This is a genomic window from Bradyrhizobium sp. HKCCYLS1011 (genome assembly GCF_051167795.1).
GTDB lineage: Bacteria > Pseudomonadota > Alphaproteobacteria > Rhizobiales > Xanthobacteraceae > Bradyrhizobium.
On the sequence record NZ_JBNPTT010000001.1, the window covers coordinates 280,494 to 337,096 of the forward strand.

Here is a 56,603-nt window from a genome sequence, read left to right on the forward strand (position 1 = left end):
CCGGCGGATCGGCTGCCTTGTCTTCTGCGACATGGAAGACCAAAGAGTGCTCGGTTCCAGTCGGCAATCGACTTCGAACGTATATTGTGGCCCGACAGAGAACTTGCGCTCCTGAAACACCAGGCCGTCAACATTCGCGAGACCATCGTCCAACGAGGGATCGATGTGCTGATAAAAGAAAGACCGCGGCGGCAGCTGGTCGATCAGCGCGCGGGTGATTGACGCCCGCTGAATCAGTTTCGTTTGCGGCTTGCCCGAACCGGCATCGACGGCCGGTCCCAATATGTGTGTAAGGGCGGGCATTCGAATGAGACGGAAGGGGCCACGGTAGGTAGTGACGTAAGGAAGACGACCCACGATGGAAGTGTCTCGCTTCACGATCGCTTCTTCGTATTGTCCGTTGGTTGCGGCAGACAGCCACCACGGCTCATGAAAAAGAGAACTTTCCACGATCGACCTAATGAATTGCCAAGATTAGAATGGTTCGAAAACTTATTCGTCATAAGCAGTGGACATCATTGGAAATAATAGATCAGACAAATCGGGTCACCTTTGCAAACACGCATGCGACACCTTGACGCGCAGCACGCGCCCGAACAAGGCCCGGTATTTTCATCTTCTCAGATGTGATTAACCATCGGCTGCCGGGGTTCCGATTTGATTGGGCTTTGACTGAAGTCGATTTGAGCGGTGTCGGTGAGCACGCTGGGGTTCAAAGACCGGGAGCGGATTATCTTCAGGCCGCGTCGCGTCCCAAATTCAACGGCTCGGTCGCAATCCATTGGCGCCCCTTCAGTTCGGCTGCTTCGTCCGGACCAGTGCGATAGAGGACGCTCTCGATCTAAACGATTGCTGCCAGGCTCGCCGGCTCCGTCCGCGTGAGGCCTGAGCGGAGCAGCGAATGAGAATCCCAACGCATCCGTTGCCTATGCCGGTCATGCGCGCCGGAATTTTCCTTGTCGAATGTCACGGCTTTCGTCGAATCATTCGATCCGAATCGCGCTGGCCGGATATAGTCGCGGTCGGGGAGCGGGGCAGGTGCGACGGCGACGAAAGCACGGGGGCGACCAAGCGCGACTTTTGCCGCGAGCAAGTCTGATGCTTCCGGGGTGTCCACGCCTGGGCGTGGCCGCAATGGGCCGACCTTCACGCGACCTGGCTCGAGAAAAGTTCCAGTCCAGGACTAGGAACTTATGCCGCAGTTCGCGATTTCGAGAGGTTCGGGCAATTGCCCGGAGGAGAGTTCGGACCGATGCAAAACGCCGATGGGTCATTCTGTTTGTCGACGCAAAAATCTCGATTGGATCGCGTGAGCATGGTGGGGCAGTGCCAGGCATCGGACCTGATCAAGCTGCTGAACAGGTGTGAAGAACAGCTTAGGCGGGTGCGGGTCGAGGTCGCCGAACTCAAACGCACGGGCTCTCGCGTGACCATGAGCGAGACGGATCTCGTTGAACTCACAAGAAACCTTGAAAAAGTGCAAACCAAGCTTGTCGGACGTTTGCACACAGGCAAATAACCGACGGTTGCATTTCCGCGGCGCATTTAATGCGTTGGTTGCAGATTAAAAAGGTAGCAACCAAAATCCGATTCCGGAGAGTTCCTCTTCTAAATTCTAATATATGTGATTTACAGGAAACCAACTCTCGATAATTCTTGTTTGTGCATCACGCGTTTCAACTAATGAAAAAATCGCTCTTAAGGGAGGGGTGTGATGCGTTTGATGTTCGGGTGCTGTCTGGCTGCAGCAGCGGCTTTGGCGATTGGCGCACAAGCGAGCACAATATATCCGGGGGCGAGCCCCGTCCTGGCCACGAACAGCTCATTTTCCGTCGAATTCGGTTCGGCTGCGACCGCGGGCCAGATGTCGCTTGTCCTTGATGGCTATCAAAGCCTCGATGGCCAGAATTTTTATGAAGACGATTTTTCGGTCCGATTAAATGGCAGCCAGATATTTCTCGGCACATTCAATTTGGGCGGCGGCAGCGATAGCGGAACTCAGGCAAATATCTATTCGAATCCCTTCAATGCCAGCCTTTCCAACCCCACGAACAATGGCACGTCGATCACCTCAGGCGGGGGCAAGGAGGTGTTCAGCTTCGCGGGCATCCCTTTGAACATCGGCTCCAACCAGCTCACCTTCAGCTATCTCAGCTTAGCCGACGGACACGCGGGCTTTCAGGGACTTGGAGATGAGGGCTGGGGGATCGCAGACGTCAACGTCAATATCAGTGCGACGCCTTTGCCTGCGAGTTGGACCATGATGCTGATCGGTTTTGCGGGGCTCGGCGCTTTTGGCTGTTACCGCAAAATGAAAACGTCCGCCTCGCCGCTGGCGGTGTCCACCAGATGTGGCATGGCTTAGGCCCGGCCCCGGGCAGAAGCGGCCAATACGCATGTGCCTCGCGACCCCTCCAGAATGGAGGTCTGAATGTGCAGCCTCGATCCTGACGAACTCCGTCGAGACGCCGCGGAGTGCGCTCGCAAAGCTGAGATGACGGAGCATCCTGCCGATAGGGCCGCGTGGCTCAAGCTGGCGACAGATCTGGAGCGGCTGGCGAGGGTACGCGAGCTTCGAGGAGCGGTCGTCGGGCTCATTCGTCCGCGTTACCGACAGATCCAAATCGCGGCGCCACTCCCGCCGCGAAACGATCTGGAGCAGCAATGCCGAGTTCGATGATGCGGTGACTGCCTGCGACCGGAAGGCGCGGGATGGCTCGCAGTTTGCCGCGCTCGACTGAAGCGCAGCGCGGTTCGGCTGATTGCGTCAACGCGAGTCGGAATGGTCCAACTAGCCGCGGGATGCGATCGGCCGCGCCGGTCCCACGGAAAGCCTGGGGGCGGGTCGGGGGCTCCCATGACATCGGAGTCGTACATCATCGTCGGCTGCCGTGTAGAGCTCACGCGCGGCGGAGAGGCCGTATTATTACGGGATCTGGCTTTGTGCACTTTTGAACGCAATCGTGCATTGGAGGATGATAAGGCTCCATTGCTCTGGGGTCCTTTTCTGATCACAGAGCCTCGCGACTTGATCCCGCTCGCGGTTCGCCGCGGCGGGCCTTTTTTGCTCGCTCCACAGTCGACCTGATCGGGAACCATAACGTCAGAACTCCATTGTCCGCAGACGTGTGGAGAGCCTAGATATGAGCGTCAGCGAGGGACTGGACGGACCCAGTCGACTTGAGCAGGCAACAGCGGCGGTCGAAACGGTCGCCGAAACAGTGCAATCGACGACTAAGACTGTCGTCGACGCGATCGAAGCGGGCCGCCGGCCCGGCGCACCGCTGGACAGGATCGCCGCATGGACCCGCTCCGCGCCCATTCACTCGTTGGCGGTCGCCTTTTTGCTCGGAATTATCTTCGGTCGCAGGCGCTGAAGCCTCCGAGCCGCCGCGTGAGCTGAGGTGGCTGGCCTTCGTTCAACTCGGAGAACGATTTTCCGCCACAATTAGCGAGCTGAATACCTCTGGTTGAATACGGGTCGTGCCATGTCCGGTCTCAAGCGTATTCTCGTCGCCGCAATGTTCGGCTATTTCGGGCTTTCCAACCCGGCGCTTCCTGCAACCTTCGACATCACGGGAACCGTCAACATCGACGGTCAGTCGTTCGCAGTCGGGCCGTCCGGTAGTTTCGACTTTCTGGTCAACGGTTCGATACTCGCTCCGACTACGTTCGGCTACACGCTCTCGGTCGACCTGATAGGAGCGCCACTGACCACTGCCACGACCACGGACATCACGCCGTTTATACTTGGTGTCGCCTCCGCCAGCGTAAACGGCAGCTCGGCGGGTGCCGGTGTCGGCAATTGCTTCAACTGTGGACCATTTCATCCCATCTCGGGGAATGGCTACTCCATCTCTGACGCTCAGCGAGACATTTCGGTTGTGCTTGCAGCAAACCTCTCCGCAATCGGGGCGGTCGACAATCTCCCGGCAAGTGACATCATCACGCTCGCCTACAACTTGAACATCGGACTGCCAGCGGGCCTTTCCGCTGAAATGGTGACGCCGCTTCCTAACAGTAGCTGGCTGTTCGCGTCCGCGCTTGGACTGATGGCGCTGGCTGTTTGGTTCAGACAACGGCGTAGCCGGGGCGCGACGCCTTCAACAATTGTCCCTCGCTACGCTGAGTAGCCGCACGCAACCAACTTGGCTCAGGATGATGGCAAGCTCAGCTTCGCTGAGGCCGCCACGTCGCTGCGCGAAAATAGGAGCTCGCGGACGTTGCGAACGCCTGTTGCGAGATGACCTTGCTGGCGGCATCGATATCGTCCAGGCGGGTGCATTCAAGCTCGCTGAAATAGCGAAGTTCTGACATCTCGCCATCTTCGGGCCGATGAGTGCCGCCGATCACCTCTGCGCGGAAGGCGATGACGGTGTAGTAGGTGAGATCGCCATTTGGATAATGGACGAGAAACTCATCCCCTCCGAACACGCCGATGAGCGCTGTTGGCTCGACGAGCAGGCCGGTCTCCTCGAAACATTCCCGGACGGCGGCATCCGCCGGGTGTTCATTCGGGTCAATTGCTCCGCCGGGAAGCCCCCATATTCCGGTCTCGCTGCTTCTGCCAAGCAGGACGCGGCCGTCAACATCAAAGATCGAGATCGAGGCCGCGGTCAGGGTGACCAGGTCATGCCCAACCTTCGCGCGAATCGCCTTGAGATAATCAGAAATGGGCATGCTGTGTTCTGGCTTCGGAGGATCCAACAGGAGGGGTACGGTCAGCGCGGAAGGCCCTTGGACGATAGCACAGGGCTTGCAAGCCGGCCTCAGCTATTCGCCGTACGGACCCCGATCTTGGGCCGGACGAGACAATTGAACGTTGGTTACAGGCTGTCGGAATTATTGCTGGGCCGGAATATGCAGCCACGGCTCACATGCGCAATCTGATGGCTGAGGCTTCAGGTTCGTGTGGCAACAGTCAACCATCCAAGCAGCCGTCGCAATTGCTCGACATCGAGTGAAACTGCCGGATAGTCCGGGCCGCCCCAGTCGCCGTGGTTGGTCGGAGCAAACGCCTCGAGCAGGGCGGCCGCGGCTGGGTCAGTAAGCGCCAACTGTCGCAAGGCATTCGTCCGGATCTCCAACCGGATTGTCGAGCAGTCCGCGACGATGCGCGCCGGCGATGCGGCCGCGCGTGGCCGGAGCCGCTGCCAAAAAGTACTGTGCCGACCAACGCTCATGATCGACGGAGCATAGCCGGTCGAAGTGTGATCGTGTGTGTGCAGCTGTAAAGTTTGGTGGCTGCCACCGATGTCTGATCGTCACGTGCTGGCGATCTCGTCAGGGTTCAGAGTTGTCGTTCAAATGCCAGAGAACCGTGGCCTTTGTCGCCGCATTCACCAACAGACGATCAATTGGCTGCTCATCAACCCGAACCAGCCGCGCCGATCGTTGCACGCTGCACCCACGCAGATCCGCGTGGCTCCTCCAGGCTCCGAGCCGTGCCAGGCGAAACTTCGCTGGGCTCGCAGCTTTTTGTCCGAAACGAAAGCGTGGAAGCAGCAATTCGCGTCAAACAGATTGCCAAGATAGCGACGATAATTCCCGCAAGCATATCGACGAGGAAATGTCCGCCGCCGATCGGAGTCGCAGTCAACATGGTTCCGTTGATGGTGATGTTGAACGGACGAAACCAGCGCCAGGGCCACAAGGCCCACGCATACAAGATCGCACTTGCCGCATGAAAGCTCGGGAACGTTATGACACCAACGAGACGGCCGAGATCAAGCAAGCGTAACGTCCCATTCCGAATGAGTGGCATCTCGCGGGCCGTATCGTAATAGCAGTCCGGGACGATGTTCGGATAGTCCGACGGGAGCGGCCCCAACGCGTGATAAACACCAATTGCGGGCGCTATCGTCGTGATACAGCATGTCAAGACGAGAGCAAGCATGAGTGCGAGAATGAATTCGGCGGTCTTGCGGCAACAGCCGGCAAGAGGAAGGCCGATGACGATGAGGAAGACCTGCCAGAAAATTGAGCGATAGCCAAAGGCGAGGATGACGATGAACCACTCATGACTGTTCGCGAACTGCAGGTACTGTCGAAAATCGAAGTCCAAAGTGCGATCGATCGCCAGCAGGTTCGCGTCTTGTGGCGGCAGATTGGCGGCCGTCGCCACATAAGTCAAAGACGTGAGGATGCTCATCCCTAGAATTGCCTGAGCAAGCCCAATCAGCAATGAGAACAGACGCGGGTGCGCGCGACGCGCAGACTGAGCATTCAAGTATCCTGAAACGCCGTAAAGGGCTGCGACCCCCAGCGCCAACAGATAGCCAAGTGGTTGGACGCGGAAATCCGTGAGCATCAGGCTCAGATCGAAAACCGCAAGGAGAACGGTCAGTACAAGCCAGTTCAGCCGGACAAGGACCAGGCCAGCACGCCATCCTCGCCATGGCGTGCCTTGAGCAGCCCTCGCTCTGCAGACAGGCCCGGAAGGTTGCGAAGCAGATTTGGCAATAGGGTGCCTATGGCAGGCTCCGCCATGGAGGTCTGCTCCGTTTCAGTTGATTTCAGATTGTGTCTCGTCGGTTTCTGGATACCCCAGCGCAGTCCAGAAAAGCAATTTAAAGCTGCATTTTATTCCGATACCGTTCGGGATGAATAACAATTTGAAGCTTTAGAATACCGTCGCTACAACCATTTAAACCGGAAGCCGAGCGTCCCAATGTGGCGGCGATGATCAGGCGTACGGAACGGCAGGTAAGCCGGCTGCGCGGGTGTGCACGGATCATTTTGTCGCTCGCATCCTGGCGAGCTGCATGCAGTCAATGATTGATTGGCTTGGTGAGCGCGCTGGGGCTCGAACCCAGGACCCCGTGATTAAAAGTCACGTGCTCTACCGGCTGAGCTACGCGCTCGCTCCCAAGGGCTTGACCGACGGGGAACCGTCGGGCCCGGTCGTGTGTCTTTCCGCGATCTGAAACGTCGGCGGTCGCCCGGCGGTTCACCAGCTTGGGGAAAGGCAACAGCCGCGCCCAAAGCCGAATGGCCGTTCGCCCGCGCTGTGTAGGGGGTGCGGCCTATTCGGTCAATAGCGTCGCCAAGCCAACCCACAAGGAGGGGCTATGAACGGTTTATCGCAGGTCCAAAGACGATTGGCACAGAATCCTGAGGTCTTGGACCGGCGACCGGTTATTTCTCACTGAGCACCTCGCCCTCCGTGTCGCCGGCCCTTACACCTTCTCTGCGACCTTGGTGGCCGGCTTCTGCGAGATCAGCGCGGCCAGTTCCGGGACATAGACCGGACGCAAGCCGATCAATTCGGCCGTGCGCACCGCGCTGTAGCGCCAGAACTCGAAGGAATTGATCCGCGACATTTCGAGAACCGCGATCGCCACGGCCGACACGAACGGCAGGCTCTCCAGGATCAGCACGGCGGCGAAGATATAGAGCTCGGTGATCTGGTAGGTGTTGGTGCCGATCAGGATGCCGGCGCCGATCAGGAGCAGGGTGGCGATCACCGCCTCCCAGAACGCCTGGAACTCGATCGACATCCGCGATAACCCGCCCTTGGAGGTGCGGGCGAAGGCGATGTGCTCGGTGATCAGGCCCTGCGCCACCGCGCGGGAGACCGTCCATTGTACGCTCATTGCCGCCACCATGGCCCCCAGCATCTGCCACGGCCCGACCCTGACCCGCAGTCGGTACAGGACAAGGAAGTGGGCGAGGGAGACCACAAAGGCGGCGGTGATCGGGATGGTCAGGATCTTGTCGGGAATGGCGATGCCGGCAAAGGCCACGATTGGCACCCAGATCAGGTTCAGGATCGCGACCACGACCCCCAGGCTTTCGGCGCCGAGCCAGTTCAGCCAGCCGAGTAGGAACTCGCGTTTCTGGTCGCGAGAGAGCCGGCTCTTGCCGGGCAGGAAACGCCGCCAATGCTTCTTGACGATCTGGAAGCCGCCATAGGCCCACCGGTGGCGTTGCTTCTTGAAGGCCTCATAGGTATCGGGCAGCACGCCGCTTCCATAGCGGGTGTTGGTGTAGTGGGTGGTCCAGCCGAGTTCCTGGATAGCCAGACCGAGATCGGTGTCCTCGCAGATCGTGTCGCTTGACCAGCCGCCGGCCACGTCCATCGCCGCGCGGCGGATCAGGCACATCGTGCCGTGCACGATGATCGCGTTCTCCTCGTTGCGCTGGACCATGCCGATGTCGAAGAATCCGGCATATTCGCCGTTCATGATGTAGTGCATCAGCGACAGGTCTTCGTCGCGATGGTCCTGTGGCGCCTGCACCAGGCCGACAGTCGGGTCGGCGAACGCCGGCACCAGGTCCTTCAGCCAGTTCTTGTCGACGACGTAGTCGGCATCGATGATGCCGATGATCTCGGCGTCAACAGCCGTACGGTCCATGGCGATCCGCAGCGCGCCGGCCTTGAAGCCCTTGACCTTCTCGGCATTGATGAACACGAAGCGCTCGCCGAGCAGGCGGCAGTGATCCTGGATCGGCTGCCAGAACGCCGGGTCAGGCGTGTTGTTGATGATGATGACGCATTCGTAGTTCGGATAATCGAGCTGCGCCAGGGCGTCGAGCGTCTGCTTGAGCATCTCCGGCGGCTCGAAATACGCGGGCACGTGGATCGAGACCTTCGGGAAGTAGCCCTCTGGTGCGGCCTCGGCGTCCTTCTCGACCTTGTCCTTGGTCAGCAGCCGACGCGGCTGATGGCCGAAAGCGACCGCCGCGATCTCCTCGATGCGCGCCATCGCGATCAGGATCAACGGCACCAGCAGGATCAGGCCGAGGGTCAGGGCGAAGGCCGAGCCCCAGACGAAATAATGCCCGTTCCAATAGGCGAAAACATTGGAGAGCCAGCCGCCGACCCCGTGCGCCGAGATCGCCAGCACCAGCGCCTGCAGTACCGTCGGCTCGGCAATACGCAGGATCGGCAGCGAGACCAGCACGCCAATGAGCAGCGCGATCGCCGCAAGCTTCCAGTAATCCGGATTGACGATCGGACCAGTCCAGGAAAACTTCGGCTCGCGGTCGGCGTTGAGGATGCCCCAATAGGGACCGACGCCACCTTCGAAGAATTTCCAGGGCTGATCAATGCCTTCGACGATGTTGTATTCCATGCCGATGGCTTCGGCGCGGGTGACGAAATTGCGCAGCACGCGCGCCTGTTGGAATGGCCCGGGCACGGCGTTCAGCCGGTTGTAGCCGGCGCTCGGCCAACCGAACTCGGCGATCATGATCCGCTTGCCGGGGAATTTCTCCCGCAACAGCCCGTACAGATACATCGCCTGGTCGACGGCCTGGGTGTCGGAGAAGTTTTCCCAATAGGGCAGGATGTGAGCCGCGATGAAGTCGACGTTGGAGGCGAGCTCCGGGTTGTCGCGCCAGGTGTTCCAGACGTCGCCCGTCGTCACCGGGACATTGACGGATTTCTTGACCAGCTTGATCTTGTCGATCAGCTCATCGACCTTCTGGGTGCCGGTCAGAATGGTCTCGTTGCCGACCACGATGCCGATCACGTTGCTGTTGCGACGCGCGAGCTGGATCGCCGACTGGATCTCACGCTCGTTGCGGTCGGGATCCTTGTCGATCCAGGCGCCAAGCATCACCTTCAGCCCGAATTCGGCGGCGATCGGCGGTACCAGCTCTACGCCGCCGGTCGAGGAATAGAGCCGGATCGCGCGGGTCACCGTCGCGAGCTTTTTCATGTCGGCGCGGATGCGCTCGACCGGCGCGACGGTGTCGACATCGGGATGCGCGATGCCTTCGTGCGGATCGTAGGAGACGCTCGGCAGCAGGCCGTTGAAGTCCGGCGCCTGCTCCTTCTCCTGCAGGAGACCCCAAAGCGCGGCGTGGGCCGCGGTGACAAACAGCAGGACGGCGACGATCGCGCGCATCGATGAGGCAACCATTCCGGGATTAGACGACAGGACCAAGCGAAGCAGTCCGCTGTTGTCCCGTCCCGAGGCCCGCCCGATCGCCTGGCCAACGCGTCAGCGAACGTGGATTGAGAAAGGACACCAGAAACCTGCTGATCTGCGTGCGTTTCGGTTCACGTACGCTCTGTTACTTAGAACTCAAGGGCCTGAAAGCGCTACCGCGACGTCGCTGAACAGGACCTGAACCGGCAGCCGAGATTCGATCAGTGCAGCCGCGATTTCAAGCGTCATACTGCCACGCCATGTCAAACTGGACTATGTCGCAACTGGTATGACGCCATTGCGGGCTTCGAGCCTTTCGCGGCTTGGCCAATTCCGTTCGGCGGTCCGCGCCTCCGCTCCGCTATTTGGCGGGCTGCGGCGATGAGGAGGAAGCCTGTGGAGCCGGCTGCTGCGCCGGAGCCGATCCCTGCGGCGCAGCTGCCACCGGGCTTGGGGCAGGCGTCGCCGCGGCTGCGGCCTGCGGTCGCGCATCCGGATTGATCCAGCAGGCGTGAACGTGATTGTTCAGAGAGTTCGGCACCTTGTCGTCGATCTGCGCGATGAAGCGGGTCAGGCAGCGGAAGGCGGCCTGGACATGGCCGCCGGGGCAGCCGAAGCGGTCATACAGGTCGAGGTGGCGGAACGCGGTATCGAGGTCATCCCGATACATCAGCTGCACGACGCGGCGGCCAAGCCAGATGCATTCGGGATTGCCGGCCGGGCCGCCGTTGAGCGCCTGGGTCGCTTCGGTGAACTCGTCGGCCTTGCGCTGATTTTCCTTGGATGCGTCAGCCGGATTGCCCTGCTGCTTGCTCTGATCCTGGCCGTGCGCGTCATTGCCGCTCTGGGCCAGGGCACCGGCAGTGCCGAGCATCACAGCGAGCAGGGAAACAGCGAGATGGCGCAAAAGAGAAACCTTAAACTGAAGCACGCGTCGACCCATAAATTCCCCGATTGTTGCCCTTATGCCGTCCCGCTGCGGACGCAGTGTTGATGCCGATCAAATAGGTCCCGAATGCGGCGGGTGGTCGATTCCGACCGCCGCCCGTCGTTCCTAACGACGGCGTTGCGACAGTGCGCCGCTGGCTGAATCCCATGACCGGAATCTCCGATTTTGTCCAGCAAAGCCACAACTTTATCGGGTCATTGTCGCTGCATCGTAAAGCCGGGCCGGAAACTGCGGGGCGGAACGTCGCAGGTAGAAGCGATTGGCCGCAGGTCTTGGCACGGGGTCTTGGCAGACGGTCAGCAACCGGCTAAGCACCGGGCCCTGGCTGGAGCATGGAACTGAAATCTCTTCGTACACCGCTGGCGCTTCTGCTCGTCTCGTTGGGGGCAATTGCTGCCATGTGGTGGTGGCTGGCCACGCCCATCAAGCTTGTGCGCGCCCCCATTGAACCCGACGCCAAGCTGCAATGCGTCTCCTATGCGCCGTTCCGTGGCGCGCAGACCCCGCTGGATCCGAGCACCTATATCGACGCTGATCAGATCGAGCAGGATCTGACACAGCTCGCCAAGATTTCCGAATGCGTGCGCACCTATTCGATCGAGAACGGTCTCGATCAGGTCCCGGCGATCGCGGCCAAGGTCGGCATCAAGGTCATTCAAGGCATCTGGCTCGGCAGCAACAAGCTGAAGAACCAGCAGCAGATCTCGGTCGTGGTCGGGCTGGTGAAGCATTATCCCCAGGTCATCACCTCGGTTGTGGTCGGCAATGAGGTGCTGCTCCGGGGCGAGATGACCACCGCCGATCTCGCTGCGATCATCCGCAGCGTCAAGGCGCAGGTCACGGTTCCCGTCACCTATGCCGACGTCTGGGAGTACTGGCTGCGCAACCGCGAACTGTACGACCTCGTGGATTTCGTGACGGTTCACATCCTGCCCTATTGGGAGGATTTTCCGGTCCGCGCCAAGCTGGCGGCCGGCCATGTGGACGCGATCCGGCAGCAGGTCGCGGTCGCCTTTCCGAACAAGGAGATCCTGATCGGCGAGACCGGCTGGCCGAGCGCAGGGCGGATGCGTGAAGGCGCGCTGCCGTCGCGCACCAACCAGGCCCGCATCGTCTCGGAGATCCTCGATCTCGCCAAGCGCGAGAATTTCCGCGTCAACCTCATCGAGGCCTATGACCAGCCCTGGAAGCGCCGGCTCGAGGGCACCGTCGGCGGCTATTGGGGCCTGTTCGACGCCGCAAATCGTGCATTGAAATATCCGCCCGGGGTGCCCGTCAGCAATTATCCGCTCTGGAAACTGCAGATGGGCGGCGGGATGATCCTGAGCTTTGCCGTGTTCCTGACCGGTTGGCTCACGGTCCGGCGTCGGCCCTGGGCGCCGCATTGGTCGTCCTGGCTGGGCGTTGCGATCTCGGCGACCTCGACCGGCATCCTGTTCGGCATTGCGGCGGACAAGATGTTCTACGAGAGCCTCGGTGTCGGCGGTTGGCTGCAATGGGGCGCGCTGCTTGGTGCCGGTGTCCTGGCGCCGCTGTTCGGCGCCAATGCCGCGATGGTCGGCCGGTCGCTGCCAACCTTCCTCGATCTGCTCGGGCCGGCCGACGGCCGCAAGCACACGCCCGCGACTTATCTGCTTGGCCTCACGCTGATCGTCACCGTGCTGATCGGCGCCGAGACCGCGCTCGGCTTCGTGTTCGACCCGCGCTACCGCGACTTTCCCTTTGCTAGCCTGACCATGGCGGTCGTGCCGTTTGCGCTCTTGCTCGGCAACCGTCCCGCGCAGGGCAAGCGGCCAATCGCGGAGGCAACCTTTGCAGGGCTGCTGGCGGGGTCCGCGGTCTATATCCTCTTCAACGAGGGTCGGGAGAATTGGCAGGCGCTGTGGACCTGCACGGCCTATCTGGTGCTCGCCTTCACGCTGTGGCGGGCGCGGGCCGCGCAAAGCCCAGAATGAGCAGGCCGATCGCGAGCCCCGACAATACGATGTTATAAAGCACGATCCCAAGGCCGGCCGCGATCAGCCCGCCGGTCAGGAGGACGATCGACGGCCGCATCACGTGCAGGATCGCGATCACCAGCGCCGTGCCTCCGAACACCGAATTCTTGAACAGGCCGGTCGCGACCAGCCGAGCCTTGCAGATCGTGGTCTGCAAGCCGGCATCGCAGGCCAGTGCCACGGTGGAGAACTCGATCGCGAGGTAACGCACATAGAGCGCATAGCCGATGGTGACGAAACCGACGATCAGGAGCCATTGCACCTGATACGGGGTGAGGCGGAACGGGGTCTTCTTCATGGGCGGACTATGCTGCGGAAAGGCGAGGCCGACAAGGGCCGGACGGAGCCGCCGGACTGCATCCGCAGCCCGGCTTGAGCCCGTCAACAGCCGACACGATTCGTGGTCAGGAGCGCCGGAAGAAGGACGATAGCGTCGATGATTCCGCCGGTGGGGGTGCCGCGGCCGGTGGCGGAGGGGCCGCCGCTGCTGGCGGCTCCTCGCGGACCGCTCCATGGCGCTGCTGCTGCTGACTGGGCGGCGCGGCGCGGCGTCGCTGCTGATAGGTCGGCTTCGTGAGCATGGGCGGGACCGCCGCCTTGGCGGCATCGGACTGATCGGCTTCGTCGCCGCGAATGGCCAGCCGCTGGCCGTCATAGACCGTCGTTTCGCAGGCACGCTGGCTTTCCGCGAGGTTGGCGCAGATCTTGGCGGCCGCCGCCGCATCCGCGAGCGGTCCGGCGCCGAGCCGCAACTGCATGCCGAGGCCGGTATTGCCTTCCTTGACGATGATGATGGGACGGAGCGTCGCCAGCTCCTTGTTGGTCCTGGAGAGGCCGCGCCACAATGCGCGCAGCCCGTTCAGTGAATTGGCACCGCCGAGATCGACCGCGAATTCGGTCTTCCGCGCGGGTACGGCGCCGGCCTCGGCGGAATCGGCCGGTTTTAAGCTACCGCCGTCGGCTGCTGCGTCCGGGTCGGCCGCGGCCAGCTTGTCCGGTTCGACCAGCTTGCCGGCCGCGGGATCAGGGGCGCCCATGGCCGACTTGGACGCGACGAGCGACGCCGCCGATGACGGCATCGGGCCGTTCGAAGCAAGCTGGCTCGGTCCCTGCGACGGGCTCGCGGGTCCCTGCACCTGGCCGGCTGGGGAGGATTGGGCCAAACCGGCGCCCGGTTTGGCGCTATCGGCCTGAGGCCATGCGGGAAGGGTGGGGGCGGTGGTGGCGACCGGCGCCACCATCAGCGCGCCAGCCGACGGGCTGGCAGGGGAGGTCGCAGTCGCGCTCTGTCCGACCGGGCTGCCGCCGTTCGAGCTTGCCGGAGCTTGCACGGGACTCGCGGATCCCGAGGGCTGCGATTCGATCGACGCGGTTGACGCCTGCGATTGCTTAGCGGCGGCCTGGGCCGCGTTGGTGCCCGAGCCGGAACCTTGCCCCGAACCCGGCTTGGCCAGTGCACCGGTCATGGAGTCCCAGCCCTGTTCCAGCACGGTCACGCGGGCATACAGCCGATCCCGATCATTGTTCAGGGTCTCGATGGCAGACGCCAGCTGCCGCTGCTCGCTTTGGGTTTCGCGGGCGAGCGACTGAAGGAGCTGTGCCTGGCGCGCCAGATCCGCTCCGGAGACATGATCGCGCCGCCAGCCCAGCGCCGCTTGGTTGGCGAGCACAGCAATCACCACAGCGCACAGCGCCGCTGCAGCCCACCAGCCGATCCGCCACAAGGTGCGACGGTCGAATTCATTCTCCTCGGCGAGCAGCCCGGACAGCTTGCCACCGGTCTTCTCAGCCCCGAGGGCGCCGGCTGTTTTATTGAAGTCCTTTGCCATTCACCTGAAGCCCTGCCGAATCATGCTGGGAACATTAACAGGAAATGCACCGGTGGCCTCACCCGGCCCGGTTTGCGGCGAACAGAAATCCGCTTTATGACGGCGCCATGTCCGGTATCCACCGCACCAGGTATGTCATGAACACTCGATCCAGCCTCACAATTGTGCTCGCGGCAGGCGAGGGGACCCGGATGCGAACATCCTTGCCGAAAGTGCTGCATCCGATAGCAGGCGAGTCACTGCTGGCGCATGTGCTTTCGGCCACGCCGCACGATGCGAACGCGCGACTAGCGGTGGTGATCGGTCCCGCGCATGACGCTGTGGCGCATGAGGTCAAGCGCTTGCGCCCGGATGCTGATATTTTCGTTCAGCGCGAGCGGCTCGGCACGGCGCATGCTGTGCTTGCGGCGCGCGAGGCAATTGCGCGCGGCGCCGATGATCTCCTGGTTGCCTTTGGCGATACGCCTCTGATCTCGGCCGAAACGTTTGCGCGCCTGCGCGCGCCGCTGGCGCAAGGTGCGACGCTTGCAGTGCTCGGCTTTCGCGCCGCCGATCCGACTGGATACGGACGTCTGCTGCTGGAGGGTGATCGGCTGGTCGCCATCCGCGAGCATGCCGATGCCAGCGAGGACGAGCGCCGGATCACGCTGTGCAATGCCGGTGTAATGGCATTCGGCGGCGCACGTGCGCTCGCGATCCTCGGTCGGATCGGCAATGCCAACAAGAAGAGCGAATATTATCTGGTCGATGCCGTTGCGATCGCGCACGAGATGGGGCTCGAGGCAGTCGTGATCGAAACCTCCGAAGATGAAGTGCGCGGCGTCAACACCAAGGCGCAGCTGGCGGAAGCGGAAGGCGTGATGCAGACCCGGCTGCGCCGCGCCGCGATGGATGCCGGCGTCACCTTGATCGCGCCGGAGACGGTGTATCTCGCCGCCGACACCAGGTTCGGCACGGACGTGACGATCGAGCCGTTTGTCGTGGTCGGCCCCGGCGTCTCGATCGGCGACGGCGCCGTGATCCATTCCTTCTCGCATATCGTGCAGTCGACGATTGGCCGGAACACCTCGGTCGGGCCCTATGCGCGGATGCGGCCGGGCACTTCGCTCGGCGACGGCGCAAAGATCGGCAATTTCGTCGAGACCAAAGCGGCAATCCTGGAGGAGGGCGTGAAGATCAATCACCTCTCCTACATTGGTGACGCCCAGGTCGGCGCCAAAGCCAATATCGGCGCCGGCACCATCACCTGCAACTATGATGGCTTCGGCAAGCACAAGACCACGATCGGGCAGGGTGCCTTTATCGGTACCAATTCCTCGCTGGTTGCGCCGATCAAGATCGGCGCGGGCGCCTATATCGGCTCGGGTTCGGTGATCACGCGCGACGTGCCCGACGATGCGATGGCGCTCGAGCGCACCCAGCAGACCATCCGCGAAGGCGGTGCTGCGCGTTATCGGGAAATCAAGACCAGGAACAAGAAGCCGAAGTCATGAGGAAGCGGCTTGGACCGACTTGGAGCTACTTGGACCTAGCCCTCATCGTCCTGAAACTCGGCGAACATCGCACGCGTCAGACGCCAGCCGCGCTTCGTCGCACGCTTGATCGGGTCGCTGCTCTTGTGCTTGATCGGCATCGGCTTCAGCTCGCGGCCGACAGTCGGCGGCGGCCAATGGGCAAGATGGCTGCCGCCTGTCTCATCCGCATGCAGCGGGCTCGTGCCCTTGGGGTCAGGCCATTTGCGATTGGTCATGGGGACATGCCTCCGTGCGGCATTGTCTGCCCAAAGCCTTGACCGAACGTTAAGGCTGCGCCCGCAGCACGGGAGGGTTCGTGAGCCATGCGGTTCGCCAGGGTTGAGCTTGCCACTTAACGCTGTCGCAATCCGCAATAATTATTGAATCCTGAAGCTGATCGGGTTTCGTTAAGAGAATCCGACGCTTTTGAATCTTTTCGACGATTGGGGAAGGCGCGGAATGTGCGGGATTGTCGGCATTTTGGGACGCGGGCCGGTCGCCGAGCAACTGGTTGATTCGCTTAAGCGCCTCGAATATCGCGGTTATGACTCTGCCGGTGTCGCGACGCTCGAGGGCGGGCAGCTGGAGCGCCGGCGCGCCGAAGGCAAGCTGAAGAATCTGGAGGCGCGGCTGCGCGCCGAACCGCTCAAGGGCTTCACCGGGATCGGGCACACGCGCTGGGCGACGCATGGCAAGCCGACCGAGAACAACGCGCATCCGCATGCGACCGATCGTGTCGCCGTCGTCCACAACGGCATCATCGAGAACTTCCATGAGCTGCGCGAAGCGCTGCAGAAGAAGGGCACGGTATTCGCGACCGAGACCGACACCGAGATCGTCGTGCATCTCGTGGACGAGTTGCTTAGCCAGGGCATGGTGCCGGTCGATGCGGTGAAGGAGACGCTGGCCAAACTGAAGGGCGCGTTCGCCCTCGGCTTCATCTTTGCAGGCCAGGACGATCTGATGATCGGCGCCCGCAACGGTCCGCCGCTGGCGGTCGGCTACGGCAAGGGCGAGATGTATCTGGGTTCGGATGCGATCGCGCTCGGGCCGTTCACGGACACTATCAGCTATCTGGAGGACGGCGATTGGGTGGTGCTGACGCATCAGGGCGCCACCGTCTACGACCGCAACAATGCCGTGGTCAGTCGCGAGATCGTCAAGCATAGTCCGGCGACCTCCCTGGTCGACAAGGCCAACTTCCGCCACTTCATGGCCAAGGAGATCCACGAACAGCCGGAAGTCGTCGGTCACACCTTGGCGCGCTATATCGACATGGCGAGCGAGCGGATCGCGCTGCCGGCGACCCTGCCGTTCGACTTCAAGGACATCCAGCGGATTTCGATCACCGCCTGCGGCACGGCGAGCTATGCCGGCTATGTCGCCAAATACTGGTTCGAGCGCTTTGCGAGGCTGCCGGTCGAACTCGATGTCGCCTCGGAGTTTCGCTACCGGGAAGCGCCGTTGCGCAAGGGCGACCTTGCGATCTTCATCTCGCAATCCGGCGAGACCGCCGACACCTTGGCCGCGCTACGCTACGCCAAGGCGCAGGGCGTGCATACGCTGTCGGTGGTCAACGTGCCGACCTCGACCATCGCGCGCGAAAGCGAGATCGTGATGCCGACGCTCGCCGGCCCCGAAATCGGCGTGGCCTCGACCAAGGCGTTTACCTGCCAGCTGATGGTGCTGGCGTCGCTTGCGGTGGCCGCCGGCCGCGCTCGCGGTGAATTGTCGGAGGAGGACGAGGCCACGCTCGTGCACGGGCTGGTCGAGATTCCGCGGCTGATGACGGCGGCTCTGTCGATCGAGCCGCAGATCGAAAGGCTCGCCCGCGACATCGCGAAATCCAAGGACGTGCTTTATCTCGGCCGTGGCACCTCGTTCCCGCTGGCACTCGAAGGCGCGCTGAAACTGAAGGAAATCTCCTACATCCACGCCGAAGGCTACGCCGCCGGTGAGCTCAAGCACGGGCCGATCGCGCTGATCGATGAGAACATGCCGGTGGTCGTGATCGCGCCGCACGATCGTGTCTTCGAGAAGACCGTGTCCAACATGCAGGAGGTGGCCGCCCGCGGCGGCAACATCATTCTGATGACCGATGCCAAGGGCGCGGCAGAGGCGACGGTTGATTCGCTGGTGACCATCACCCTGCCTGACATGGCGCCGACCTTCACGCCGATGGTCTACGCCGTTCCGGTGCAGCTTCTGGCCTACCATACCGCTGTCGTGATGGGCACGGACGTCGACCAGCCCAGAAATCTCGCGAAATCAGTGACCGTGGAATAGCCACGGTCGGCGGCTCCCGCGCTTGTCGCTGCAGGACAATTCGTCGCGGCAGGTCGCTTTTCCTGCGGCCCCGAGCGGCGGCGGGGCAAATAGGACGGTTTGGGACGGTTGGTGGCGGAAAGGGGGCCACCCCCTTCAAAAATCTGCTAAGAGCCTTAGCTGAGATTTGATCCGATCTGGAAGTCCGCATGAGTTCCCGCGACGACCCGCCGCCCCAACCTGAGCCTCCGGCCGATCCGCCTGCCGAGACAACCCATCACGGGTTGATGTTTCGGTTCCGCAACTATTTCCTGACCGGCCTCGTGGTCGCCGGACCGGTCGCGATCACGCTTTACATCACCTGGTGGTTCGTCACCTGGGTCGACGGCCTGGTGCGGCCGTTCGTGCCCTCGGCCTATCGCCCGGAGACCTATCTTCCGTTCGGCATTCCCGGCTCGGGCCTGATCGTCGCCGTGGTCGGCCTGACCTTGCTCGGCTTTCTCACCGCCAACCTGATCGGTCGCACGCTGGTCGACCTCGGCGAGCGCATCCTTGGCCGCATCCCGGCGGTGCGCGCCATCTATCGCGGGTTGAAGCAGGTGTTCGAGACGCTGTTTTCCGGCAAGGGCTCGAGCCTGCGCCGGGTCGGCCTCGTCGAGTTTCCGTCGCCGGGCATGTGGTCGATCGTGCTGATTTCGCAGCCGCCCAGCACCGACATTGCGAACAGCCTGCCGGGACAGGAAGACCATATCTCAGTGTTTCTGCCATGCGCGCCGAACCCGACGACCGGCTTCTTCTTCTACGTGCCGAAGAGCAAGATCATCGAGATCGACATGAGCGCGGAGGACGCCGCGACGCTGATCATGTCGGCTGGCGTGGTGCAGCCGGGCTCCGACCCACAGAAGAAGGTCGCCGCGCTGGCCAACATGGCCCAGGCGGCGCGGATCGCCCACGCCGGCTCCGAGGCGTCCTCAAACCTGCAGCCCGAGCCGGCCAAGGTCGAATAGGCGCGTCTTCTCCGGCGCGGTGCCAGGGGAGCCTGTTCGGCTCATTCGGCCGCCGGCCTGAAGACGCGCAGCCGATGTCCATCGGGATCGAGCGCGGTGAAGGTGTAGCCGAAATCCATGCGTGTCGGTGGCTGTGCGATCGTAAGTCCGCGCGAGGCCCAGTCGGCATGCAGCCGGTCAACTTCGCCCGTGTCGATGACCACAAAGGCGATTTCGCCCGCACCGGCAGCTCCGTTCGCCGGCGGCTCGACAGCCTGACGCGACCACAGGCCGAGCATGATGCCGTCACGCAGCGGCAGCATCGCGAAAGTAGGCGCTTGCTCGATGATCGGCCGCTCGAGCAGGCCGGAATAGAAAGTCGCGCTAGCAGGTGGATTGTCCACATAAAGGATCAGGAAGCTGAAGTCGGGCATGACGGCTCTCTCCTTGACTGGCGCGACAGGCGCCGCGGGAAGGAGATAGCGGATCATACTGTCAGAACCTGTCAGCAGCGTGAGAGCCCGGCGATCAGGGCGGGGCGCCTCCCCATATCCGTGCTTCCTGCTCCGATTTTGAGATGCTGCCTTCACCTTTCGTGACTTCAGCCAATCCATGGAACACGGTTAGAGTACCGCCGTACCCGCTATCGGAGCGATCTATGATCCCCAGCATTGCTATCCTCGCGCCCGGCGCCATGGGCAGCGCGGTCGCCGCGCGCCTCGCTGAGCACGGCGCCAATATCCTGACCTCGCTTGACGGCCGCAGCGATGCCACCAAAGCGCGCGCGGTCGCAGCCGGCATGATTGCGGCGGCTCCGGCCGAGATCGCGAACGCCGACATCATCCTCTCGATCGTGCCGCCGGGCGAGGCTTTGGCGCTCGCCGAGCAGCTGGCGACACTGATCACCAGGAATGCGAACAAGCCCGTCATCGTCGACTGCAACGCGGTCAATGTCGAGACGGTCCGCAAGGTCGAGGAGATCGTGCTGTCCTCAGGCGCGCGCTTCGTCGATGCCGCCATCATCGGTCTGCCGCCGAAGCCCGGCACCAAGGGGCCCGCGCTCTATGTCAGCGGCGAGGACGCCAAGGAGGTCGTCGCGCTACGCGAACTTGGTCTCGACTTGCGCATCGTCGATGGCCCAGTCGGCGCCGCGTCGGCGCTGAAGATGTCCTATGCCGGGATCAACAAGGGGCTGACCGGGGTTGGCGCGGCGATGGTGCTCGCCGCGACGGAGGCCGGCGCGGCCGACGCGCTGCGCGACGAACTTGCGCTGAGCGCGCCCGCGGTGCAGGCGCGACTGGCCAATTCGCTGCCGGACATGCTGCCGAAAGCCTATCGCTGGGTGGCCGAGATGCGCGAGATCGCGGGTTTTCTCGGCGGCGACCATCCGGCCGCGTTGATCTATGAGGGCTTCGCGCGGCTGTTCGAGCACATCGCCGCCGATGCGCAAGGCGAGGGGACGGAAGGTGCAAAGCTGGTGGCTTTTGCAGAAAGCTGCAAGGCGACGAAGCCGGCATGAGTTGAGAAGCGTAGGGTGGGCAAGCGAAGCGTGCCCACCGCTGGAAACCACGCACCTGGATCACCACGTACCTGGGTCATGATGGTGGGCACGCCGCTCGTCCGCCTTTATGGAAGGGGGCATCATCGAAGGCGCCTTTGCCTACCCTACGATGCGCAACGGCGGAGCGATCTAACCCGCCGTCAGCAGCGGGATCGCTTCGTCGCGCTCATAGAGATAGAGCAGGCAGCGCAGCGCCTCGCCGCGCGGGCCCTGCAGCTTCGGATTCTCCTTCAACACGCGCAGCGCCTCGTCGCGCGCCTGCGTGATCAGCTGCGCGTGCACCTCGGGCCGCGCGATGCGATAGCCGGGCAGGCCACTTTGGCGGATGCCGAGCACGTCGCCTTCGCCGCGCAGCTTGAGATCTTCCTCGGCGATGCGGAAGCCGTCGGTGGTCTCGCGGATCACGGCAAGCCGCGCCTTCGACATCTGCCCCAGCGGCTCGCGATAGAGCAGGATGCAGGTCGAGGCTTCCGACCCGCGGCCGATGCGGCCACGCAGCTGGTGCAGCTGCGCCAGCCCGAAACGCTCGGCATTCTCGATCACCATGATCGTGGCAGCCGGCACGTCGACGCCGACCTCGACGACCGTCGTCGCGACCAAAAGCCTGATCTCATGGGCTGCGAACTGGCCCATGACGCGGTCCTTCTCGGTGCCTTTCATCTGGCCATGGACGAGACCGACCTTGTCGCCGAAGCGCTTCGAGAGGCTCTCGAACCGCTGGGTCGCGTTGGTGAGGTGATCGGTGCCCTCGGCCTCGGATTCCTCCACCAGGGGGCAGATCCAATAGGCCAGCTTGCTGGCGTCGAGGGCGCGGCCGATCGCATCCATCACGTCGCCGAGCCGCGTATCAGGTACGGCGCGGGTGTCGATCGGCTGCCGCCCAGCCGGCTTTTCGCGCAGCTCGGAAATATCCATGTCGCCGAAATAGGTCAGCACCAGCGTCCGCGGAATCGGCGTTGCCGACAGCACCAGCACATCGACGGCGTCGCCCTTCGAGGTCAGCGCCAGCCGCTCGCGCACCCCGAAACGGTGCTGCTCGTCGACGATGGCGAGCGCGAGCGCCTTGAACACGACGTCGTCCTGGATCAGCGCGTGGGTGCCGACCAGAAGATCGATTTCGCCGGCCTCGAGGCGCGCGAGAATGTCGCGCCGTTCCTTGCCTTTCTCACGGCCGGTCAGGATCGCAACGTTCATGCCGGCGCGCTCGGCCAATGGCGCGATGGTCTTGGCATGCTGGCGCGCCAGGATCTCGGTCGGCGCCATCAGCGCAGCCTGCTTGCCGGCCTCGGCAACGGCCGCCGCGGCGAGCAGCGCAACAACCGTTTTGCCCGAGCCGACATCGCCTTGCAGCAGCCGCAGCATGCGCACCGGCTTGGAGAGATCCTCCGCAATTGCCGCCATGGCCTGCTGTTGCGAGGTAGTCAGCGCATAGGACAGGGCGTCGATGATCTTGCGGCGCAAATGGCCATCGCCGGCATGGCGGTTGCCGGCCGGCCGCCGCAGCTGCGCCCGCACCAGCGCCAAGGCCAGCTGTCCCGCCAGCAGCTCGTCGAAGGCGAGCCGTGACCAGAATGGACCATCGGGCAGGATGTCCGTCATCTCCTGCGGGACGTGAACGCGGGTCAAGGCGTCCTTCAAAGGTGGGAAGTTGCAGCGGCTCATCACCTCCGGGCTGATCCATTCCGGCAAGGCTGGCAGCTTCGTCAGCGCCTGGCCCATGGCACGGCGGAGCGATCCGAGCGCGAGACCTTCGGTGAGCGGATAGACCGGATCGATGCCGGAGAGCTTCGCAAACGCCGCCTCATCGAGGATGCGGTCGGGATGGACGATCTGGGGCATGCCGTCATAGCGCTGCATGGTGCCAGAGACATAGCGCTTGGCGCCGACCGGCAGCTGCTTCTCGATATAGTCGCCCTTGGCGCGGAAGAAGGTCAGCACCACGTCGCCGGTGTCGTCGCTGGCATAGACCAGGTACGGCGCGCGGGCATTGCGCGACGGCCGGTGTCGTTCCACCGTCACCTCGAGCGTGACCACGGTCCCGACCTCGGCATCGCGAATTTTCGGCCTGTTCCGGCGGTCGATCACGCTCGACGGCAGGTGCAAGAGCAGGTCGACCAGACGCGGCGTATCGTCCGCGCTGAGCAGGTAGCGCAGAAGCTGGTCCTGTTTCGGCCCGACGCCGGTGAGGCTGGTGACCGGCGCGAACAGCGGATTGAGCAGAGCAGGGCGCATGGGCGACACTTAAGACTGTTTGCGAGCCGGCATACCCGCCCTTCCGCCGACATCCACCTGTTTTTTCGCGGACCACACGGCCGAACATATCGGTTCTGCGGCGGACAGGGCTGACAGGGCCAAGGGCGGTCGCTATATGAAGCGCGCCCGGCTCCGTCCGGGCTTTTGGCGTTGCATTTCAGGATATCGCGATGACTGGGACCACCCGATCGAGCCAAGGCCTTGATGACCACCGCAAGCGGCTGCTGTTCCGCTGCTGGCACCGCGGCACGCGGGAGATGGACCTGATCCTCGGTCGTTTCGCCGACGCGGAGATCGCGACGCTGAACGACGAGGAATTGGCCGAGCTCGAGCGCTTGCTCGAGATTCCGGACCCGGATTTCTATGCCGCGCTGACCGGGAGCCTGCCGCTGCCGCCGGAGGCGGGCGGGGCGCTGTTTGCGCGCATCAAGGCGTTCCGCGCCGTGGATGTGGATTGATGAAAAGCCCTGTCAAATCTCCCGCCGAGCTGCTCGCGCCCGGACGCACGCTGACGCTCGCCAATGTCGCCGAGGGGGCCGAAGGTCTCGTTGCCGCCGACCTCGCCCGGGCCGTGGCCGCACGGCCAAAGCCGCCGGCGGTCAGCCTGGCGGTGATCTGTCGCGATGGCGCGCGGATGCAGCAGCTGGCCCGTGCGTTGGACTTCTTCGCGCCCGACCTGCCGGTGATGCAATTCCCGGCTTGGGACTGCCAGCCTTATGACCGCGTTTCGCCGCATGGCGGCATCCTGGCCCAGCGCGTCACCACTTTGGCGCGACTGTCGCGGCTTGCCGGCAGCGACAAGCCGCTGATCGTGCTGACCACGGTGAACGCCGCGGTTCAGCGCGTGCCCGCGCGGGACACGATGGCAGGACAGGCGCTGTCGGTGGCGCCCGGCCATGTCGTGCCGATGGACTCGGTGGTCGCCTGGCTCGAGCACAATGGTTATACGCGCTCCTCCACGGTGCGCGAGAGCGGTGAATATGCCGTGCGTGGCGGCATCCTCGATCTGTTTCCGGCCGGGCTCGACCAGCCGGTCCGCTTCGACTTCTTCGGCGACAGCCTGGAGTCGATCCGCTCCTTCGATGCCGAGACCCAGCGCACGCTCTTGGACATGCGCTCGCTGGACCTGGTGCCGGTCTCCGAGTTCCAGCTCGTCACTGAGACCATCCGCCGCTTCCGCATGGGCTATGTCGCCGAGTTCGGCGCGCCTGAGCGCGACGATGCGCTGTATGAGGCCGTCAGCGAGGGCCGCCGCTATCCCGGCATGGAGCATTGGCTGCCGCTGTTCCACGACGGGATGGAGACGCTGTTCGATTATCTGCCGGGCACGCCCGTCGTGATCGAGCCGCAGGGCGGAGACGCCGCGCGCGAGCGCTTCAAACAGATCGCCGATTATTACGACGCGCGGCGGGAAGCGATGGAGCATCCCGGCGGCGGCGCGATCTACAAGCCCTTGCCGGTCGATCGGCTCTATCTCAGCGAATCCGAGTGGGCGGCACGGCTCGATGCGGCGCCGTTGGCGCGGCTGACGCCGTTTGCGGTGCCCGAAGGGAGCGGCGTGGTCGACATCGGCGCGCGTCAGGGCCGCAATTTCGCGCCCGAGCGCAACGACGCCGCCGTCAACGTATTCGAAGCGGTGGTTGCGCATGTGCAAGCGCTGCTAGCCCAACGCAAGAAGGTCGTGATCGCGCTCTGGAGCGAAGGCTCGCGCGACCGCATGACCAGCATGCTCAGGGATCACAAACTGGCGCTGGTCACCAGTGTCAACACCTGGCGCATGGTGCAGGCGACGCCGCGCAACGAGACCATGCTCGCTGTGCTCGGGCTGGAGACCGGCTTCGAGACCGACCAGATCGCCGTCATCTCCGAGCAGGACATCCTGGGCGACCGTCTGGTGCGGCCGCGTCGGGCGAGCCGCAAGCTCGACAATTTCATCTCGGAGGTCACGAGCCTTGCCGTCGGGGACATCGTCGTCCACGTCGACCATGGCATCGGCCGCTTCGTCGGCCTGCAGACGCTGGAAGTGGCCAGCGCGCCGCATGACTGCCTCGAGCTGCGCTATGCCGGCGAAACCAAGCTGTATCTGCCGGTCGAGAACATCGAGCTGTTGTCGCGCTACGGCTCCGACCAGACCAATGTCGAGCTCGACAAGCTCGGCGGCAGCGGCTGGCAGACCCGCAAAGCGAAGCTGAAGAACCGCATCCGCGAGATCGCGGGCGAGCTGATCAAGATTGCCGCCGAGCGCATGCTGCACGAGGCGCCGAAGCTGCCGGTGCAGGCCGGCGTCTATGACGAGTTCTGTGCCCGCTTCCCCTATGACGAGACCGAGGACCAGGAAACCGCGATCCAGGCAACGCTGAAGGATCTGGAAAGCGGCCGCCCGATGGACCGGCTGATCTGCGGCGACGTCGGCTTCGGCAAGACCGAGGTGGCCTTGCGCGCCGCCTTTGCCGTTGCGCTGGACGGCAAGCAGGTCGCGGTCGTCGTGCCCACCACGCTTCTGGCCCGACAACACGCAAAAACTTTCACCGAGCGTTTCCGCGGCTTTCCGGTCAATGTCGCGCAGGCCTCGCGCCTCGTCTCGACCAAGGAGCTCAACCAGGTCAAGAAGGGACTGACCGACGGCTCGGTCGACATCGTGGTCGGCACCCATGCGCTGCTCGGCAAGTCGATCAAGTTCCGTGATCTCGGTCTTCTGATCGTCGACGAGGAGCAGCATTTCGGCGTCAGCCACAAGGAGCGGCTGAAACAGCTCCGCGCCGAGGTGCATGTGCTGACGCTGTCGGCCACGCCGATTCCGCGCACCTTGCAGCTTGCGCTCACCGGCGTGCGCGAGTTGTCGATCATCGCGTCGCCGCCTGTGGATCGGCTTGCCGTCCGCACCTTCGTCGCGCCGCATGATCCCGTCATGATCCGCGAGGCGCTGCTTCGGGAACGCTACCGCGGCGGCCAGGCGTTCTACGTCGTGCCGCGCATTGACGATCTTGCCGAGGTCAAGGAATTCCTCGACAAGACCGTGCCGGAGATGAAGGTCGCGGTCGCGCATGGTCAGATGGCGCCGACCGTGATCGAGGACATCATCTCGGCCTTCTACGACGGCAAGTTCGACATCCTCCTGTCGACCACGATCGTCGAATCCGGTCTCGACATTCCCCGCGCCAACACGCTGATCGTGCATCGCGCCGACATGTTCGGCCTCGCCCAGCTCTATCAGCTGCGCGGCCGCGTCGGCCGTTCGAAGCTCAGGGCCTATGCGCTGTTCACCCTGCCATCGACGCACAAGATCAGCGCGCAGGCCGAGAAGCGGCTCACCGTGCTGCAGTCGCTGGAGACGCTCGGCGCCGGCTTTCAGCTTGCCTCCCATGACCTCGATATCCGCGGCGCCGGCAATCTCTTGGGCGAGGAGCAGTCCGGCCACGTCAAGGAGGTCGGCTTCGAGCTCTATCAGTCGATGCTCGAGGAGGCGATCGTCAACCTCAAGGCTGGCGTCACCGAGCCTACCGTCGACCGCTGGTCGCCGCAGATCACGATCGGCATGCCCGTGCTGATCCCGGAGGATTATGTCTCCGATCTCTCGGTGCGGCTGTCGCTGTATCGCCGGCTGGCCGATCTCGAGACGGACGAGGAGATCGAGAATTTCGCGGCCGAATTGCGCGACCGGTTCGGCAAGCTGCCGGACGAGACGCGCTATCTGTTCAAGGTCGCTGCGATCAAGAACTACTGCCGCAGGGCCAATGTCGAGAAGGTCGATGCGGGGCCAAAGGGCGCCGTCATCGCTTTCCGCGACAACAGCTTTGCCCATCCCGACCGCCTCGTCGCCTTCATCAAGCGCCATGGCCAGGCCGCCAGGGTGCGGCCCGACATGAAGGTCGTGTTCCTGCAGGATTGGGAGACGCCGGAAGAGCGGCTCGCCGGGGCGACCGATATCCTGAAGGACCTTGCCGAACTCGCCGAGAAGAAGAAGGCGGCGTGAGCTGCGAGCGGTCAATTGGCGGGCGTGCTGCGCCCGTCAGGGAGTCCGCCGCAGCAATGGCGATTTGGACCGTGCATTGACGAAGAACACGACGCTGGATTGCTCGCTCGATTGGTGCGAGTCGCCCTCGAAGCGCATGACATAAGCGCCCGGGAGACGTGGCGCGGTCCACCGCGCCGAGATCTGCGCGATTTCCGGTCCCTGGTATTCGAGCGGCAATCCCCCGCCATACGGCACCAGGTCGAGCGCCGCCGCGCCGCTATGCGCGCCGGCTCGTGGCACAGCGCTCACGGTCAGCCGGCCACGGATCGCCGTCGTCGGCGTATCCGGGATGATCAGTAACTGCATAATCTCGTCCGGCGCAAAGGTGCGCTTGTTGAGATTGATGGTGATGCCCGCCTTGGCCATCACGAAGGTTCTCATCTGCGACAGCCCAAAGATCTCGTCCAAAGCGTCCGCAAGCTGCACGGTGCCGAGGATTCCGACGTGGTCGCCGGGCATCGTATATTTGCCGGAGTAGCTTCCCGCCAAGGCGCTGAACACCGGGACTGTTCCATCGCCGTCGACGGTGATGGTCTGCACAAACGTCGTACCGCGATAGAGATAGGCGTTCGAGGTCTGATAACCGGTCCCGGCGATCAGATAATAGGTGACGTGGTCGGGACGGTTCTTAAAGTCCAGTTCGTGCCACGACGTCGCCGCGGCGCGGGCGTTGGACGGCATGAGCTGATACTTCTCGTCCACGGCAGTATCGTACACATCCTGATTCTGCTGGCGTTGCCCGAGGCTGGTGTCGAGCAGCACTTCCGTGCCCGGTTTCGGGAAACATTGAAAGCCGGCCGGATATAGCGGGTTGTTTGCGATCTGACGGTAGTCGTCGCTGCTCAGTCCGAGCGCGCCGTCCTCGCAGCCCAGCGCGTGTCCGAGTGCGGCTGCTGCACCCAGATGCGGTCCGCAAATGCAGATGAGACGGCTGATCTTCGCGAACCAATCCGCATTCCGATATTTCTGGCTCTCCAGAACCAGCCGCGCCACCAGATTGCCCATGGAATGGCACACGAGCGTAATCAATGTCGCGCCGTCGCTGACTGCTTTGGCGATCCGCTGCGCCAGCATCTCGGAGGAGGCAGTGAAGGCGGGCGTGGTCTGCCAGAGGTCGACGCGCCAATCGTAGTAGAAGTCGACACGGCTGGCACCGAGCCGGCCCGCGATCTGATCCAGCTTGGTCATGATGGGGCGGTAGACAGGATATGAATAGCCCTCCCAGACCGGGAGCTCGGCCCAGATCGCCGTCGCCACCACGGCAGGGTCGAGCAACTCGCTGATCCGGTGGTAGCCCTCCCAGGCGATCTCGTCGAGCGTCGGCGGCCATACCGGCGTCTGGCCAAGACTGAGACACGATCCTTCGATACCAGGCACCAGAATGATCGTTTCCATGGGGCCCCTCCCTGGACGCGGGGTGCTGCTGCCGCATCAGCACCATCAGGCTATGTGTAATTTGGTATGAACTCAATCGAAAGTTGATGGCCTCTCGTCAGGTCATTACGGCTGCGCCGCCGGCGGTTGGACCGACTCCGTGCCTGTTATCGTCCCAAGTTCGCGGCGCGTCACCGGAGCAGCCAGCCGAACCGCATCGCCATGGTCGCGATCAGGAAAACCAGGATGATTCCGATGACGCCGATCCAGTCGGTCTGATCGCGAGATCTTCCGTTTTGCATCCGCCGGTATCCCACGCGCTTCGCTTCCAGTCTCGTCTTTGCGAGACAAGTAGGGCAAAGCCGCGACGGCGGCGTATGTCCTCGCGTCGTCGGTGCAGATCTCGAGCGGCGGGTTGCAGCCTCAGGCTCGGCGGTCCCGATGCTCGGAAGCCGGAAAGCGACTACATCAAGACGCCGCGCGTCGCGTCTCGCCATAAAGCCGCGCGAGCAGAGTGCGTGCGGTGTCGCCGGCTTCCAGCGCGGCGACCGTGATGGACGGCTCGGCGCGGGTGTCGCGCTTGCCGTGCGATGTGTGGCGCATCACGCTTAACAGCCTACGCGTGATGCCGTGGGCGGCGCGCAGGTCGGTTTCCGCAAAGACGATGATCACCGAGCCGTTGTCTTCGCGCGTGCCGAAATCGATCCGGCGCATCAGTCGGCTGATGATCCGGGCGCCGTCGAACTGGGCGCGGGGATGTGTTGGGTCGAAGGCAAAGCGTGCCACCGCGAGGCCGCTGCGCTGCTTCTGGGCCTGGGTCACGGCGGTCGCGAAGTCACGGGCAAAAGCGGGCTTGGTCAAAAGGCCGGTTTGCGGATCGAGCAGTCCGCCGGCTTCAATGGCCCTTAATGCGCGGCTCAACCGCGCCTCAAAGGCATGCTGGCGGATCAGCGGCAGGGCACTGGCGGCAATGTGCGCAGGGTCGCCAGTGACGATCTCGAGATTGGCGAGCTCAGTTGGCGGCGCTTGCAGGCTGGAGGTGGCTACGACGGCCAGGTTGCGGAAGCGCGTATCCTCGGCGAGCACGGTCAGGAAGGCGTCGATGACGCGCGGCGTGAAGCCGTCTCCCAGCACGACGCCGTCGATGTCTCGGCTCGCGAGATGTTTCGCCGCCGCCTCGATGCTGAGCGCGCCGACCACCACCATGCGCTCGCCGAACGCCACCGAGAGCGCCGGATAGGATGCGCCGCGGCCGAGCAGCAGCACCGTGGCGTCGTTCAGCGGATCGGTGTCGGGCAGGCTGACAGGTTCAGCCCTGGCCTCATCGAGCCGGCGCAACACGGTCGCATGGAGGCTGCGAAGCCGGAGCGCGGCGCGCAGACGCGCCACCAGCCGATCGGTGTCGTTCTCGCTCCGGAAGGGCACGGTATTGTCGGGCAGCGTCCCGTGGGGCCCGAGCGCGATCACGGGAATATAAGGCTTTCGCGCGGCAGCCTCTCGCGCAACGACCGCGACGTCGGCTTCGCTCGCGCCATCGAGCACCGCAACGACCGCCGCCGGTCGCGAGTCCGACATGGCGCGTGGGGCTTCGCTCCAATTGGCTTCGATCGAAGGAAAGATCTTCGCTGCCGAGAGGGCGGCGACAAGCGAAGACCGCGCGGAATTCGAGACGACGAGGAGCGGGCCTTGCTGCGACATACTGGGAACTCAAGGGCACAAGCGAACAGGCCTGTGATCCTAGGTCGCCTGCGTTAACGCGCCGTTAGCAATACACGCTGCCGGCGAGCTAGGCGGGGGAGTTGCTCCGGTCCCGGAATGCCTCCACCATCAGCGGATTGAGGCCGAGCTCCGCGAGCGCCTCGCGGGCGCGCGCATTGTCCATGGCACGCCCGGCGAGCCGGTGGCCGCTGAGCCGGTCGGGCAGGGCGGTCAGTAGCGCCCCCTGGCCCAGCCGCCGCGACCATTCGTGCAGGTCCTGCGCCAGGAAACGATAGCCTCCGACAGCCATCACCCCGGAAGGGGGCGCGGTGATCGAAATCACGTCGCGGGTGCGGTCGAGACGCACGGCGTATTCGGTATCGACATAATCGCGCGGCTGCGGCGGCATCATCGAGTCGCTCGGCGGTGGCGGCGGAGCATAGGCTGCGATCACGACCATGGGTCCGCGCAATCCGAGCGTGCCTTTCGGCGTCACCAGCACTTCGCCTGCAATGGAGGAGCCGGGCTGGTCGCGCGGCGCGCCCTGCAGTCCGGGTTTGACCGGACCTGGCGCGCCGTCCGGCGTGGTGCGGCGCACGGCGAACAGCCCGGCCTCGCCGAACAAATAGACGTCGGTCATTTCGACCTGTTGAGCGCTCCAGGTCGGGCTCGAGCTCACCTGCTCCGGCGCGCGCCACATGCCGATCACGTGGCGCAAGGTCGGCAGGCGGGCTGCGAGATCGCATTCGTCGAGCCGCAACGCCAATTGTGCCGGCGCGATCAGGGTGTCGCAGCCAAGCTCATTCATCTGCTGCTCAAGCGCCTCGGAATCGAACGGATGATGCAGCGCAAGACTGCCGCCCGACAGCAACCAGGTCACGATCGAGGCGGCAAGGCCGGCAAAGGACGACGGCACAAAGGCCGACATCATGTTGGCGCCCTGCGGCAGGTCGCTTTCCAGCGAGATCGCCAGCCCGCCTGCGATCAGGCTCAAATGGGTGCGCGGCACGGCCCGGAAGCCCTCGCCGGTGACGTCGAACGAGATGATCGCCGCCTTGCGGCCGTCCTGCAGGACGTTGCGGGCCGAGCGGGAAGGCTTTGCAATCGCCTGGTCGAGCGAAAACATGCCTTCCGGCAGATCGGGACCGAAACCACAGACGTGGCGGATCGAGAACGCCTCCGCCGCGGCATTCATCGCGAGGTCAGCATGGATCACGCCGTCGACCTTGGTGGTGGTGACGATCGCGCGCGCACTGACGCGGTTCAGCGCGGCCACCAGCTCCGCCTGCCGCCACAACAACGGGAACACCGCCACCACCAGCCCAGCCCGATGGGCGGCGAGTACGGTCAGCATGAACTCCACGGTATTCGGCAGCTGCACCGCGATCACCGAATTTGCCGGAAGCCCGGAGTCGATGAAATGCGCGGCAATCGCCGAAATGATCCGGTCGGCCTCGGCGTAGGTCAGGATGCGCGGCGGCTGGCCGGTGACCCGCGGCTTGTTGACGGGATCGATCAGCGCGACCGTGTCCGGCTTGCGCGCCAGGATGCGTTGGAACAATGCATCAAGCGTCGGCGATGTCGTGACCTGATTCACTTGCTGCCCCGTGCTTCCCCGGTGCCTGACATCCGGGTCCCCGAAAAATAGCCCCGCCCGCAGTCGATCATTTCGGTGCCGAGTCCGGCCGCTGCCACCAGCTCTCGGGGAGCGATCCCGTCAGAGCCGTCCGCTTTGGCCGTTCTATCCGATTCCAGCGTGCAATCCATTCTTCCGCCGCATTAAGCACCGGAATCGCGTAGAAGCCAGCCATCAGGGCGCGGTCCAGAGCCCGGACGGCTGCAACGAAATCCGGCCTGTCGCGCGCGCGCAACAGCGCGGCGATCATGGCATCGATGGCAGGGTCCTTCGCCCCCATGTAATTGCGGCTGCCAGGCCGGTCCGCAGCCTCGCTGCCCCAGTAGAAGGCCTGCTCGTTGCCGGGCGACAGCGACTGGTCCCAGCGATTTTGGATCATATCGAATTCAAAGCCGATCCGGCGCTGATCGAATTGCACGGGGTCCACCACGCGCACAGCGGCTGCGATTCCGGCACGCTTGAGGCTGTCGGAATAGGCCAGCGCGATGCGCTCCTGATCCCGTGTCGTCACCAGGATCTCGAAAGCGAGCGGCGCATGGGTCGCGCGTTGCCGCAGCACGGCGCCGTCGAGCTGATATCCTGCCTCGGACAGCAGGTTCAATGCGGCTCGGAGCGTCGTACGGTCGCGACCCGAGCCGTCGGTAACCGGCAGGCGATAGCTGCCGTCGAGGATGTCGGAAGGGATTTCGCCGGCAAACGGCTTGAGCAGCTCCCGCTCGGCCGTGTCGGCAGGACGTCCATAGGCCGACAAGTCCGAGCCCGCAAAGTAGCCGCCACTGCGCCGGTACAGGCCGAAGAAATAGTTGCGGTTGATCCATTCGAAATCGAACAGCAGCGTCAATGCGCGGCGTACGCGGATGTCGGAAAAGACCGGCCGGCGGGTGTTGAAGACGAGAAATTGCGAGGGCTGCGGCATGCCTGAGATGACCGTGTCGCGGACGACCTCGCCGGCTTTCACAGCAGGGAAGCCATAGCCCTCGTGCCAGCGCAGCGGCTCGTCCTCGACCCGGAAGTCGTAGAGACCGCGCTTGAACGCTTCGAAGGCGCCATTCGCCTCGCGATAGAAGTCCAGCCGGATCTCGTCGAAATTCCACAAGCCGCGGTTGATCGGCAGATCGCGTCCCCAATAGTCGGGATTGCGCGCAAGAGTGACGCTCGACCCGGGCCTCACTGCCGTGACACGGTAGGGGCCGGAGCCGATCGGCGCCGTCATGGTGGTTTCCTCGAAGGTCGAAACCTCAGTCGCGTGCTGCGGCAGGATCGGCATCAATCCGAGGATCAGCGGCAGCTCGCGATCCTCGACGCCGCCGAAATCGAACCGAACCGCGAGCGGGTCCAGCGCTTCTGCCTTCGCGACCTTGCTGTAATACTGCCGATGATTGGGCCGGCCGTGGTCGCGCAGCAGAGCCCAGGAGAACAGAACATCCTCCGCACGCACCGGTTGACCGTCGGAGAAGCGGGCGCGGGGATCCAGTCGGAACGTGACGAAGGTTCTTGCGTCGTCGGTCTCGACGCTCTTGGCCAGGAGGCCGTAGAGCGTGAACGCCTCGTCATTGCCGCGGGCGAGCAGACTCTCGACCACATAGGTTCGTACTTGCTGCACTGCGACGCCCTTCACGATGAAGGGGTTGAGGCTGTCGAAGGTTCCGAGCAATCCCCAGGTCAGGCGACCGCCTTTTGGCGCGGCAGGATCGACATAAGGCAGGTGGTCGAAATCGGCAGGCAGTGCAGGGACGCCGTGCATGGCAATGGCATGGCTCTCGGTTGCGATTGCGCGCGGGGTGTAGATCGGCTGCAACAGCGCGGCCAGAACAGCACAGAGCAGGCCCGCGGCGAGCCGCATGCGCCAGAGCATTAACATCGGAACGCAAGCATTTGATTCGGAACCGCTCACAACCACCTTTTAGCACAGGCTGTGAAGGCATAGACCGCGCCCGCACAGGGTGCCGCGGCATTGATCTTTCCGCACGCCACGTTAAGAAGGCGGGCGAATTGGGCAAGGTGGCAACGCCTGTCACTTAACCGCCTCATTTCCTGAGGAGACAGCCGCGCGAAACGGCTTGGTGTGGCGCCTTTGGCGGTCTCGGGCGCTGCCGTTCAGAAAGGGTTTTCCGCAATGAATTTCCGTGACTTGGCCTCGTCGGTTGGGCCGCGTGGGCGGCTCGTCGCCTTGCTGGCGGCCACCGCGCTGGCTGTTTCCTTCGCATCGAGCGCGCAAGCCCAGGCCCCGGCGCCTGGCGCGCCGAAAGCGAAGGCTCCGGCTGCGCCCAGAGCACCAGCTCCCGCTCCTGTTCCCCAGGCCCAGGCGCCTGGCGGCGTTCCTCCAGCTGCCGGCGCGCAGGCCCAGGGCCAGCAGCCGCCTGAGCAGCAGATCCAGCTGATCTACGCGCCGTGGACCAAGTTCTGTCTCAAGGGGCAGGACGCAAACGCCAAGCAGGTCTGCTTCATCGGCAAAGACGGCCGTATCGAGTCCGGCCAGCCGGTGGTTGCGGCCGTCATCATCGAGCCGGAAGGCGAGCCCAAGAAGATCCTGCGCGTCACCCTGCCGCTCGGCATGCAGCTTCAGCCGGGCACCCGCATCGTCGTCGACAACAACCAGCCGATGCAGAACCCCTATGTGATCTGTTTCCAGAACGGCTGCATGTCGGACTACGAGGCGACGCCAGACTTCATCGCGGCCATGAAGAAGGGGCAGAATCTCTACGTGCAGGCAATCAACTCCAACGGTGCGGCGCTGACCTTGCCGCTGCCGCTGCAGGAGAAGGATACGGGCGGCAGCTTCGGCAAGGCCTATGATGGTCCGCCGACCGACCCGAAGCAGTTCGAAGAGAACCAGAAGAAGTTGCAGGAAGAGCTGCAGAAGCGCGCAGAAGAGCAGCGCAAGAAGCTCGAATCGACGCAGCCGCAGCCACAAGCTGGCAAGTGACGACGTCAACAAGTGGCGACAGCAAAAAGGCGCTCGAACGAGCGCCTTTTTTGTCTGCGAGGTCGTTTGTGTGCGACGTCTGTGAGGCCGCGGGTAGCAGGCAGCACACCGCGCGCAGGCGGCTCAATTCAATGATGGATTGCGCGGACGATAGCCGCCCGACTTGTCCTTGATGAAGATCTCGGCGACCTGGGAGTGGCGGATCGGCTCGCCGGAATTGTCGGGCAACAGGTTCTGCTCCGAGACATAGGCGACATATTCGGAGTCCGCATTCTCCGCGAGCAGATGATAGAACGGCTGGTCCTTGTGAGGGCGCACCTCCTCGGGGATCGACAGCCACCACTCCTCAGTGTTGTTGAATTCCGGATCGATATCGAAGATCACGCCCCGGAACGAGAATATCCGGTGCTTCACGATCTGGCCGATCTGGAACTTGGCGGTTCGCGCTTTGATCATCCGTTCCGAATAGACCAGGATTGCGGCCGACGCTAGTGCCCGGGCGGCGGATTTAATCTAGAGCTGTCGCAATCCCGCATCGCAAATACCCACCCCCGACCTTCTCCATGATCGACATCCTGAACCTGGCGCTGCCGTATTTCGGCGTGGTTTTCATTGGCTTCGCCTGCGGTAAATTTAAGCGGCTGCCCGACGCCGGCCTCGCCTGGATGAACTTCTTCCTGCTCTACGTGTCGTTGCCGGCGCTGCTGTTTGGCATCATGGCGCGCACGCCGTTCTCGGAGTTGAACAACCCGCCATTCCTGGTTGCGACGACGCTGTCGACCATGTTGGCCTTCGCGTTGGCGCTCGTGATCGGCTGCATCGTCGGGCGGTTGCCGTTCCGTGAGGCAACCATGGCCGGCCTCGCCGGAGGTTACGGCAATATCGGCTATATGGGACCGGGCCTGGCACTCGCCGTGCTCGGCAACAAGGCTGCGGCACCGACGGCGCTCATCTTCTGCTGCGACAGCATCTTCCTGTTCTCGATCGTGCCGCTCCTGATCGAACTGACCGACCGGGACCATCCGTCGCTGTTGCATGCATTGCGCGTCGTGCTGCGTCAGATCCTGCTCAACCCGCTGATCATGTCGACCTGTGCCGGCGCACTCGCCGCTGCGGTGCATTTTCAGCCGCCGGTTGCGCTCGATCGTACCTTGCAGTTCCTGCAGAATGCGGCCGCGCCCACCGCGTTGTTCGTGCTGGGCGTGACCGTGGCGCTCCGCCCGTTCAAGCGCGTGCCGTGGGAGGTGCCCGCCGTGATCGCGGTGAAGCTTCTCATCCACCCGCTGCTGTCGTTCGGCTTGATGCTCGCGTTCGGGCCGTTTGCTCAGCCCTGGGCGGCGACGGCGGTGTTGATGGCATCGTTGCCGCCGGCGCTCAACGTGTTCGTGATCGCGCGCCAGAACGAGACCTGGATCGAGCCGGCCTCGGTCACGGTGCTGATCGGCACCTTCGCATCCGTGGTCACGCTGACCAGCGCGATGTGGCTGATCCAGAGCGGTCGGCTGGTGTTCCCCTGAACTAACCGGCGCGACGGCTTGTCCCCTGAGCGCCAGGCCGCCAGGAGGGCGCCAGTCCCTCGCGCATGGCAAGCCGACGGAGCGGTCCGATCGATCCGATCAGATGTAGCCCGGCGGCGCGCAGTGACTGCATCGGCAGGAGATCGCTGAGCAGCGAGCGATTGGCCACATCGATCACGAAGGTGCGGCTGAGAATGTCGGCGCCCCGTGCCGCCCCATAGCGCGCGAGCACGGCAGCCGAACCGAGATCCTCACCGGCGGCTCGGGCCTTGCTCACAACCGATGCGATGTCCATGGCATCGCGCAGACCGAGATTGAGCCCTTGCGCACCGATCGGCGGCACCACATGGGCGGCCTCGCCGACCAGCGCAATGCGCTGCCGCGCGTATTGATGTGGCCGCTCGATCGCGAGCGGGAACAGGTGACGGCCGGGTTCGACTTGGACGCGGCCGAAAATGGCATGCGACTGGCGTTCGGTCGCCGCCGACAGGGCGTCGTCATCGAGCGCGAACAGCCGATCCGCCTCTTTGGGCGCGGCGACCCAGACGATGCTGCAGCGGTCGCCGGGGAGCGGCACGAACACGCATGGCCCATGGGGCGTGTGGAACTCGGTGGAGACGTTGTGATGCGGCCGCGCATGGGTGATGTTGAAGGTCAGCGCGGTCTGGTTCAGCGCCCGCGTGGAGACACCGATCCCGGCGGCCTCGCGGCACAGCGAATGCCGCCCGTCGGCTCCGACAACGAGCGGAGCGGAGAGGGTGAGGCCCGACGCAGTTGTGATGGTGACCGTATCCTCCTGCACGAGGACGCGTTCGGCTTCCTGCTCGATCCGCACCAATCCCGGAAGCTCGGCTGCGCGCCGCTCCAGCGCCTCCACCAGCACACTGTTTGCGACGTTATAGCCGAACACATCGCGCCCGATCTCTTCGGCGACAAAGCGGACCTCAGGCGCGCGGATCAAGCGACCGGTATCGTCGACCAGCCGCATGGCTTTCAATCCCGCAGCCCGATCTTTGCAGAGCTGCCAGACCCCGAGCTCCTCGAGGAAGTCGACCGAGCCGCCGAGCAGGGCGGTGGTACGGTTGTCAGCATAGGGGGCGCGGCGGGCCGCCAGAGCGGTTGCGGCACCTGTTTGCGCCAGTGCGATTGCGGCCGCGAGCCCCGCGGGACCGCCACCGACCACGGCGACATCGAAAGAGGCGGGTGTATCAGTCATGTAGGGGAACATCGACCTTCTAGCGGGCTTTTTCAAGCCCGCGTAAGGATAACGCGCTATGTAGCAAACACGCGGCGATAGAGCGCAGCCACCGATGTGCAAATCGTTCCGATTCCTGCTAGCACTGCCGGCGTCATGGACAGCTTGAAACCAGACAGCGACGCATTGGCGACGCCGGCGCATCGAGCGGCGGCGTTCTCAGTTCACGTCTTCACCGCGCTCGGTGCCGGCGTGGCGCTGCTGGCGATGCTGGAAGCTGTTCGCGAGCACTGGACCGCGATGTTCTGGTGGTTGGGTGTGGCCCTCATCATCGATGGTCTCGACGGTCCGATGGCGCGACGCCTGGACGTCATGACGGTGCAGCCGCACTGGTCCGGCGACGTGCTCGATCTGGTGGTGGATTTTGCCACCTATGTGTTCGTGCCGGCCTATGCGATCACAGCCAGCGGCATGCTGCTGCCGCTGGCTGCGCCGATCCTCGGCGTTGGGATTGCGGTGACCGGCGCGCTCTACTTCGCCGACCGCCGTATGAAAAGCGACGACAATCATTTCCGCGGCTTTCCTGGGCTTTGGAATATCGCCGCCTTCTATCTCTTCCTGCTGCATCCGCAGCCTGTTCTGGCCAGTCTGGCTGTGGCGACGCTGATCGCGCTGACTTTCGTGCCGTTCCATGTCATCCATCCCGTTCGCGTCGTCCGGCTGCGCCGGCTGACCTTGTCGCTGATGGTGGTCTGGGCGGTGCTCGCGATCGACGTCCTGGCGCGGGACTTCGATGTCGGCGTGCCGATCACCGCGCTCCTCAGTGCGATTGGTATCTACGTCGTCGCGAGCGATTCCGCGATCCGGCTCCTGAGATCCCTCAAAGCATGACCGAACTTCTGACCAATCCTGAAGCATGGGCCGCACTGCTCACGCTGACCGCGCTCGAAATCGTTCTCGGCATCGACAATGTCATCTTCCTGTCGGTGATCGTCTCGCGCATTCCGCAGCCGCAGGCGACGCGGGCGCGGCAGATCGGGCTTGCGCTGGCACTGATCTTCCGCATCCTGCTGCTCAGCGTCCTGGTCTGGCTGATCGGACTGACCGCGCCTGTAGTCTCGGTGCACGGTCTCGATCTGTCCTGGCGTGATCTGATCCTGATCGGCGGCGGGCTGTTCCTGATCGCCAAGGCGACGCACGAAATTCACGCCGAAGTGGAGGCGCGGGAGTCGGAACAGAAGGGCGGGGGAGCCAGCGGCTTCCTGCTGGTGATCCTGCAGATCATCATCATCGATCTCGTGTTCTCGCTGGACTCGATCATCACCGCGATCGGCATGGCCCAGGAGCTCGAGATCATGATCGCTGCGGTCGTGATCGCGGTGGTGATCATGTATCTTTCGTCCGGCCCAGTTGCGCGTTTCGTCGCAGCGCACCCGACCACCAAGATGCTGGCGCTGGCCTTCCTGGTGCTGATCGGTGTCGCGCTGGTTGCAGACGGATTCAAGTTCCACATCCCACGCGGGTATATCTATTTCGCGATCCTCTTTGCGGTTGCGGTCGAGTTCTTCAATGTGCTGGCAGGGCGCAACCGCAGGAAGCACGGCAGCTAGCCGGCAGCCAGTTTGACCCGGCCCAAGTTGACAAGGCGCGCGTGATCGCATTCGCTGGACGAAATCGGCCATGGGGCCTCGTCCTTCCGGGCACGCGGCTTGCGATCGGCCGGGCCTGATGTCCGATGAGAATCAGGTATTTGTTGTAATAGTTTCGGCCGGACCGGAGGACACGGCCACAGGGCTGGAGGAGCAGACGCAATGGTCAAGGCGGTGTGCGTGCACAAGGTGGGAGGTCCGGACGCCCTCGTCTACGAACCCGTCGACATTGCGGTCCCCGGCCCGGGAGAGGTTCGCATCCGCCAGCACGCGGTCGGCCTGAACTTCATCGATGTCTATTACCGCACCGGCCTCTACAAGGCGCCGGGGCTGCCTTTCATCCTCGGCAATGAGGCCGCCGGCGAGGTCGTCGCGGTCGGCCCAGGCGTTACCCATTTCCATCCAGGCGATCGCGTCGCCTATTACCACAACCTCGGCGCCTACGCGACCGAACGCAACATTCCCTGGGAGCGGCTGGTCAAGCTGCCGGATCACATCACCTATGAGCAGGGCGCGGTGCTGATGCTCAAAGGGCTGACGGTCTGGTACCTCCTGCACAAGACCTTCAAGGTCGAGCCACACCACCGCGTGCTGATCCATGCGGCGGCAGGCGGGATCGGCCTGCTCGCCTGCCAATGGGCGCGCGCCATGGGCGCGCATGTGATCGGCACGGTCGGATCGGCGGCAAAGGCTGAACTTGCCCTCGCCAATGGCTGTGACCACGTCATCCTCTATAACGAGGAGGACTTCGTCGCCCGCGTCAAGCAGATCAGCCGCAATGAGCTCTGCGATGTCGTCTATGACGGCGTCGGCAAGGCCACCTTTCCCGGCTCACTGTCCTGCCTGAAGCCGCGCGGGTTGTTCGTCAGCTTCGGCAATGCGTCGGGTCCGGTGCCGCCGTTTTCCATTGCCGAGCTCAACGCCCACGGCTCGCTGTTTGCGACCCGTCCGAAGCTCAATGACTACATCGGCAAGCGCTCCGAGCTGCTCGAAGGCGCTGATACGCTGTTTGCGGCGGTCATCAGCGGCAAGCTGCATGTTCCGATCAATCATGCCTATGCGCTGAAGGATGCCGCGAAGGCGCACAGTGATCTCGAAAGCCGCGCCACCACCGGCGCGTCGATCCTGAAACCCTAGCGAGGCTCGCGCCGGATCGGGGTCCGTGCTTTAGCGTTCGGCTGTCGAACTCCAATCACGCTGCAGCGTCTGTCGCGATCCGTGCGGGTGCCAGGCTGTCCGTCCCGAGCGTCCAGTCGCGTTCGCGTGCTTCATCGGCGAGCGCGAGGGCAAGGCCGTGATTCAGCTCATAAAGGCCGGACGGCAATCCGGCGCGGCTCAAGGCAGAGCTGAGGGCATCCTGAATGAGGCTGCGCAGCGCGCGGTGCGGCGCTGAGACCGGGACATCGACATCGCGTCCAGCCATGGCCTGCGCACAGGCGCGGCGATCGAATGAGGCATGGCCGCGACAGGCCAGTGGTCGAACGGGGTGGATGATGCAGGCGCCGCGGACGATGAACGGGCATGGTTCGCGGCGCGTCATGCGTTCCGTCTCGCTCAGGCCGCGCGTGGCGCGGTTGGCGTGGGCGATCCGGCGCGACAGGCCGATGGTTGAACCTGCGGGGCTCGCGTCGATCTTGCGGACGTAACGGGCGATCAGGAAAATTTCCGGCGCGGTTGCGCTCACCCGGAGCGCGCAGCAGGACGGGCAGCCCTTTTGGCAGGCAAGCGGCGGCAGATGCGCCGTCTGAGCTTCGATATTGGCTTCGAACAGGTCGAAAGCCCGGTCGGCCAATGCTTTGATGAGCTGGCCTGAAGCTGATCGCGTGGCCAGGATCGCGCCGAACATTGTTTCCAGCCGAACAGATGCGGCATCGCTCACGGGCGCTCTCCGGCGTACAGCTCACATGAGCGTCGACCGCGGCGCCCGGCACGCTGCGGTCGACCAATAGGCGGTGAGGGCGCTCACCGCCGCTAGGAGAATAGTCAGGCGGCCACGTCCTTCAGGATCGCCTCGAAGCGCAGACGCGGAATCCGGAAGAAGCCTCGGCCGCCGGCAAAGGTCTGGTAGTGTGGGCGCGCCTTCTCGAGCAGCAGCTTGTACCACGCGTCGGCCGTCAGATGGGCAGGCCTCTCACCGATCGAATTGATCTCGGAGCTGGGGAAGAAGCGGACGTGGATCAGCACGTCCTCCATTGCCGGGCTCGGCGCCACGGCATCGCCGACCGGCAACGCTCGCGCCAGATTGTCTCTCGCCATTCATTATCTCCTTTTTCCAGCCGACCTCGTTGTCGGCCCATGATGAGCAGCTTGCTCCCGGCAATGCCTCTTTCCCCGGCAGGCTGGACATTTTCCGTGCAATCGTTATATTCAGTGTGATATAACGATTGGCGAACCGTCCGCAGGCTTTCGGCGTGTGAAGCATCCGCGCGAACCGCTCACGCTGTCTTTGACCTGGATCAAATCACAGGCTCGCGTCGATAAACGACGCGAGCCTGTTGCATTTCGAAGCGGGAGGCTCAGGCAACGCGCCGGGCGGCGCCCACCTTGGTCAGGATCGCATCGAGCAGACCTATCATCTCGACGATCTCCTCCCGCGTGACGTTCAGCGCCGGCATGAAGCGCAGCGTGTCCGCCTGCGGTGCATTCAGGAGAAGGCCGGCTTCGAAGGCTTGGCTTGCGATCGCCATGGCGATCGGCAGCTTCAGATCGAGCGCAAGCAGCAGCCCGCGGCCGCGCACCTCGCCAAGCCCGTGCCGTGCCGACAGCCGCTGCAGTTCGGCCTCGAGATAAAGGCCGGTCTCAGTGACTGATTTCAGGAAAGCCGGCTGGCCGATCTCCTCGATCACCGCAAGCCCCGCCGCACACATCAGCGGATTGCCGTTGAAGGTGCCGCCCTGATCACCATGCTCGAAGCAGGAGGCCTGCTCGGTCGCAAGCAGCGCCGCCAGCGGCACGCCGCCGCCCAAACCCTTGCCGAGCGTCATGATGTCGGGCGTGATCTCCGCATGCTCATAGGCGAATCGCTTTCCGGTTCGTCCGATGCCGGTCTGAATCTCGTCCACGATCAGGAGCAGGCCGTGTTGCCGGGTCAAAGTGCGCAGCTCGCGCAGGAATGCGTCCGTTGCCGGCCACACGCCGGCTTCGCCCTGGATCGGCTCGAGCATGACCGCGATGGTGCGATCTGAGATCAGCGCTTCGACCGAGGCGACGTCGTTCAGGCGCGCCTTGGGAAACCCAGGTACTTTCGGCTCGAACAGCGGCTCGAACGCCTTCTTGCCGGAGGCCGCCATGGTAGCAAGCGTCCGGCCGTGGAAGCCGCCGGCGAAAGTGATGATCTCATAGGCGCCGCCTTTGTGCCGCGCGCCATATTTGCGTGCGAGCTTGATCGCTCCTTCATTCGCCTCAGCGCCGGAATTGGCGAAGAAGACCTGGTCGAAGCAGGACTGATCGACCAGTGCTTTCGCAAGCCTCAGGCTGGTGTCGTTGAAATAGGCCGGGCTTGGCGTGATCAGCCGTGTTGCCTGGTCCGCCAGGGCCTTGGCCACAGCAGGTGGGGCGTGACCGAGCGCGTTCACGGCCCAGCCCTGGATGAAGTCGAGATAGCGCTTGCCGCCATCGTCCCAGAGGCGCGAGCCCTTGCCCTGGACGAACACGGTTTTCGGGCGCGCGGTAATCTCCATCAGCGCGTCATAGGGGTAGGGGGCAGTCAGCATTGCGGACACTCCTGGGCTGGGACGAGGGATGGGAATGAGCGGGGGCCAAAAGCGAGAAGGCCGCTTCCTTGCGGGAGCGGCCTTCTCGAAACCTGAAGCTGATGTGCAGCTAGCTGATCAGCATCGTTCTCGGACATGGCGCGCCCCGGCATCGTCACGACGGTGACGACGGCAAGCGGCGGCGCGGCGGTTGGTCCGAATGATGATCATGCCGTCGCCATACAGGCGGAGGTCGGGTGGTGTCAAGGTACGATCCGCCGTTGACTGAGGGCGCAAGCGGCAGAAAGGGGGGGCTCTCGCCGTCAGAACGCAATTTTACGAAACATTTAGGCAACACATTTACCATGGTTGCGATCATGGGAATGCAGGCGCTCGGGATGAGCGATGTCGATCCGAACCGAACGATCGCTGATGAAGTAGAGGCCGCGATAGCCGCGGGCTCGACGGATCGCTGCTGCGAAATGGCCGGACGCGTCGGCTCGCTGTTTGCCGCCTCGGCCGGGCATTTGGATATCGAGCAGCATGCCCTGTTCGCCGACATTTTCGAGCGGCTGGTCAACACCATCGAGCTGCGTGCACTGGCCGATGCGAGCGCGCGCATCGCGCTCGCCGAGCTGAGCGCGCAATTGGCGCCGGTGTCTCAGGCCCCGGCGCCGGTCATCCGCCGACTGGCCCGTCACGAAGACATTGCGGTCGCAGGTCCGGTGCTGTCGGAATCGCCGCGGTTGGCGGCGCCCGACCTGATCGAGATCGCGCAGACGAAAAGTGAAAAGCACCTGCTGGCGATTGCCGGCCGCTGGTGGCTGCAAGAGATCGTCACCGACGCGCTGCTCGCCCGCCGCTACCCGAGCGTCAGTCGCCGGCTGATGAAGAATCCAGGCGCGCGGATTTCGGCCGCAGGTTTCGCGGTGGTTGTCGCGCAGGCTGTTGCAGATCCGGAATTGGCCGTCATCACCGGTATCCGCGCCGACCTGCCGGCGGGCTTGCGCCTCCAGCTGTTGCGGGATGCAGCGGAGGCGGTGAGGGCGCGGTTGCTGTCGTCAGCGCCGCCGCATCTCTACGAGGAGATTCGCAGCGCGATCGCTGTCGCTGCGGCGGGCGCCGCCAGGGACATGTCGCGAGGCCGCGATTTCGCGGGCGCCAAGCTGGCGGCGGAGCGGTTGAAGAAACAGGGCAACCTCAACGAGACCACGTTGCATGAGCTTGCCACCCAGCGCCGCTACGAGGACACCATCGCTGCGCTCGCCGAGCTTTCGAAATCGAGCATCGAGGTCGTGCGGCCTCTGATGCAGAGCCTGCGCAGCGACGGCATCCTGGTCCCCTGCAAGGCGGCAAACTTGCAGTGGGACACCGTGTGCGCGGTTCTCGATAGCCGCTTCATATCAGGCGCCACCAATCCCGGCGAGCTCGACAAGCTCAGGGCGAAATATATCGCGTTGACGGCCGAGGAGGCGCACCGTCTCTTGAAGCTTTGGGCCGTACGAACGATTGCGCCGCCCAAGAAGCACTAAAAACGAGAAGCACGCTGCATCAATCAGAAGCCGGCGACGGTGCCGTGCAGGTCGTACTCGTCGGCGCGCTCGATCTTGGCCGTGACGATCTCGCCGACGCGCAGCGGACGGCGGCTGGACAGATAGACCGTCCCGTCGATCTCCGGCGCATCCGCCTTCGAGCGGCCCTTGGCCACGGTCGGGCCGACCTCGTCAACAATGATCTGCTGGCGCGTGCCGACTTTGCGCTTGAGCTTGCGTGACGAGATCTTCTGCTGACGCGCCATCAGCGCATTCCAGCGCTCCTGCTTGATCTCGTCGGGGATCTGATCCGGCAGTGCGTTCGAGGTCGCGCCCGCTACAGGCTCGTATTTGAAGCAGCCAAGGCGATCGATCTCGGCCTCATCCAGCCAATCGAGCAGATAGTTGAAATCCGCCTCCGTCTCGCCGGGAAAACCGACGATGAACGTCGAGCGCAGCGCCAGATCCGGACATTGCGTCCGCCACGCCTTGATGCGGTCGAGCGTCTTGTCCTGCGCAGCAGGACGCCGCATCGCCTTCAGCACGTTCGGGCTGGCGTGCTGGAAAGGAATATCCAGATACGGCAGCACCTTGCCATCGGCCATCAGCCCGATGACCTCATCGACATGGGGATAGGGGTACACGTAGTGCAGCCGCACCCAGGCGCCGAGTTCGCCGAGCTCCTTTGCCAAGTCGATGAACTTGGCGCGGACGGAGCGATCCTTCCATGGGCTTTCGGCATATTTCAGGTCGAGACCATAGGCCGAGGTGTCCTGGGAGATGACCAGCAGCTCCTTGACCCCGGCAGCCACCAGCCGCTCGGCCTCGCGCAGCACGTCCGCAGCCGGGCGCGACACCAGATCGCCGCGCAGCTTGGGAATGATGCAGAAGCTGCAGCGGTTGTTGCAGCCTTCAGAGATCTTCAAATACGCGTAGTGCCGCGGGGTCAGCTTGATGCCCTGCGGGGGAACCAGGTCGAGCAGGGGATCGTGCGCCGGCGGCAGCGCGCGGTGCACGGCCTCCACCACGCTCTCATAGGCCTGCGGGCCGGTGATCGACAGCACCCCTGGATAGGCCTGCTCAATCGCTTCGGGTTCCGCGCCCATGCAGCCGGTCACGATGACCTTGCCGTTTTCCGCCATGGCGGAGCCGATCGCCGACAGCGATTCCTGCTTGGCGCTGTCGAGGAATCCGCAGGTATTGACGATCACGACGTCGGCCCCGTCATGCTTGCGGGCCAGCTCGTATCCCTCGGCACGCAGCCGCGTGATGATGCGCTCGGAATCGACCAAAGCCTTGGGACATCCGAGCGAGACAAAGCTGATTTTCGGCGCTGTGGCCTGCGACATACCTGAACTGCCTGGTGAATAGGCGTCCAGCTAGTCCTAATTCCTCATAAAGACAAGGCTTTAAGCCAGCGAAGACCATGCTATGGATGGCAGCCCGGAGACCCGTCAAGCGATGACTGCCGAGCAATCGCCCAAAATCGTCATTGTCGATGAAAGCCCGATTCGTGCCGCCATCCTGCAGGAGGGCCTGCGCGAGGCCGGCTTCACCGGCGTGGTCCATATCAGCGAGATGCAGGGGCTGCTCGCGCGCATTTACGCGCTGGATCCCGACGTCATCGTCATTGATCTGGAGAACCCAAGCCGCGACGTGCTGGAGCAGATGTTCCAGGTCAGCCGCGCGGTCCGCCGGCCGATTGCAATGTTCGTCGACCAGAGCGACGCGGCCTCGATCCAGGCGTCCGTCGAGGCCGGCGTGTCGGCCTACATCGTCGACGGCCTGAAGAAGGAGCGGATCAAGCCGATCCTCGACCTCTGCATCTCCCGCTTCAACGCCTTCTCCAAGCTGCAGGACGAGCTGGAGCGGACCAAATCGGCGCTGGAAGACCGCAAGGTGATCGACCGCGCAAAGGGAATCCTGATGAAAATGAAAGGCTTCACCGAGGAGGAGGCCTATGTCCTTTTGCGCTCCACCGCGATGCGCGAGAAGAAGAAGATCGGCGAGATCGCGCAGTCGATCCTGACCGCATCGGAGATGCTGAAATGAGTGCGCCGCTTCGGATCGGTTTCATTCCCCTGGTGGACGCGGCCGCGCTGATCGTGGCGGTCGATAAGGGTTTTACGGCGGCCGAGGGGCTCGACGTCACCCTGGTGCGCGAGGTCTCCTGGTCGAATGTCCGCGACAAGCTCAATATTGGTCTGTTCGATGCGGCGCATTTGCTGGCGCCGGTGGCGATCGCCTCCAGTCTCGGCATCGGCCATGTCAAGGTTCCGATCGTTGCCCCGTTCAATCTCGGGGTGAACGGTAACGCGATCACGGTCACATCGGCGCTGCACGCTGATCTGATGGCCCATCTCGATGGCGATCGCTTCGATCCGATGGCAACCGCGCTGGCGCTCGCCCGCGTGGTGGCCAAGCGCCGCAGCGATGGCGCGGAGCCCCTGACCTTCGGCATGACCTTTCCGTTCTCGACCCACAATTACCAGCTCCGCTTCTGGATGGCTGCCGGCGGCGTCGATCCGGACGAGGACGTGCGGCTCGTGGTGCTGCCGCCGCCTTACATGGTCGACAGCATCAAGAACGGTCACGTCGACGGCTTCTGCGTCGGCGCACCCTGGAATTCGATCGCGGTCGATCTGGGCATCGGCCACATCCTGCACTTCGTGTCCGACATCCTGGTGCGGGGCGTGGAGAAGGTGCTGGCGTTGCGGCAGAGCTGGGCGGAGAAGAATTCCGACGTGGTTGCGGCTTTGATCCGCGCCTGCTCGCGGGGCGCCGATTTTATCGAACAGGACCACGCCGAGGCGGCGCAAATCCTGGCCCAGCCGGAACGGATCGGCGTCGATGCCGACGTCATCCGGCGCACGCTCGATGGCCGGTTGAAGGTCGCGCCGGATGGAGCCTTGCGCGAACACCCGCGCTATCTCCTGGTGGGGCGGGAGGGCGCCGGACGGCCTGATCCGGTGCAAGCCGCCTGGCTCTATGCCCAGATGGTGCGCTGGGGACAGACGCCGCTCAGCCCGGAGGCCCTGAAGACGGCAATGGGCGTCTTCAGGCCCGACATCTACGACAGCGCGCTTGGCCTTCAAGCCCCTGCTCAGGCGCCGGCAATTGGCGCGTTCGCCGGGCCGCCCTTCGCGGCGGACGATGTTCTGGGCCATCTGAAGGCCTTCAAGATCGGCCGCTGGACCGCCTGAGCGGGTGAGCGCACGGAAACGAGGCAGGGGCTCAAGCCGACTAGTTTTTGTGCTGACTGCCCAATTGCCGTGAGCTCGTCGCTCCGAGCCGCGTGAAGTGATTCGATCACACCGTTGATTTTTCAAGATATTTTCTGGCGCCGCAGCTGGCACGCAATTTGAATATTGCAGTGCGGTCAGCCGCCACAGATGCCGTTGACCGCAATCCATGTCGGATTTCCGCAGCAACGAAGCTGGTCGGACCGCCCCCTCAGATCGCCTCGGCACATACCGATCGGTCGAGACGTGGTCAGTTCCCAATTCCTTTGATGCCACTTGACGTGGCCGCAGGAGCTTCGTCGCGATCATGAAAATCGAAACGCTCTCAGTCGACTTCACCGACGAGCAGAAGCGCTATCTGGAAGGACTTGCCGCCGGCCTCAAGGTCAGCCAGGCGGGCCGCGCCGTCGGCGGCAGCTCTGCACTTGCGGAGCCGACCGGGCCTGACGCCATCCACATCAAGGCGCAGGACAGGGTGATCGCGGCCGGCAAGAAGCTTGCCGACCAGGAGAAGTTCAAGCGCGAGCTGCATCCGTTCGACGCCTATGAGCGGCTCAAGGAGCAGGCGCGCAGCAATGCCGCGCCGTCGGGGGCCGACAATTTCCGCTGGCGCTATTACGGGCTATTCCACGTGGCCCCGGCACAGGATTCCTACATGTGCCGGCTGCGCATTCCGAACGGGATTATGAAGCACTGGCAGCTGTCGGGCTTGGCCGACCTCGCCGAGCAGCTCTGCGGGCCCTACAGTCATGTCACCACCCGCGCCAATCTGCAGCTGCGTGAGATCCCGCCTAAGCATGCCGTGGCGCTGCTCGAGGGCATCCAGGAGTTGGGGCTGTGCTCCCGCGGCTCCGGCGCCGACAACATCCGCAACGTGACGGGCACGCCGACTGCCGGCATCGATCCGCAGGAGCTGTTGGACACGCGCCCCTACGCGCGCGAATGGCACTATCACATTCTCAACGACCGCTCGCTCTACGGGCTGCCGCGCAAGTTCAACGTCGCCTTCGATGGTGCCGGCAAGATCGCCGCCCTCGAAGACACCAACGACATCGCCTTCTCGGCGGTCGAGGTGAAGGACGGCTTTGGAGTCGAGGCGGGAGTTTGGTTCAAGCTCGGCGTCGGCGGCATTACCGGGCACAAGGATTTTGCCAAGCCGACCGGGATTGTGGTCAGGCCGGAGGAGGCCACCGCCGTGGCGGATGCCATCGTGCGGGTCTTCATCGAGACCGGTGATCGCACCAATCGCCTCAAGGCGCGGCTCAAATATGTGCTCGACAGCATGGGCGTGGACAAGATGATGGAGGCGGTCGAGGCGAAGCTCGGCCGCAAGCTCGCGCGCGTGCCGGAGGAGGCGCTGCTACCGCGGCCTGAAGCCGATCGAATGGCCCATGTCGGGGTGAACGAGCAGAAGCAGGCGGGGCTGAACTGGATCGGCGTGGTGCTGCCGGTCGGCAAGCTTACCTGCGCGCAGATGCGCGGGCTCGCCAAGGTCGCCCAGGACCTCGGCGACGGCGAAATCCGACTGACCGTCTGGCAGAACCTTTTGATCTCAGGCGTGCGTGACGAGAATGTCGCGCTGGCGAGCGCCGCGATCGAGCAGATTGGCTTGTCGGTGCAGGCGTCGCAGATCCGCGCCGGCCTGATCGCCTGCACCGGCAATGCCGGTTGCAAGTTCGCGGCGTCGAACACCAAGCGCCATGCCGCCGAGATCGGCGACTGGTGCGAGAGCCGGGTTGGAATCGATACGCCGCTCAACATCCATTTGACGGGCTGTCATCATTCCTGCGCCCAGCACTACATCAGCGATATCGGCCTGATCGCGGCGAAGGTGCCGGTTGGCGACAGCGACGACACCGTCGAAGGCTACCACCTGTTCGCCGGCGGCGGATTCGGGCCGCAGGCCGAGATTGGCCAGGAGGTCTATCGCGATCTCAAGGCCGAGGATGCGCCGCGCACTGTCGAGAAGCTGCTCAAGGCCTATCTCGCCCATCGCGCCTCTCCAGACGAAACCTTCCTGACATTTGCCCGCCGGCATGACGGCGAAACCCTGCGCAAGCTTGCCGAAGCTGAGGTGTCCGCATGAACCAGATCACGCCGCCGTCCAAGATCGAGATCATCCCGCCCGGCGCGCCATTCTCGGACGCGCAGCGCGCCTGGCTGAACGGCTTCCTCGCCGGCGCCCTTGGGTTCGACGGCTCGGTCCCGCTGTCGTCCGCGCAGAATGGCGCGGTGCTGGCGCCAGCGGGCGAGGTCGATGATGGCGAAGAGCCTTGGCACGACCAGACCCTGCCGATTGCCGAGCGCATGAAGCTGGCCGAGGGGCGCCCCTTGCGCCGGCGGATGATGGCGGCTATGGCGCAGCAGGATTGCGGCCAGTGCGGCTACAATTGCCGCGACTATTCGGAGGCGATTTCCAGCCGCAGCGAGGCGCGGCTCAATCTCTGCGTCCCCGGCGGCAAGGAAACCGCGCGGATGCTCAAGACACTCCACGAAGAGCTCGACAAGGCGCCGGAGGCCACGAAGCCGTCCAAGGAGGCGCCCTCGTCGGCGAAGGTATCGGTGGTCGTGAGCGAGCCCGGCCGCTCGCGGGACAATCCGGTCGAAGCGACCTTCCTGTCGCGCCGGCTTCTCAACAAGCCCGGCTCGGAGAAGGAAACGTGGCACATCGAGTTCGATCTTGCTGAGAGCGGCCTCGACTATGTCGTGGGCGATTCCTTCGGCATCTTCGCGCAGAACGATGTGGGGCTGGTCGACCAGATCATCGCGCTGCTTGGCGCGTCCCATACCACCGAGGTCAGAGGCAAGACGCTGCGGCAGTGCCTGATCGAAGACGTCTCGCTGTCGCCGGCCCCCGACACGCTGTTCGAGCTGATCTCCTTCGTCACCGGTGGCACGATCAGGGAAAAGGCGCGGCGCCTGGCGCAGGGCGAGGATCCCGATGGCGACGCCGCGACGCTGGACGTGATGGCGGTCTTGCAGAAGTTCTCCGGCGTCCGGCCGCATCCGGAAGCGTTCATCGAGGCGCTGGAGCCGCTGCAGCCGCGGCTCTATTCGATCTCATCGTCGCACAATGCGACGCCAGGCAAGCTCTCTTTGACCGTCGACAGCGTCCGTTACGTCATCGGCAAGCGCAAGCGGCTCGGGCTTGCCTCGACCTTCCTCGCTGAGCGCATCAATCCCGGCGACCAGGTCAAGGTCTATGTACAGAGGGCGCACGGCTTCGCGCTGCCGGCCGACCCCAAGACGCCGATCATCATGGTCGGGCCCGGCACCGGCATCGCTCCGTTCCGTGCCTTCCTGCTCGATCGCCGGGCAGCGGGCGCGCCGGGCAAGAACTGGCTGTTCTTCGGCCATCAGCGCTCGGATTGCGATTTCTTCTATGCAGATGAGCTCAACGCAATGAAGACGTCGGGGCTGCTGACGCGCCTGGCGCTCGCCTGGTCGCGCGACGGCGAGAAGAAGTTCTACGTCCAGGACCGGATGCGCGAGGTCGGCCGCGAGGTATGGAACTGGCTCGCCGAAGGCGCACACCTCTACATCTGCGGCGATGCCAAACGCATGGCCAAGGACGTCGAGCGTGCACTGGTCGATATCGTGACCCAGTTCGGTGCGCGCTCGACTGACGAGGCTGTCGCATTCGTCGGGGAACTCAAGAAGAAGGGCAGGTTCCAGCTGGACGTGTACTGAGGCCGCTCTGCCCCGAAAGATCGGGGCAAGGAAATTCTCAACTGCGGAACCGGGCGAGAATTTTTTCACAAGGCCGGAACCGCAGGGAGGGGGATCGTCGTTATTTTGCCGGTTGTCTTGCACCCGGCCGCGAGAACGCTTTTCTCATGACCGGAAATTCAGGAGGCCGGTCATGCGGATGTCGTCAGCGCCCTTACGTCAGATGCAAACGCGAAGCGCCGAGCGCGTCGGCGCGGCATGGCCGGTCGTTGCGTTTTTCAGCGCCTTTGCCCTGATCGCGGCGATCACGCTCGGCACCGCCTCTGTTCACCCGTTCTGACTACGGCGCCGTTTTGAACGGCGCCACCTTGATACCGGCGGCATCCAGCGCCTTGCGTACCTCGCGGGCGATCTCGACTGCACCTGCAGTGTCGCCGTGAATGCAAACCGTGTCGGTGCGCATCTTGATGACCTTGCCGGTCACCGACACCACCGCACCATCCTGAACCATGCGCACCACGCGATCGGCGATCACCTCGGGATCATGCAGCACCGCGCCCGGCTTGCTCCGCGACACCAGGAGGCCGTCATCGCCATAGGCGCGGTCGGCAAACACTTCATGCACCATCGGCAGGTTGGCCTTCTCACCGGCCTGCACCAGCCTGGAATTGGCGAGCACGACGAAAATCAGGTTCGGGTCGACGGCCTTGATCGCGCTGGCGATCGCGTTTGCGGTCATGTCGTCCTCACAGGCGACATTGGACAGCGCGCCATGGGCCTTCACATGCGTGACCTTATAGCCCGCGGCGGTCGCGATCGCCTGCAGCGCCCCGATCTGATAGGCGACGAGATTCTCGATCTCCGATGATTTCAGGCCCGGCACCGGGCGCCGGCCGAAGCCGTGCAGATCGCGATAGCCCGGATGCGCGCCGACGCTGACGCCGTGCGCCTTCGCCATCTCCACCGTCTTGCGCATGATGTCGGCATCGCCCGCGTGGAAGCCGCAGGCGACGTTGACCGAGGTGGCGAGCTCGATCATCGCGGCGTCGTTGCCCATTTCCCAGGGACCGAAGCTTTCACCGAGATCGCAGTTCAGATCGATGGTTGTCATGGCATGGGCCTCGTCAGAGTTGGGTGATGGGCTGGCCTTAGTCCGGCGTCACCGTGAGCCAAGTCGCGGGATCGGTGGCACTCACCGCTGTCCCCGCGACGTTCGCGCTGAACAGTGTATCGAGATTGAGATCGGTATTCACGACCTCGCTGACGCGATCAGCCAGGCTGCGCAGTAGATCCGTGAACTTGCGCAGCTCGGCCTGCGCCTCGGCCATTGTCACGGCCGCAAACCGAAACGCCGTTCCTGCAGGGGTCTGTGCCAGCCGGCCATAATCAGCGGTGATGACCGTCGCGATCTTGGGGTAGCCGCCGCTGGTGCCGCGGTCCGACATCAGGACGATCGGGCCGCCGCTGCCGGTGACCTGGATGCTGCCATCGACGGTGCCGTCGGAGACGATGTTGTGACCATGAATGTGCCGGATCGCGGGGCCCTCGAGCCGATAGCCCATGCGGTCGCTGGTCGCCGAGATCTTCCACTCACTGTCGAGAAACAGCGCCTTCATCTCGTCGTTGAACTCGTCGTCCTGCGGTCCCATCACGACCCGGATCGGACCAGTGGATGGCTTGGGCAACTCGATCCTACGCTCGATGACGTCGCCAACCGATTTGGCCTCCAAGACATCACCGGTCTGGAGCGGGCGCGGATAGGGGCTGCCGAGGCCGGCGCGCGCATTGACGGACAGGCTGCCGAACACCGCTTCGCCGGCAATGCCGCCTTCGATCGCGAGATAGCTGAACGAAGCGCCGCGCGCGAAACCGAGTGTCAGGGTCTCGCCGTCAGCGAGGGTCATCGACGTATCGACCTTGACCGGACGCTTGGCGATGTCGGCCGGGCGCGGTGCGCCCGCCAGGCTCACGCGCACGGCGCCGCCCTTGGCGGTGAAGGCCGCACCGAATGGTCCGATCTCGATTGCGGCCGCGAGCGGTGCGTTGCCGACCAGCGCATTCGCGGCCGCCAGCGAGAGCTTGTCCATCGCGCCGGACGGCGTGAGGCCATAACGCTGAGCCCCGAAGCGGCCGCCGTCCTGAACGGAGCTTGCCGGACCGATGCTGGAGACGACGAGCTTGCTCATGCCGCGATCCGCTCGGCGATGATTTCGCCGGCGGCTGCGGCGCGCTCCTGCTCGGTGAACATCTTGATGTCGACGTCGTAGAACGTCACCTCGTCGCCCGGCTCGAGCAAAAACGTCGGCTGGCGATGCAGCTGATAGGTCCGCACGGGCGTGCGTCCGAGCAGGTGCCAGCCGCTTGGACCGGCGAGGCATTGAATGCCGGTCTGGATGCCGCCGATCGCGATCGTGCCCGCAGGGGTCAGCAGCCGCGGGCTCTCGCGCCGCGACATGTGCAGGAACTTGTCGAGTCCCGAAAGATAGGACCAGCCCGGCGTGAAGCCGATCATCGCAACGCGATAGCGGCCAGCCGCATGGCGCGCGACGATATCGTCCGGCGTCGTATTCAGCGACTTCGCAACGTCTTCCAAATCAATGCCGTTCTCGCCGCCGTAGCAGACGGGAATGCGCCAGCGCCGCGTCGTGGCTTCCAGCGCAAGCGGGCCGCTCGCGCGTGCGAGCAATTGTGAGCCCAGCGCGTCGTAGTCGATCACCAGGGGATCATAATGTACCAGCAGCGAACGATAGGTCGGCACCGTCTCGGTGATACCTGCAATCGGAGTTGCTGAAAGCGCGCGATCCAGTGCAAGCACCTTGCGGTTGGCCGTGTCATCGATGGTGCGGCTGAACTCGACCGTGATGGCGCTATCGCCACTGGGCAGCAGGCGAGGGGGTGGAAGCGTGTCGGCCATGGCCTCTGGAACGTCAGCGATCGATTGCTCCTGCTGTAGCCTCTTTTCGCCGCGAGCGGAATTGGTTCACGCGAAAATCTGTCGTTAGTTCAATAAATTAAACCGATGTCGTGCGATAAATCGGCTTTATCGCGCGCGTGCATGACACCATCCGTTGAACGCGTGACAGCAGCCCTTGACGCTGACGCCGCTCCCCGCAAGATGCGCGCGCATGTCTCATCCTCCATTGGAGCCGAAGTCCGACGATGTCCCTGACCCCCGAAGCGATCGCCATCCTTTCCAACGTCACCACCGCGACCATCACCACGGTCCTGCTCAAGAAGGGATTGCGAAACGTCTGGATGCGCGGCGCCCGTCCGCTGCGGCCGGGACAGAAGCGGCTGGTCGGGCCCGCCTTCACCCTGCGTTTCGTCCCGGCGCGCGAGGATCTGGCGACCCCGGAATCCTGGGCCTCGCCGATCTCGACCCGGGCCGCGATCGAGGCGATGCCCGAAGGCTGCATCGCGGTGGTCGATGCGATGGGCACCAAGGACGCCGGCATCTTCGGTGACATCCTCTGCGCACGCATGGTCAAGCGCGGCGTCGCCGCGCTGATCACCGACGGCGTCGTGCGCGACCTCGAAGGCGTGCTCGGCACCGGATTGCCGGTGTGGTGCGATGGTTATGCCGCGCCGCCCTCGGTCGCCGGACTCACCTTTGTCGGCTGGGGCGAGGCGGTCGGTTGCGGCGGCGTCGCGGTGTTCCCCAACGACGTGGTGGTTGCCGACCAGGATGGCGCGGTGCTGATCCCGCAAGCGCTGCTCGACCACGTGCTGGCCGAGGGACCGGAGCAGGAGCGCATGGAGGCCTGGATCGTCGATGAGGTCAACAAGGGCGCGGTGCTGCCCGGTCTCTATCCGATGAATGCGGAGACCAAGGCGCGCTACGCCGCGTCGAAGAAGTGAGCTGACAGAGCAATCCAAGGGCAAATCGAAGCGCAAGCAGGACGAGGAAACGTCATGGTCGATATCTATCTCGCGGGTTCGCGCCCGACCCGCCAGGCTCCGGCGGAAAGCTTCACCGGCACGGTCTGGCAGGACCCGATCATCACGCCGCAGGCGCCGGCGCGCGTCGCGTCGGCGCGCGTGGCCTTCGAGCCTGGCGCACGCACCGCGTGGCACACCCATCCGCTCGGCCAGACACTCTACGTGATCCAGGGCGTCGGCCGGGTGCAGGCCAAGGGCGAGCCGGTCCGCGAGATCAAGGCCGGCGACGTGGTCTGGATTCCGCCGGGCCAGAAGCACTGGCACGGCGCGGCGCCGACCACTGGCATGGTTCACGTCGCGATGCATGAATCGCTCAACGGCGAGCATGTGACCTGGATGGAACATGTCACCGACGAGGAATATGCGACCTCGGTCGGCTGAGACTGCGGTCTGCCATTGAGAGCGTCCGGACCGTGCGGCTGAGATGGCTGCGCTCTACTTTTTGGCGGTTTTGCCAAACGGAGCCCATCTGTTTGGGGAGTTCTGTTCGCCTCGTGCTCTTACCGCCAGACGATTGCACGCCTGACGCCCGCCCAATCCGCCGCCCGCATAGTTCGGCCGCGGTTGACAATAATCTGTATGATGTACAAATATTTGTACGACATGCATAGAGGTGTGGAGGGAGAGCGGAATGGCTCACGTATCTTACAGCGAGCTTCGTAATAATCTTGCAACCTATATGGACGCGGTGTGCGACGATCGCGCGCCGCTCGTTGTCACGCGCCAAAATGCGCGAAGCGTCGTGCTGATATCGGAGGAGGAGTATGAGGCGCTTATGGAGACGGTCCATCTCCTGAAGAGCCCGGCAAACGCCGCTCGTCTTCTGCGCTCGATCAAGGAGGCCGACGAAGGCAAATTGACCGAGCGCGAGTTGATTGAGCCGACGAAAGCAGGCTGAGCGGCGGCATGATAACCGCTTGGACCGAGGACGCTTGGCAAGATTATCTTGAGTGGCAGAAAGAGGACGAGAAAGTTCTCGACGCAATCAACGCCTTGATCAGGGACATCAAGCGCGATCCGTTCAAGGGGCTCGGGAAGCCGGAGCCCCTTAAACATGCTCTGCAGGGCTGGTGGTCTCGCCGCATCACGGGCGAACATCGATTGGTCTATCGCGTCGCCGGTAAAGGCGAAACTCAACAGCTCGATATTGCTCAATGCAAATATCACTATTGAACGGGATCGAGATGAAATGGCCTCACTGGCCGCAATGCGTGCCGCGGTGTCTTGCCGAGAAGTGCTCGGATGAGCCTGCCCAGAACAGCGCAATGCGGTGGGGCCAAGCCTCAC

General features: G+C 63.8%; 49 protein-coding genes and 1 tRNA gene (1 of these 50 only partly in view). 26 read left to right on the plus strand and 24 right to left on the minus strand.

Annotated elements, in window-relative coordinates; all coding sequences use genetic code 11:
• Nucleotides 1-450: the 5' end (the start) of a GNAT family N-acetyltransferase gene (locus ACQR1W_RS01320; RefSeq protein ID WP_434849133.1), read on the minus strand. 492 nt of this gene lie to the left of the window's left edge; only the first 450 of its 942 coding nucleotides appear in the window; the start codon lies at nucleotides 448-450; the stop codon falls past the left edge of the window.
• Nucleotides 451-1,252: 802 nt separating this feature from the next.
• Here ACQR1W_RS01320 and ACQR1W_RS01325 point away from each other — a divergent pair.
• From ACQR1W_RS01325 to ACQR1W_RS01340, 4 genes are all read left to right on the plus strand, one after another.
• Entirely contained in the window at nucleotides 1,253-1,519 is a 267-nt protein-coding gene (locus ACQR1W_RS01325; RefSeq protein ID WP_434849134.1) for a hypothetical protein, read from the plus strand.
• Between the two features lie 195 nt (nucleotides 1,520-1,714).
• Nucleotides 1,715-2,365 carry a hypothetical protein gene (locus tag ACQR1W_RS01330; RefSeq protein WP_434849135.1) on the plus strand — a complete coding sequence of 217 codons (651 nt, stop codon included), beginning with the start codon at nucleotides 1,715-1,717 and terminating at the stop codon, nucleotides 2,363-2,365.
• Nucleotides 2,366-3,143: 778 nt separating this feature from the next.
• Nucleotides 3,144-3,377, plus strand: coding sequence for a hypothetical protein (locus tag ACQR1W_RS01335; protein WP_008967589.1), 234 nt, complete (start codon nucleotides 3,144-3,146; stop codon nucleotides 3,375-3,377).
• A 111-nt stretch (nucleotides 3,378-3,488) separates the two neighbouring features.
• The gene (locus tag ACQR1W_RS01340) at nucleotides 3,489-4,133 is read left to right on the plus strand and encodes a hypothetical protein (RefSeq protein WP_434849136.1); all 645 of its coding nucleotides are present in this window, start codon (nucleotides 3,489-3,491) and stop codon (nucleotides 4,131-4,133) included.
• 37 nt (nucleotides 4,134-4,170) lie between these two features.
• On the opposite strand, the gene ACQR1W_RS01345 is transcribed toward ACQR1W_RS01340, so the two are convergent.
• From ACQR1W_RS01345 to ACQR1W_RS01365, 5 genes are all read right to left on the minus strand, one after another.
• Nucleotides 4,171-4,707 carry an NUDIX domain-containing protein gene (locus ACQR1W_RS01345; protein WP_434849137.1) on the minus strand — a complete coding sequence of 179 codons (537 nt, stop codon included), beginning with the start codon at nucleotides 4,705-4,707 and terminating at the stop codon, nucleotides 4,171-4,173.
• A gap of 661 nt (nucleotides 4,708-5,368) precedes the next feature.
• Nucleotides 5,369-6,310 (minus strand): phosphatase PAP2 family protein, encoded by a 942-nt coding sequence (locus tag ACQR1W_RS01350; protein ID WP_434849138.1) that lies wholly within the window; start codon nucleotides 6,308-6,310, stop codon nucleotides 5,369-5,371.
• 477 nt (nucleotides 6,311-6,787) lie between these two features.
• Nucleotides 6,788-6,863, minus strand: a tRNA-Lys gene (locus tag ACQR1W_RS01355).
• 315 nt (nucleotides 6,864-7,178) lie between these two features.
• The gene (locus ACQR1W_RS01360; RefSeq protein ID WP_434849700.1) at nucleotides 7,179-9,854 is read right to left on the minus strand and encodes a glycosyltransferase; all 2,676 of its coding nucleotides are present in this window, start codon (nucleotides 9,852-9,854) and stop codon (nucleotides 7,179-7,181) included.
• A gap of 385 nt (nucleotides 9,855-10,239) precedes the next feature.
• A complete protein-coding gene (locus ACQR1W_RS01365) occupies nucleotides 10,240-10,821 on the minus strand; it encodes a beta-1-3, beta-1-6-glucan biosynthesis protein (protein ID WP_434849139.1) in 582 nt (193 codons plus the stop codon).
• A 338-nt stretch (nucleotides 10,822-11,159) separates the two neighbouring features.
• Between ACQR1W_RS01365 and ACQR1W_RS01370 the strand changes: the two genes are divergently transcribed.
• Nucleotides 11,160-12,782: a beta-(1-6) glucans synthase gene (locus tag ACQR1W_RS01370; RefSeq protein ID WP_434849140.1), complete on the plus strand. Its 1,623-nt coding sequence runs from the start codon at nucleotides 11,160-11,162 to the stop codon at nucleotides 12,780-12,782.
• On the opposite strand, the gene ACQR1W_RS01375 is transcribed toward ACQR1W_RS01370, so the two are convergent.
• A complete protein-coding gene (locus ACQR1W_RS01375; protein ID WP_434849141.1) occupies nucleotides 12,742-13,122 on the minus strand; it encodes a hypothetical protein in 381 nt (126 codons plus the stop codon). The genes ACQR1W_RS01370 and ACQR1W_RS01375 overlap by 41 nt on opposite strands.
• A 106-nt stretch (nucleotides 13,123-13,228) precedes the next feature.
• Entirely contained in the window at nucleotides 13,229-14,653 is a 1,425-nt protein-coding gene (locus ACQR1W_RS01380; protein WP_434849142.1) for a hypothetical protein, read from the minus strand.
• Nucleotides 14,654-14,790: 137 nt separating this feature from the next.
• Between ACQR1W_RS01380 and glmU the strand changes: the two genes are divergently transcribed.
• Complete coding sequence (gene glmU / locus ACQR1W_RS01385; RefSeq protein WP_434849143.1) at nucleotides 14,791-16,146, plus strand: bifunctional UDP-N-acetylglucosamine diphosphorylase/glucosamine-1-phosphate N-acetyltransferase GlmU; 1,356 nt, start codon at nucleotides 14,791-14,793, stop codon at nucleotides 16,144-16,146.
• Nucleotides 16,147-16,181: 35 nt separating this feature from the next.
• On the opposite strand, the gene ACQR1W_RS01390 is transcribed toward glmU, so the two are convergent.
• A complete protein-coding gene (locus tag ACQR1W_RS01390) occupies nucleotides 16,182-16,403 on the minus strand; it encodes a hypothetical protein (protein ID WP_434849144.1) in 222 nt (73 codons plus the stop codon).
• A gap of 223 nt (nucleotides 16,404-16,626) precedes the next feature.
• On the opposite strand from ACQR1W_RS01390, the gene glmS reads away from it, so the two are divergent.
• Both glmS and ACQR1W_RS01400 read left to right on the plus strand, forming a co-directional pair.
• Nucleotides 16,627-18,453, plus strand: a complete 1,827-nt coding sequence (gene glmS, locus ACQR1W_RS01395) for a glutamine--fructose-6-phosphate transaminase (isomerizing) (protein ID WP_434849145.1) — start codon at nucleotides 16,627-16,629, stop codon at nucleotides 18,451-18,453.
• 188 nt (nucleotides 18,454-18,641) lie between these two features.
• Nucleotides 18,642-19,439, plus strand: coding sequence for a DUF502 domain-containing protein (locus ACQR1W_RS01400; protein WP_434849146.1), 798 nt, complete (start codon nucleotides 18,642-18,644; stop codon nucleotides 19,437-19,439).
• 41 nt (nucleotides 19,440-19,480) lie between these two features.
• On the opposite strand, the gene ACQR1W_RS01405 is transcribed toward ACQR1W_RS01400, so the two are convergent.
• The gene (locus ACQR1W_RS01405) at nucleotides 19,481-19,852 is read right to left on the minus strand and encodes a VOC family protein (RefSeq protein ID WP_434849147.1); all 372 of its coding nucleotides are present in this window, start codon (nucleotides 19,850-19,852) and stop codon (nucleotides 19,481-19,483) included.
• Nucleotides 19,853-20,076: 224 nt separating this feature from the next.
• Between ACQR1W_RS01405 and ACQR1W_RS01410 the strand changes: the two genes are divergently transcribed.
• Nucleotides 20,077-20,937 (plus strand): DUF1932 domain-containing protein, encoded by an 861-nt coding sequence (locus ACQR1W_RS01410; protein ID WP_434849148.1) that lies wholly within the window; start codon nucleotides 20,077-20,079, stop codon nucleotides 20,935-20,937.
• A gap of 171 nt (nucleotides 20,938-21,108) precedes the next feature.
• Here ACQR1W_RS01410 and recG read toward each other — a convergent pair whose 3' ends face one another.
• Entirely contained in the window at nucleotides 21,109-23,211 is a 2,103-nt protein-coding gene (gene recG / locus ACQR1W_RS01415; protein WP_434849149.1) for an ATP-dependent DNA helicase RecG, read from the minus strand.
• A gap of 191 nt (nucleotides 23,212-23,402) precedes the next feature.
• On the opposite strand from recG, the gene ACQR1W_RS01420 reads away from it, so the two are divergent.
• Complete coding sequence (locus tag ACQR1W_RS01420) at nucleotides 23,403-23,690, plus strand: succinate dehydrogenase assembly factor 2 (RefSeq protein ID WP_434849150.1); 288 nt, start codon at nucleotides 23,403-23,405, stop codon at nucleotides 23,688-23,690.
• Entirely contained in the window at nucleotides 23,690-27,205 is a 3,516-nt protein-coding gene (gene mfd, locus ACQR1W_RS01425) for a transcription-repair coupling factor (protein WP_434849151.1), read from the plus strand. Before ACQR1W_RS01420 ends, mfd begins: the two co-directional genes overlap by 1 nt.
• Before the next feature lie 36 nt (nucleotides 27,206-27,241).
• On the opposite strand, the gene ACQR1W_RS01430 is transcribed toward mfd, so the two are convergent.
• The 4 genes from ACQR1W_RS01430 to ACQR1W_RS01445 all read right to left on the minus strand — a co-directional run bounded on the left by ACQR1W_RS01430 (nucleotide 27,242) and on the right by ACQR1W_RS01445 (nucleotide 33,810).
• Nucleotides 27,242-28,642 carry a lipase family alpha/beta hydrolase gene (locus ACQR1W_RS01430; RefSeq protein WP_434849152.1) on the minus strand — a complete coding sequence of 467 codons (1,401 nt, stop codon included), beginning with the start codon at nucleotides 28,640-28,642 and terminating at the stop codon, nucleotides 27,242-27,244.
• Between the two features lie 447 nt (nucleotides 28,643-29,089).
• Complete coding sequence (locus ACQR1W_RS01435) at nucleotides 29,090-30,319, minus strand: GGDEF domain-containing protein (protein WP_434849153.1); 1,230 nt, start codon at nucleotides 30,317-30,319, stop codon at nucleotides 29,090-29,092.
• Between the two features lie 88 nt (nucleotides 30,320-30,407).
• Nucleotides 30,408-31,916 carry an AMP-binding protein gene (locus tag ACQR1W_RS01440; RefSeq protein WP_434849154.1) on the minus strand — a complete coding sequence of 503 codons (1,509 nt, stop codon included), beginning with the start codon at nucleotides 31,914-31,916 and terminating at the stop codon, nucleotides 30,408-30,410.
• 67 nt (nucleotides 31,917-31,983) lie between these two features.
• Nucleotides 31,984-33,810: an extracellular solute-binding protein gene (locus tag ACQR1W_RS01445; protein WP_434849701.1), complete on the minus strand. Its 1,827-nt coding sequence runs from the start codon at nucleotides 33,808-33,810 to the stop codon at nucleotides 31,984-31,986.
• A 261-nt stretch (nucleotides 33,811-34,071) separates the two neighbouring features.
• Between ACQR1W_RS01445 and ACQR1W_RS01450 the strand changes: the two genes are divergently transcribed.
• Complete coding sequence (locus ACQR1W_RS01450; RefSeq protein WP_035981641.1) at nucleotides 34,072-34,881, plus strand: invasion associated locus B family protein; 810 nt, start codon at nucleotides 34,072-34,074, stop codon at nucleotides 34,879-34,881.
• Between the two features lie 123 nt (nucleotides 34,882-35,004).
• Here ACQR1W_RS01450 and hspQ read toward each other — a convergent pair whose 3' ends face one another.
• On the minus strand, nucleotides 35,005-35,337 hold the full coding sequence (gene hspQ / locus ACQR1W_RS01455; protein ID WP_008969455.1) for a heat shock protein HspQ: 333 nt from the start codon (nucleotides 35,335-35,337) through the stop codon (nucleotides 35,005-35,007).
• Between the two features lie 107 nt (nucleotides 35,338-35,444).
• Here hspQ and ACQR1W_RS01460 point away from each other — a divergent pair, with 107 nt between their 5' ends.
• Nucleotides 35,445-36,398 carry an AEC family transporter gene (locus tag ACQR1W_RS01460; protein WP_434849155.1) on the plus strand — a complete coding sequence of 318 codons (954 nt, stop codon included), beginning with the start codon at nucleotides 35,445-35,447 and terminating at the stop codon, nucleotides 36,396-36,398.
• A 1-nt stretch (nucleotide 36,399) separates the two neighbouring features.
• On the opposite strand, the gene ACQR1W_RS01465 is transcribed toward ACQR1W_RS01460, so the two are convergent.
• Complete coding sequence (locus tag ACQR1W_RS01465; protein ID WP_434849156.1) at nucleotides 36,400-37,614, minus strand: UbiH/UbiF family hydroxylase; 1,215 nt, start codon at nucleotides 37,612-37,614, stop codon at nucleotides 36,400-36,402.
• A 135-nt stretch (nucleotides 37,615-37,749) separates the two neighbouring features.
• Here ACQR1W_RS01465 and pcsA point away from each other — a divergent pair, with 135 nt between their 5' ends.
• The 3 genes from pcsA to ACQR1W_RS01480 all read left to right on the plus strand — a co-directional run bounded on the left by pcsA (nucleotide 37,750) and on the right by ACQR1W_RS01480 (nucleotide 40,379).
• Nucleotides 37,750-38,484, plus strand: coding sequence for a phosphatidylcholine synthase (gene pcsA / locus ACQR1W_RS01470; RefSeq protein WP_434849157.1), 735 nt, complete (start codon nucleotides 37,750-37,752; stop codon nucleotides 38,482-38,484).
• A complete protein-coding gene (locus tag ACQR1W_RS01475) occupies nucleotides 38,481-39,203 on the plus strand; it encodes a TerC family protein (RefSeq protein ID WP_434849158.1) in 723 nt (240 codons plus the stop codon). The genes pcsA and ACQR1W_RS01475 overlap by 4 nt, the downstream gene beginning before the upstream one ends.
• A 201-nt stretch (nucleotides 39,204-39,404) precedes the next feature.
• A complete protein-coding gene (locus ACQR1W_RS01480; RefSeq protein ID WP_035981643.1) occupies nucleotides 39,405-40,379 on the plus strand; it encodes a quinone oxidoreductase family protein in 975 nt (324 codons plus the stop codon).
• A gap of 55 nt (nucleotides 40,380-40,434) precedes the next feature.
• On the opposite strand, the gene ACQR1W_RS01485 is transcribed toward ACQR1W_RS01480, so the two are convergent.
• The 3 genes from ACQR1W_RS01485 to ACQR1W_RS01495 form a co-directional block, all read right to left on the minus strand.
• On the minus strand, nucleotides 40,435-41,121 hold the full coding sequence (locus ACQR1W_RS01485) for a YkgJ family cysteine cluster protein (RefSeq protein WP_434849159.1): 687 nt from the start codon (nucleotides 41,119-41,121) through the stop codon (nucleotides 40,435-40,437).
• Nucleotides 41,122-41,225: 104 nt separating this feature from the next.
• Complete coding sequence (locus ACQR1W_RS01490; RefSeq protein ID WP_434849160.1) at nucleotides 41,226-41,498, minus strand: hypothetical protein; 273 nt, start codon at nucleotides 41,496-41,498, stop codon at nucleotides 41,226-41,228.
• 260 nt (nucleotides 41,499-41,758) lie between these two features.
• Complete coding sequence (locus ACQR1W_RS01495; RefSeq protein WP_434849161.1) at nucleotides 41,759-42,955, minus strand: acetylornithine transaminase; 1,197 nt, start codon at nucleotides 42,953-42,955, stop codon at nucleotides 41,759-41,761.
• Between the two features lie 344 nt (nucleotides 42,956-43,299).
• Here ACQR1W_RS01495 and ACQR1W_RS01500 point away from each other — a divergent pair, with 344 nt between their 5' ends.
• Nucleotides 43,300-44,466: a DUF2336 domain-containing protein gene (locus tag ACQR1W_RS01500; RefSeq protein ID WP_434849162.1), complete on the plus strand. Its 1,167-nt coding sequence runs from the start codon at nucleotides 43,300-43,302 to the stop codon at nucleotides 44,464-44,466.
• A gap of 23 nt (nucleotides 44,467-44,489) precedes the next feature.
• Here ACQR1W_RS01500 and rimO read toward each other — a convergent pair whose 3' ends face one another.
• Nucleotides 44,490-45,815 (minus strand): 30S ribosomal protein S12 methylthiotransferase RimO, encoded by a 1,326-nt coding sequence (rimO, locus tag ACQR1W_RS01505; RefSeq protein WP_434849163.1) that lies wholly within the window; start codon nucleotides 45,813-45,815, stop codon nucleotides 44,490-44,492.
• A gap of 112 nt (nucleotides 45,816-45,927) precedes the next feature.
• On the opposite strand from rimO, the gene ACQR1W_RS01510 reads away from it, so the two are divergent.
• From ACQR1W_RS01510 to ACQR1W_RS01530, 5 genes are all read left to right on the plus strand, one after another.
• Complete coding sequence (locus tag ACQR1W_RS01510) at nucleotides 45,928-46,518, plus strand: ANTAR domain-containing response regulator (protein ID WP_008969466.1); 591 nt, start codon at nucleotides 45,928-45,930, stop codon at nucleotides 46,516-46,518.
• Entirely contained in the window at nucleotides 46,515-47,669 is a 1,155-nt protein-coding gene (locus ACQR1W_RS01515; protein WP_434849164.1) for a CmpA/NrtA family ABC transporter substrate-binding protein, read from the plus strand. Before ACQR1W_RS01510 ends, ACQR1W_RS01515 begins: the two co-directional genes overlap by 4 nt.
• 346 nt (nucleotides 47,670-48,015) lie before the next feature.
• Nucleotides 48,016-49,794, plus strand: a complete 1,779-nt coding sequence (locus ACQR1W_RS01520) for a NirA family protein (RefSeq protein WP_434849165.1) — start codon at nucleotides 48,016-48,018, stop codon at nucleotides 49,792-49,794.
• The gene (locus ACQR1W_RS01525; RefSeq protein WP_434849166.1) at nucleotides 49,791-51,398 is read left to right on the plus strand and encodes a sulfite reductase subunit alpha; all 1,608 of its coding nucleotides are present in this window, start codon (nucleotides 49,791-49,793) and stop codon (nucleotides 51,396-51,398) included. Before ACQR1W_RS01520 ends, ACQR1W_RS01525 begins: the two co-directional genes overlap by 4 nt.
• A 172-nt stretch (nucleotides 51,399-51,570) precedes the next feature.
• Nucleotides 51,571-51,717 carry a hypothetical protein gene (locus ACQR1W_RS01530; protein ID WP_434849167.1) on the plus strand — a complete coding sequence of 49 codons (147 nt, stop codon included), beginning with the start codon at nucleotides 51,571-51,573 and terminating at the stop codon, nucleotides 51,715-51,717.
• Here the strand turns inward: ACQR1W_RS01530 and ACQR1W_RS01535 are convergent, their stop codons facing one another.
• From ACQR1W_RS01535 to pxpB, 3 genes are read right to left on the minus strand one after another with little or no spacing between them, the layout of a single operon-like run.
• A complete protein-coding gene (locus tag ACQR1W_RS01535) occupies nucleotides 51,718-52,488 on the minus strand; it encodes a LamB/YcsF family protein (protein WP_434849168.1) in 771 nt (256 codons plus the stop codon).
• Nucleotides 52,489-52,525: 37 nt separating this feature from the next.
• The gene (locus tag ACQR1W_RS01540) at nucleotides 52,526-53,563 is read right to left on the minus strand and encodes a biotin-dependent carboxyltransferase family protein (protein ID WP_434849169.1); all 1,038 of its coding nucleotides are present in this window, start codon (nucleotides 53,561-53,563) and stop codon (nucleotides 52,526-52,528) included.
• Nucleotides 53,560-54,291, minus strand: coding sequence for a 5-oxoprolinase subunit PxpB (gene pxpB / locus ACQR1W_RS01545; protein WP_434849170.1), 732 nt, complete (start codon nucleotides 54,289-54,291; stop codon nucleotides 53,560-53,562). Before pxpB ends, ACQR1W_RS01540 begins: the two co-directional genes overlap by 4 nt.
• 245 nt (nucleotides 54,292-54,536) lie before the next feature.
• On the opposite strand from pxpB, the gene ACQR1W_RS01550 reads away from it, so the two are divergent.
• From ACQR1W_RS01550 to ACQR1W_RS01565, 4 genes are all read left to right on the plus strand, one after another.
• On the plus strand, nucleotides 54,537-55,235 hold the full coding sequence (locus ACQR1W_RS01550; protein WP_008972107.1) for a ribonuclease activity regulator RraA: 699 nt from the start codon (nucleotides 54,537-54,539) through the stop codon (nucleotides 55,233-55,235).
• Nucleotides 55,236-55,289: 54 nt separating this feature from the next.
• A complete protein-coding gene (locus ACQR1W_RS01555; RefSeq protein WP_434849171.1) occupies nucleotides 55,290-55,697 on the plus strand; it encodes a (R)-mandelonitrile lyase in 408 nt (135 codons plus the stop codon).
• Between the two features lie 250 nt (nucleotides 55,698-55,947).
• The gene (locus ACQR1W_RS01560; RefSeq protein WP_008971484.1) at nucleotides 55,948-56,214 is read left to right on the plus strand and encodes a type II toxin-antitoxin system Phd/YefM family antitoxin; all 267 of its coding nucleotides are present in this window, start codon (nucleotides 55,948-55,950) and stop codon (nucleotides 56,212-56,214) included.
• A gap of 8 nt (nucleotides 56,215-56,222) precedes the next feature.
• The gene (locus ACQR1W_RS01565; RefSeq protein WP_434849172.1) at nucleotides 56,223-56,489 is read left to right on the plus strand and encodes a Txe/YoeB family addiction module toxin; all 267 of its coding nucleotides are present in this window, start codon (nucleotides 56,223-56,225) and stop codon (nucleotides 56,487-56,489) included.
• Nucleotides 56,490-56,603 lie beyond the last annotated feature (114 nt).

Coding starts and splice junctions, on each gene's coding strand:
- ACQR1W_RS01335 (WP_008967589.1), top strand. CDS start 3,144: ATGAGCGTCAGCGAGGGACTGGACGGACCCAGTCGACTTGAGCAGGCA.
- ACQR1W_RS01465 (WP_434849156.1), bottom strand. CDS start 37,614: ATGACTGATACACCCGCCTCTTTCGATGTCGCCGTGGTCGGTGGCGGT.
- ACQR1W_RS01350 (WP_434849138.1), bottom strand. CDS start 6,310: ATGCTCACGGATTTCCGCGTCCAACCACTTGGCTATCTGTTGGCGCTG.
- ACQR1W_RS01325 (WP_434849134.1), top strand. CDS start 1,253: ATGCAAAACGCCGATGGGTCATTCTGTTTGTCGACGCAAAAATCTCGA.
- ACQR1W_RS01450 (WP_035981641.1), top strand. CDS start 34,072: ATGAATTTCCGTGACTTGGCCTCGTCGGTTGGGCCGCGTGGGCGGCTC.
- recG (WP_434849149.1), bottom strand. CDS start 23,211: ATGCGCCCTGCTCTGCTCAATCCGCTGTTCGCGCCGGTCACCAGCCTC.
- ACQR1W_RS01360 (WP_434849700.1), bottom strand. CDS start 9,854: ATGCGCGCGATCGTCGCCGTCCTGCTGTTTGTCACCGCGGCCCACGCC.
- ACQR1W_RS01380 (WP_434849142.1), bottom strand. CDS start 14,653: ATGGCAAAGGACTTCAATAAAACAGCCGGCGCCCTCGGGGCTGAGAAG.
- glmS (WP_434849145.1), top strand. CDS start 16,627: ATGTGCGGGATTGTCGGCATTTTGGGACGCGGGCCGGTCGCCGAGCAA.
- ACQR1W_RS01520 (WP_434849165.1), top strand. CDS start 48,016: ATGAAAATCGAAACGCTCTCAGTCGACTTCACCGACGAGCAGAAGCGC.
- ACQR1W_RS01495 (WP_434849161.1), bottom strand. CDS start 42,955: ATGCTGACTGCCCCCTACCCCTATGACGCGCTGATGGAGATTACCGCG.
- ACQR1W_RS01340 (WP_434849136.1), top strand. CDS start 3,489: ATGTCCGGTCTCAAGCGTATTCTCGTCGCCGCAATGTTCGGCTATTTC.
- ACQR1W_RS01410 (WP_434849148.1), top strand. CDS start 20,077: ATGATCCCCAGCATTGCTATCCTCGCGCCCGGCGCCATGGGCAGCGCG.
- ACQR1W_RS01375 (WP_434849141.1), bottom strand. CDS start 13,122: ATGAAGAAGACCCCGTTCCGCCTCACCCCGTATCAGGTGCAATGGCTC.
- ACQR1W_RS01540 (WP_434849169.1), bottom strand. CDS start 53,563: ATGAGCAAGCTCGTCGTCTCCAGCATCGGTCCGGCAAGCTCCGTTCAG.
- ACQR1W_RS01405 (WP_434849147.1), bottom strand. CDS start 19,852: ATGCCCGACTTCAGCTTCCTGATCCTTTATGTGGACAATCCACCTGCT.
- ACQR1W_RS01435 (WP_434849153.1), bottom strand. CDS start 30,319: ATGTCGCAGCAAGGCCCGCTCCTCGTCGTCTCGAATTCCGCGCGGTCT.
- ACQR1W_RS01560 (WP_008971484.1), top strand. CDS start 55,948: ATGGCTCACGTATCTTACAGCGAGCTTCGTAATAATCTTGCAACCTAT.
- ACQR1W_RS01480 (WP_035981643.1), top strand. CDS start 39,405: ATGGTCAAGGCGGTGTGCGTGCACAAGGTGGGAGGTCCGGACGCCCTC.
- ACQR1W_RS01515 (WP_434849164.1), top strand. CDS start 46,515: ATGAGTGCGCCGCTTCGGATCGGTTTCATTCCCCTGGTGGACGCGGCC.
- hspQ (WP_008969455.1), bottom strand. CDS start 35,337: ATGATCAAAGCGCGAACCGCCAAGTTCCAGATCGGCCAGATCGTGAAG.
- rimO (WP_434849163.1), bottom strand. CDS start 45,815: ATGTCGCAGGCCACAGCGCCGAAAATCAGCTTTGTCTCGCTCGGATGT.
- mfd (WP_434849151.1), top strand. CDS start 23,690: ATGAAAAGCCCTGTCAAATCTCCCGCCGAGCTGCTCGCGCCCGGACGC.
- ACQR1W_RS01535 (WP_434849168.1), bottom strand. CDS start 52,488: ATGACAACCATCGATCTGAACTGCGATCTCGGTGAAAGCTTCGGTCCC.
- ACQR1W_RS01550 (WP_008972107.1), top strand. CDS start 54,537: ATGTCCCTGACCCCCGAAGCGATCGCCATCCTTTCCAACGTCACCACC.
- glmU (WP_434849143.1), top strand. CDS start 14,791: ATGAACACTCGATCCAGCCTCACAATTGTGCTCGCGGCAGGCGAGGGG.
- ACQR1W_RS01565 (WP_434849172.1), top strand. CDS start 56,223: ATGATAACCGCTTGGACCGAGGACGCTTGGCAAGATTATCTTGAGTGG.
- pcsA (WP_434849157.1), top strand. CDS start 37,750: ATGGACAGCTTGAAACCAGACAGCGACGCATTGGCGACGCCGGCGCAT.
- ACQR1W_RS01330 (WP_434849135.1), top strand. CDS start 1,715: ATGCGTTTGATGTTCGGGTGCTGTCTGGCTGCAGCAGCGGCTTTGGCG.
- pxpB (WP_434849170.1), bottom strand. CDS start 54,291: ATGGCCGACACGCTTCCACCCCCTCGCCTGCTGCCCAGTGGCGATAGC.
- ACQR1W_RS01365 (WP_434849139.1), bottom strand. CDS start 10,821: ATGGGTCGACGCGTGCTTCAGTTTAAGGTTTCTCTTTTGCGCCATCTC.
- ACQR1W_RS01530 (WP_434849167.1), top strand. CDS start 51,571: ATGCGGATGTCGTCAGCGCCCTTACGTCAGATGCAAACGCGAAGCGCC.
- ACQR1W_RS01525 (WP_434849166.1), top strand. CDS start 49,791: ATGAACCAGATCACGCCGCCGTCCAAGATCGAGATCATCCCGCCCGGC.
- ACQR1W_RS01475 (WP_434849158.1), top strand. CDS start 38,481: ATGACCGAACTTCTGACCAATCCTGAAGCATGGGCCGCACTGCTCACG.
- ACQR1W_RS01400 (WP_434849146.1), top strand. CDS start 18,642: ATGAGTTCCCGCGACGACCCGCCGCCCCAACCTGAGCCTCCGGCCGAT.
- ACQR1W_RS01555 (WP_434849171.1), top strand. CDS start 55,290: ATGGTCGATATCTATCTCGCGGGTTCGCGCCCGACCCGCCAGGCTCCG.
- ACQR1W_RS01500 (WP_434849162.1), top strand. CDS start 43,300: ATGGTTGCGATCATGGGAATGCAGGCGCTCGGGATGAGCGATGTCGAT.
- ACQR1W_RS01510 (WP_008969466.1), top strand. CDS start 45,928: ATGACTGCCGAGCAATCGCCCAAAATCGTCATTGTCGATGAAAGCCCG.
- ACQR1W_RS01390 (WP_434849144.1), bottom strand. CDS start 16,403: ATGACCAATCGCAAATGGCCTGACCCCAAGGGCACGAGCCCGCTGCAT.
- ACQR1W_RS01370 (WP_434849140.1), top strand. CDS start 11,160: ATGGAACTGAAATCTCTTCGTACACCGCTGGCGCTTCTGCTCGTCTCG.
- ACQR1W_RS01490 (WP_434849160.1), bottom strand. CDS start 41,498: ATGGCGAGAGACAATCTGGCGCGAGCGTTGCCGGTCGGCGATGCCGTG.
- ACQR1W_RS01445 (WP_434849701.1), bottom strand. CDS start 33,810: ATGCTCTGGCGCATGCGGCTCGCCGCGGGCCTGCTCTGTGCTGTTCTG.
- ACQR1W_RS01430 (WP_434849152.1), bottom strand. CDS start 28,642: ATGGAAACGATCATTCTGGTGCCTGGTATCGAAGGATCGTGTCTCAGT.
- ACQR1W_RS01460 (WP_434849155.1), top strand. CDS start 35,445: ATGATCGACATCCTGAACCTGGCGCTGCCGTATTTCGGCGTGGTTTTC.
- ACQR1W_RS01420 (WP_434849150.1), top strand. CDS start 23,403: ATGACTGGGACCACCCGATCGAGCCAAGGCCTTGATGACCACCGCAAG.